The following is a 57,671-nucleotide window of genomic DNA, read 5'->3' as shown; positions in this document are numbered from 1 at the left end:
AAGAATTTGATGCTATGGTCACCTTCTGAAAGTTGAGACAACCCTATTTGAGTCCCAAATGCTCTTTCTGTACCCTCATCAATTTTGTATTTGATGCTTTTGACTCCAGAGGCCAGATCCTCAGCACTGATTTTAATCAAAGTACGAGGAGAAAATATCATTCCACTGTAATCTTTTTCAGCTGTGTATTTAGATTTTGGAGCCACCATATCCACTTCAAAATTGAACATCTGGATGGCTTCTACATTGCCCGTATTATCTGCTGAGTAAATTTTAACATCATATTTTTGACCTTGGCTCAAGGCAACAGCTTCCGAATATGTGCTGAAAGGTGCATTGTTGATGCTGTAGAAAGTTTTTTGAACTCCAGAATGGCGGTCATTTGCAGTAGCGGCTAGTTTTAAGCCCTTTCCAAAGTACTGTTTACCTTCAGAATTTTTGTAATAACTCGCTCCATCCAATGAAACTTTAGTCACCGGCGCCTCACTGTCACGGTAGACTTCAAACAGCAATTCGATTTTGGGACTGATCTGATTCAGTTCAGAATCGGCAGCCCAATTGGAGCGTATATAGTTGACCCCCTCAGTATCTAGATAGAGAGGATTGGTATACTGAGCTTGATTTTCACTTTTTAATTTTACGGCGTTATTGCCATCGGGATTGTCAGCTATGAATATATAAACAGGTTTTTTCCCATGCCAGTAAAGCTTGCCGTCTTCACCGACATAGTAATTAGCTTCTACTGTTTGTTTTTCCTGAGCTTGGACAAGGAATACGGGACAAAGCAGGAGAAGTATAAAAAACTTTCTCATAACTAATAATAACTTAAATTTACTTTCAGATAAATAATGTGTTTAAATACATTGCATGTGCAATATCAAAAAAAAAGAAATAAAACAGACTTCCATGTGGGTCTTTTCAAAATAATATTTTAAAAGTGAAGTTTAGAATTGTTTTAGTACAAACGCTCCTATTATCCTGTATTTATAATTCTGCTTTTGCTCAAAAAACCTTGGGAGATGACCATTTTCACAAGGGTGATACCTTTTTACTTTTTAATAACCACGACAGCTCGATTTACAACTTTGAAAAGGCAAGAGAGATTTATGTCAAGATTGGGTATTGGCGGGGAATCATTGCTGCCGATAACAAAATTGCTGAAAACCTCTGTGGTACCTATGATCTAGAAAAAGCCATGAAGTTGGCCAAGGAGGCCTACAAAATGTCAGGTGAACATCTGGGCGAATGGGATATTGAAAAGGCCAATGCCTTGATAAATATGGGCAACATACATTTTTTATCAGGACAGCATGATCAGGCTCTGGCAGAATACGAAAATGCCTGGGACATTGCCAATCATGAATTTCATGAAGATGTCTTGTTTTCTGCTCCGACTAGTTTAGGTATCGGCAATGTTTATTTTGGAAAGAATCAATATGCCAATGCCTTTAAACATTTTCAGAATGCACTAGAAAACAATATCAATATTCTGGGCGAAGAGCATCCCTATGTGGCCAATTCCTATTTGGCTCTAGGAAACCTCTATAGAAATAAAGGCTCTTACAATCTGGCCACAGAATATTATGAGCATGCTTTAAGAATCAATAAAAAGGTTTTTGGTGAAAACCACCCTGATGTGGCTACTACCTATGTAGGAATGGCTGAAGTGTTCAAGAATAGTGGCGAGTATGATATGGCCATGCAGTATTATCGTCAGGCACAGAATGTATATCAGAACTTTTTACACGAGAAGAACCCAAAATATGGAGCGATCTATCTGGGTATCGCTGATGTATCAAAGAATACAGGCGATTTTCAGAATGCAGAAAAATACTATCAGCAGGCATTTGACTTATATGAACTGACCATAGGTTTGGAGCACCAGAGCACGGTTAGAAGTGTTTTGGGTTTGGGTAACACCTTCATGATGCAAGAGCGATTTCCGGAGGCATTACAGTATTACAATCAGGTTTTAGATATCAACTTCAATCTAGTTGGGGAGCATCATGTGAACTCTTCGGCTGCTAATAATAACCTTGGCAGTATTTACTATTTCTTTGGCGAATTCGAATTGGCACTTAGGTATTTCAAAAAGGCCTTGGAGATTGACATAGCCATCCACGGGCATGACCATCCAGATGTGGCCAACGCTTACCATAACATCGCCAGGGTATACGGAGAACAAGGAGATATTCAATCTGCACTGGATTACATTCAAAACGCAATCAGTTCGAGCATTATAGATTTTGAGGATGAAAATGTCTACGTCAACCCTGTGTTGGTCAATTTCTTTGATAACAAGGATTTACTATTCTATTTGGGATATAAGGGAGAGCTCTTGGAAGCTGGTTTTAGAAATGGTGAAAACATCAAGGGCCTGGATGTAGCGCTTCAGAATTTTATTTTAAGTGATGAACTGATTGACAAAATTCGTCAGTCCTATACGCAGAGAAGAGACAAAGAGGAGATGGGTGAATTGGTGAGCAGTATTTATGAATCTTCTGTATCTGCTGCTTTTACACTGACTGAGCTATTAAGTGAGAGCAATGTTCAGCAGGTAGGTGATGGTAAAAGTTACGCCGAGAAGAAGAAAGAATATGAAAACCGTTTTTTCTTTTTTACTGAAAAGCACAAGGGCGCAGTTCTTTACTCCTCAGTTGCACAAACGAACCCTAAGAAATATGGTGATATTCCAGAGACTGTTCTGTATCAAGAAAATGAGTTGAAGGAACTCATCAGTATCTACACACAGGAACTAGCAGCCTATCCAGAGGGGAGTATGCTGGATTTTTATCAACGAGAATTAGAAACTGCCAATCAAGAATATGAGGATCTGATCTATCAGTTCGAATATGACTATCCAGATTATTATGAATTAAAGTATTCCAATCAAGTCCCGTCACTTGAAGAGGTTCAGGGATTTTTGAATGATACTACGATGATCCTTTCTTATTATTCAGGATCTAGCAGCCTATATACTGCTCAAATTTCCAAGACTGATTTCAAGATCAGTAAGACACGTAAGAAAAATGATTTTGAGAGGTCGATTGCTTCCTTGAGACAGGCGATTGTTAGCAAGAATGATGGAGACTATTTGCGCCATGCTGCGACGCTTTACAAGCAGTTGTTTCCATTTGAGATACCTGATCAAATCAAAAGCCTGATCATAGTCCAGGACGGGAATATGTTAACCATCCCCTTCGAAGCACTGCTGACTAAAGAAGTGAATCCGGGAGCTATGGATTTTGCTACTTTACCCTATCTACTCAGGGAGTATAATATTTCCTATTCTCCATCGGTCAACTTGCTCATCAAAACTTTCTCAGATCAAAACACGAATCAGTCTGGTGGTAATAAAAATGGACTGGTCCTGGCTCCATTGACTTTTGAAAATTCTATAGATGCACTGCAAGCTGCCAAAGAAAAATCCTACGATGAGGCTGAGGTTGCTATGAGTCTAAGAACATCCCTATCGATCAGCGAAAATCAGATTGGTGCTATGCCTGATTCAAAAACCGAGGCTGAGGCAATCGCCAATATGTTTCGCCAAAATGGTGGACAAGCGGATAGCTATATAGGAGGTGATGCGACTGAAGAATGGGCCAAATCTGGCACTATCGGTAACTATAGTTATATCCATTTTGCGACGCACGTGATTGTAGACCAGAGTGAACCTGAATTTTCTGGTGTTTTGTTAAAAGAAAGTGGTTCTGACGATGGGATACTGTTTTCAGGCGAATGGTATGATTTGGATTTGAATGCTGACATGGTGACCATTTCGGCTAGTGAAACTGGAATTGGTAATCAACTCTCAGGTCAGGGAACACTAGGGTTCACAAGAGCGATGATCTATGCTGGCGCAAAGAACCTTACATATTCTCTATGGACAGTTCCAACTACCTCATCCACTCAACTGATGACTAGTTATTATCAGGGGTTCTTAAGGGGTAGGGAAACGCCTCAAGCCTATGCGAGTGCGCTTAAGGCTGCTAAAATGAAACAAATAGAAGCAGGTGGCGAAATGGCTCACCCATTCTATTGGTCCACTTTCATTTTGATAGGAAGGTAAAAAATTTAGGTTAGGTAAAAGAGTGGTTGGACGTTAAGTCAGGCTGGTTTGTATCTTAAGCTAATTTTCTTGACTCTTCTTCTTCAAATTCACTCTTTTTTTTACGAGGTGCTTTGAAGCCATTTTTGTATCTCTTCTTTCTTGTTTTCCATACTTTGAAGTTGTTTTTGTTACCAACCTCAAACTGGAATGACATGTGCTCTGACGGTGATACCCATTCCAAATTGGTTGAATCATTATTCTTTGGATTATTGTCCAAGTGAACAATCATTGTATATTCTTCTGGAAGGATGTTGATGCAAAAAGCTTTTGCTACCTCTCTGTGAGGATAGACAGTTCTTCTTTTGCCATCGTCATGAAGTAGGTCGAGGAAAAAACATTTGCATGTTTTGTTCCAGCGCTGTCTCATGACTTTTTCTTTTAATCGAATATCTTTCTTAGATCCACTGTGCCATGTTGTTCTGGCTTTTCTTCGGATCGCTCCCTTGTTAGACACCTCATAGTTGGAAAATCCTTCTATGGGTTTCCAAACCTCACTTATTCTTTCTATTCTTTGATATCCCATGTTTAGTAAATCTTTGAAAATATCGAGTTCATAGTAAATGTAAACTTTGTTCTTACACTATTCTGAATTCTTCGACGAATGCCATAAATAAATCTATTACTTTGATGTTACTGTGGATTAATGAATTTTTGCATTAAATAAAAAAGCCGAAATATGGTACTATATAACGTTACGATGAACGTGGACAAAGGGATTGAAGAAGATTGGTTGAATTGGATGAAAGAGGTCCATGTCAAGGATGTTTTGGCAACTGGCTTCTTTTCTGACTGTAAGGTTTTCCAACTAATGAGCGAAGAACCTCAGGGTACAACCTATGCTTTTCAATACTTTGCCAAGTCGGCCAAAGACATCCAGGCTTACCAGGACCAGCACGGTGCTAAATTACAAATGGATGTGATAAGCCGATATGGTGATAAGGTGATGTCTTTTCGGACTTTATTAAAGCACGTTCATTCTCATTCGAAATCTAAGTGACAGTTGACCCACTCAGAGTCGAATCTAGCGCCATAGGTTTCGTAAAACTTCAAGGCAGGCTCGTTCCAATCCAGTGCCTGCCACATCATGCCTGAGCAATTCTGATCTCTTGCATATTGGATGGTTGAATCCATTAGTAGCTTTCCAATGCCTTTACCTCTTTCCGATTCGGTCACGATTAGATCCTCCAGATATAGTCGTTTGCCCTTCCAGGTAGAGTATCTGTAATAGTACAACGACAAGCCTATGATCTGTTGTCCCTGCTCTGCCACAAAAAAACCAAAGACAGGTTCTGCTCCGAACCCATCTTCTTTCATTCTTTCGAGTGTATTATCTACTTCATCTAAGGCTTTTTCATACTCTGCCAGTTCTTTGACCAATTCGAGTACTACTGGCAGATCACTTTCCTTCCCTTTTCTAATTGCTACTTCAGCCATTTATTGAATGGTTTCAAATCCCGTATAACTCTTAAGTGCCTCGGGAATTTTAATTCCTTCTTCCGTTTGACCATTTTCGATCAATGCTGCCATGATTCTAGGCAGGGCTAGAGCACTACCATTCAGGGTGTGAAGAAGGTGCTTTTTGTTGTTTTCGTCTTTGTATCTAAGCTTCAAGCGATTGGCTTGATAGTTTTTGAAGTTACTGACAGAGCTTACTTCCAACCATTTTTTCTGAGCTGCAGAATACACTTCAAAATCATACGTGATGGCAGAGGTGAACCCTAAATCTCCTGCGCATAACTTTAATATACGGTAAGGTAATTCCAGTTTCTTCAAGAGATTTTCCACATGCTTCACCATTTCGTCTAGCGTTTCGAATGATTTGTCAGGATGCTGCACCTGAACGATTTCGACCTTGTCGAATTGATGAAGACGGTTGAGACCTCTTACATGAGCACCCCATGAACCTGCTTCTCGACGAAAACAAGGCGTAAAACCTACATTCTTGATTGGTAAATCTTTTTCATCCAAAATCACATCACGATATAGGTTGGTAATTGGCACCTCAGCTGTAGGTATCAAGTATAGATCTGTATCTGTTAGGTGGTACATCTGGCCTTCTTTGTCTGGCAGCTGCCCAGTTCCATAACCAGAAGCTTCATTTACCACCACTGGAGGTTGGATTTCGTGATAGCCTGCCTTGTCCGCTTCATCTAAGAAGAAGTTGACCAAAGATCGCTGCAATCGAGCGCCTTTTCCTTTGTAAACAGGGAATCCCGCTCCAGTGATTTTGATTCCCAGATCAAAATCAATGATGTCATATTTCTTGATCAAGTCCCAATGAGGCAGGGCGTCATCGCTTAGCTCAGGTAGACTATCTACGCAAAAAATCTCCTCGTTGTCCTCTTCAGTTTTTCCTGCAGGTACTTCTTCTATAGGAATGTTTGGGATTTGGTAAAGAGAATCTCTAAGCTGGATTTTGTTATCCTCCTGCATTTGAGCCAACTCTTTAGATTTTGATTTCAGATCTGAAGTTTTCTGCTTAGCGGTTTCGGCTTCCTCTTTTTTGCCTTCCTTCATCAACATCCCGATAGATTTAGAGATTTTGTTGGATTCCGCCAAAACCTCATCCAGTTCAGCCTGAATGTTTTTGCGGTTGTTGTCCAACTCTATGATCTCTTCTAATAGAGCGCTGGCGTTATCTATACCACGTTTTTCTAATCCTGCGATGTACTTGTCTTTGTTGTCAATTATATCTGAAACCAATAACATATTTGATGTCCTTAAATATTGAGTGGGCAAATTTATAACATGCGCTTCGTTTACAGCCAATAAATTGCCTTTTATAGCCAGATGAAATAATTATGCATATATTTGTGAATAATTCATGGTTGGCATATACTTGCGCCACCATCAAACGTGGGCTTATCTATGCTGCTTCTCGAGCAGTCCAACAGATAGACTTTCATTACCGAATTTATTTTCAGAAATATACACATCAGAAATACAGGCTTATTGAGTTAAGCACAGATCTTTTTAATATTAGTTATGTACAATATCGAAGAATTGAACGACAGGTTGTTATCCGAGCTGAAGGAAATCGCTGAGAACCTGGGTATCAAAAATTACAAACGTGCGGCCAAAAAGGACCTTATTTACAAAATCCTGGATGAGCAAGCAGTAAATCCAGAGCCAGCAAAGCAAATCAAAGCACAGGAGTCCAAAGGGAACAAACCTGTAGCTGAAACAGAGGCTGAACCCAAGCCTAAGAAAGAGGAGAAAAAGAAGGAAGACAGAAGACCAAGGAAGGAAAACAAGGACTCAAAAGCAGAAAGCGCTGATGATGTATTGAAATCTTTTGATCTGAATGTGGATGGTAAGTCGGAAAGCAAAGACAAGCCGGAGAAACCTGAAAAATCCCAGGAAAAACCTCAAGAAAAGGATCAGAAAAACAATGATCAACCTAGAGATAAGAAAGAAAGATCTGACAGACCTGATCGTGGCGATAAAAATGACAACCGTGAAAATCGCGACAATAGAGATCGCGAAAAACGCCATGATAAAGGCAACAAGAAGAATGATTACAACAATAGCATCAAGGAATTTGATGGCGTAATCGAAAATGGTGGTGTATTAGAAATCATGCAGGATGGTTATGGTTTCTTAAGATCTGGCGATTATAATTATTTGGCTAGCCCTGATGATATATATGTCTCACCTTCACAAATCAAATTGTTTGGGTTGAAGACAGGGGATTCTGTCATCGGACAGATCAGACCTCCTAAAGATGGAGAAAAATATTTTGCTCTATTGAAAGTGACTACCGTTAATGGTAAAACGACTGAGGAAATAAGAGACCGAGTACCATTTGAGTATCTGACTCCTTTGTTCCCAGAAGAAAAATTGAATCTAAGCTACAAACCTAGCGATTACTCTACTCGAGTAATGGATCTATTCTCTCCAATGGGGAAAGGCCAAAGAGGCATGATCGTAGCACAGCCTAAGACAGGTAAGACGGTTCTTCTAAAAAATGTAGCCAACGCGATAGCTGAAAATCACCCAGAAGTTTATTTAATGATCCTTTTGATCGACGAACGTCCTGAAGAGGTGACTGATATGGCGAGAAGCGTAAAGGCTGAAGTGATTGCATCTACTTTTGATGAGCAGGCTGAAAAGCATGTAAAAGTTGCCAATATCGTTTTGGAAAAAGCGAAAAGAATGGTTGAGTGTGGTCATGATGTAGTGATCCTTTTGGATTCTATCACAAGGCTGGCAAGAGCGCACAATACAGTAGTTCCATCAAGTGGAAAGATTCTTTCGGGTGGTGTGGATGCCAATGCACTTCACAAACCAAAGAGATTCTTTGGAGCGGCAAGAAATGTAGAAAATGGTGGTTCATTGACCATCCTTGCTACAGCTCTGATCGAAACTGGATCTAAAATGGACGAAGTGATCTTTGAAGAATTCAAGGGAACGGGTAATATGGAACTCCAGTTGGATCGCAAGTTGGCCAACAAGCGAGTTTACCCTGCTATCGATATTCCTGCATCTGGAACCAGAAGAGAAGATTTGTTGATGGACAAAGACGAACTATCCAAAGTATGGATTTTGAGAAAGTTCATGGACGATATGAATTCTGCAGAAGCAATGGAATTCTTGTTAGGAAAAATGAAAGGAACAAGAAACAACGAGGAGTTTTTGATCTCCATGAATGGTTAATTCTCTGTTGTTGTATAAAAAATATGAAAGGTCACTTTTTAAGTGACCTTTTTTTGTTGAAGGCTGATTTTCAGTGAAAAACGCAGTTTTTAGAAGGGTTTTCCTAGTAGGATTAAAGTTTTTTTTTATATAATTTTAACAATGGTGAAGTAAGAGAATTACGCAATTTGTATATATTTGGCTATTATCCGTTTTTGGAGAGTTTATTAACAATATACCTTAACACAAAATACCACAAAACTAAAGCTGAACGCTATGAATAAAATCGATCAAAGCCTACTGGATACTTGGAACATGTATGGTCACTACGTTTCATATGCGATTGCAGGTGTGGGCTTACTCATCTTGTTGAGCCACTACTTGAAGTTGATGTTCACCAAGGATTACAAGACAAAGTACGATTATATCAATATGTATGAGATCAATTTGCTCTGGTACAGTGCATTATTGATCATCATTGCTGGAGCAGTTTATGCCAATACTTTGGTTACTGAGTCAGGTGTATTGTGGTTCGTTGTAAGATTATTTGTTAGTACCATGTTTGCGATCATCGCGGGTGTGATTATCCAAAACATCTTGAAGTTCTACTACCCATTCTACATCGAGAAGAGATTGAAGCAATTGAGATTTGCTCCAAGGATTTCTCCAGAAGGCAGAAAAATGAAGCTTTTGAGTGAGGAGGAAGAAGATGTTTACCTGGATGAAGGTATGCAGGCTGAAGAGGATGCTTTCTCTGTTGATTATGACGTTTGGATCGATGAGGAGTCTGGATATACAAAAATTGAAAAGTATAACGGTAGACTTCACGCATTGAAATGCTCTGAATGTAACTATCAAACTTTGAAAGTGAACAAAGAGGAAATCGTTCAATCACCTACAGCTACTGAAGAGGGAGAGTTGATCAAATTCTTCACCTGTGGCTACTGTGGACACAAAGAGAAAAAATCATTTAGTATCGCTAAGTTGAAAGAAGGAACGGAAGAAGTTGCTTCCTAAGCGAAACGAAAAGAATATTTGAAGCCTCATTTTTCAATGAGGCTTTTTTTATGCACTGATTTTATGAGATGTTGCTCCAGAGTAGATGGCGCTTGTCTCTATTGTGGTAAGCATGGATTTTGTGATGGTGACTCCTTTCTAATTTAGGGTCAGATTCGATTACCTCTCTAGCGGTTTCGCGCGCTAGTTTTAATAGCTCCCCATCTGTACTGATATCTGCAACTTTGAGGTCCAATACGCCACTTTGCTGTGTTCCCATCAAATCACCAGGCCCACGTAGTTCCAAGTCTTTCTCAGCGATTTTAAAACCGTCAGTGGTAGCCACCATGGTTTTGACTCGTTCCCTTGCCTCTTTGGACATCTTAGGACCCGTCATCAAAATACAGTAGGACTGGTCTGCTCCTCTACCTACTCGACCTCTCAACTGGTGCAACTGAGAGAGTCCGAATCGTTCTGCATTTTCTATGACCATCACTGTAGCGTTGGGTACATTGACTCCTACTTCTATAACAGTGGTGGCCACCATGATGCTGGTTTTTCCTTCTACAAAACGTTTCATTTCCCACTCCTTATCAGCAGCTTTCATCTTGCCGTGTACGATGCTAATTGGCGTATTAGGAAAGGCTCTGGATATGCTCTCATAGCCATCCATCAAATCCTTGTAGTCCATCTTTTCAGATTCTTCAATCAGTGGATATACAATATAAACCTGTCTTCCTTCCTCTATTTGCTTTTTGATGAATCCGAACAATTTCAACCTATGCGAATCGGTTAGATGACTCGTTTTGATTGCCTTTCTTCCTTGCGGCAATTGATCGATGGTGGAGATTTCTAAATCTCCATAAAGGGTCATAGCAAGGGTTCGAGGGATGGGAGTGGCAGTCATTACTAACACATGGGGATAGTGCCGGTCGTTTTTTGACCATAGCTTGGCACGTTGAGCCACACCGAACCGATGCTGCTCATCTATTACTGCCAGGCCCAGATTATGAAACTTAACCTTGTCTTCGATCAGAGCGTGTGTCCCTACTATGATGTCCAATTGGCCGTTTTGTAATTCAGCCAGATTTTTATTCTTAAGGCTCTTTTTAGTTGAACCAGTAACCAGCGCGGTTCGGAGCCCCATGAGATCGCTGAATTCAGCCAGTCCCTGATAATGCTGAGTGGCCAAAATCTCCGTAGGTGCCATGATGCTGGTTTGGTAGCCATTACTGATGGCGATCAGCATGCAAATAAAGGCTGTAATGGTTTTGCCACTCCCTACATCTCCTTGCAACAAGCGATTCATTTGATAGCCAGATTGCAGATCAGCGTAGATTTCTTTGATGACTTTTTTTTGCGCATCGGTTAGTTCAAAGGGAATGTGATTGGTGTAGAAATCATTGACCAGTTGACTTTTGGTAAAGATGATTCCCTGGTGTTTGTCCTTCCGGTCAGATTTTTCCTGAAATATTTTTAACTGGATAAAAAACAGCTCGTTGAATTTCAATCTTTCCAGGGCTTTAGATAGCTGTTTTTGATCTTCAGGAAAATGGATCCATGTGAGCGCCGCTTTTAGAGTGATCAGCTGGTGTCTTTGCAAAAGGTAGTCATCCACATTTTCCGTCACATCAAATGAGGCTAGATTCAGTGCTGTTTTTACCATCTTGGCGAGGGCCTTGCTATCTACATATCTTCTTTTGAGTTTTTCTGTGGTATGATAGACGGGTAAAAAGCTATCCGTTTTGCTGTCGGAATTAGGGGTAGAAATCTCAATCTCTGGGTGACTGATGGAGTAGACTCCATTAAAGAGGCTGGGTTTCCCATAGATGACATATGGTAGTCCGGTCTTTAACTTTTTCAGCATCCAGCTGGCCCCCTTGAACCAGACTAACTCTAAGCTTCCCGTATCGTCCCTAAATTCAGCAACTAATCTTTGTTTGCGTGCCTGCCCTTTGAGACCAAGTGAGGTTAGTATTCCTTTAATCTGAACGAAACCTTCTTCATGTCCCAATTCGGATATGCGGTGAAACTGAGAACGGTTTTCGTAGCGAAAAGGAAAATGGTTAATAAGATCTCCAATGGTAAATATCCCCAACTCCTCTTGAAGTAGCTTGGCTCGGGTTGGTCCGACACCCTTCAAAAACTCTATTTTGGTTTCGAAGAATTCGGCCATGATTTAATTATTCCATTCGAGGGTGTTGAGCATGTGAAGCATGTCCAGCTTGATGTGATCGATCACAGGCCTCAGAGAATCATTGGCTGTAGCTGTTTTGAAATAAAGTGCTCCTCTCAGAAAATTGTCAGTAGAATCTGTGACATGAAATTGGAATTGACTTGGGACTTCTCCAGACAATTCCATCAAAGTGGCCATCATGCCGTTCTCCAGTTTGACCACACTTTCATCAATTGAGTAGGCTTTTACACCGTGCTCTGATGCCAGTTTATAGGAATCTCTTAGCAGGTCCTTCAGGTTACTACCAGTTGGGTCGATGTTTTTGTAAGTGATCTGGACATCAGCGTCGAACTGCGGATAGTGCAAGTCGATCCAGTATCTTTCTGAGATCCAGGACTTGTCTGCATGGATTTCGCTGCTTTTGGCATATTCGAATAAATAAGGGAAGCTATCAGGAAGAGAGGTGTATTCGCTAGGAGCCAAATCTATTCTATTGTAGCCCTTTGGTTTAGGATAGTAGTTCTTCTCACAACTAAATAGGCATATCAATACCACACATGCTACCAGGATCCTCATTCTATCTTTTGATTACAATTCTTACTTTTTTAATTCGCTTCTCGTTGACCGAAGTAATGACAAATGTAAAACGGTCGAAAATGATCTTCTCCCCAGCATAGGGTAAGGTGGAATTGATTTCAAGCAATAGTCCGCCAAGCGACTCGCTTTCTCCTTTTACTTCTTCGAAGATCTTATGATCTACATCTGTGATCTTACAGAAGTCCATGATCGATGTTTTTCCTTCGAAGATGTAGGTGTTGTTATCGATCTTTTTGTACTCTGCATCAGTTTCATCATCAAACTCATCATTGATCTCTCCTACGATTTCTTCAATCACATCCTCCATAGTTATCAGACCCGATGTGCCTCCATATTCGTCTACTACGATGGCGATGTGGATTCGCTTTTCTTGAAAATCTTTGAAAAGTGTGTCAATTTTTTTGGTCTCAGGAACAAAAAAGCCTGGTCTGAGCAGGTCTTGCCATTTGAAAGTTTCTTCCTCACTCAGGTATGGGAGTAAGTCCTTGATATAAAGTATGCCTTCAATATTGTCTATTGTCTCCTTATAAATAGGAATTCGTGAGTAGCCCGTCTTATTGATTTGGTTCATCAATTCATGAAAATCCGTCTCCATATCCAGTGCGGTGATATCCATTCTGGATTTCATGATCTGTTTCACAGACAAGGTACCGAAGTTTACAATTCCTTTCAGGATCCCTTTTTCTTCTTCAGTCGTTTCTTTGTCGGTTGTGATTTCCAGGGCTTCATTCAGTTCGTCTACAGACACGTTGTAGCCTTTTTTTTCTATCCGATTTTCGATGACACTACTGACGCGAATCAATAACCATGACAATGGACTAAACATCTCATTGGCGAAAGTCAAAAGCTTTGAGGTCTTTTGAGCAAAGGCCCAATTGTTTTGATTGGCATAAACTTTAGGTACGATCTCACCTATGAACACGATCAGAAAGGTAATCACAATGGTAAGGATACCTAAAACGGTTTCTGTAGAGAAGTGATCGACCGTGACACTCAGAGTCACGTAAGTAGTGAGCATGACGATCGAGATATTGATGAAATTATTCAATATCAAGATCGTTGCTAAGAGTTTATTCGGATTAGATAGCAAATGAATGATGCGCTTGTCTTGAGGCGAATCATTGCCTTGATCAATTACTTGCTCCAATGACAAAGAAAAGTAGGCGACCTCTGATCCAGAGACCAAAGCAGATCCTACAAAAAGCAGAATCACCAATATCAAATTGGCAATTAGAAAGTAAATCTCAGGACCTGAAAAAAATGCTGCTAGTAAAAAAAGTCCCGGGAATGGGTCGTCCATTTGCTATTTAATTAGTGTTAGAAAGGAAGATCGTCAATTTCGTTCGAATCTTCAACAGTAGAATCTACGATTTCTGGTTTAGCAGATTGATTATTTGCACTGCTCTGGTTGCTGTTTTGACCTGAATAATCACCTTCTGGTCTTGGTCCTCCCAATAGGGTCATTTCACGACCTACTACCTCGGTGATGTATTTTGTCACACCATCTTTGTCTTCATATGATCGAGAGGTGAGCTTACCTTCGATGTAAACTTGATTTCCTTTTTTAAGGTATTTTTCTGCAATCTCGGCTAATGGTGTCCACAGTACTACATTGTGCCACTCGGTGTTGGACATTCGCTCACCTTGTTTGTTTTTATAAAACTCAGTCGTTGCGATAGAAAAATTGGCCACTGCTCGGCCATTGTCGAGGTGTCTGACTTCAGGGTCTCTGCCCAAATTTCCTAATAGAATTACTTTATTTACTCCAGCCATAATATACGGGTTGTTAGATGGAAAATTTATTGAATTGGGAACTCGTCCTGCAGAAAGCGCTCTATTGGCTTTGGTACTGCTAAGGTCTCCAGTTCGCTAATTTCATGTCTTTCCAGTTCATTATCCTGACAAAATACTTTAAAATCCTGCCAATTCCTCACCTCTATCACATCAAAATAAATGTGTAATCGCTGATGTGTCAAGATGTGCTTATACTCTTCTGTTCGATGAAGGACCTCAAAGTCCTTCCATTTTTGTTCATTCAGAAACTCAAAAATACGGTTTTTTGTATGGTTTTTAGTTTCGATCAATGGAAAATCATAAAGCCCTTGCCAAATATCTTTGGGTCCTCTTTGCCTGATCAAAACTTGACTGTCATGTATGAGTACGAGGTAATTGAAATAGCGTTGGCTGACTTTTACTTTTTTGGACTTGACAGGAAGTGCTTGTTGGGCCTTTTTGGCTCTAGCAACACAGTAATGTTGAATAGGACAGTCTTCGCACTTGGGGTTCTTAGGTAGACAGATAGTAGCGCCCAATTCCATGATCGCTTGATTAAAATCACCTGATTGGTCATTAGGTATTATTTCTTGCCCGAGTTCAAAAAAAGTTTTGAAGGTAGATGCTTTGGATATGTCTTCTGATATATGGAACAAACGGGAATAGACTCGAAAAGCATTGCCATCGATGGCCGGCACTGCTTCATCAAAGCATATGGAGGCAATGGCGCCTGCTGTGTATTTGCCGATTCCGATTAGTTTGATTAATTCTGAATAGCTCTGTGGGAATGCTCCGTCAAATTCTGAAATGATTTGATTGGCACATTTATGCATGTTTCGGGCTCTGGAATAGTATCCCAGTCCTTGCCAAAGTTTGAGAATATCGTCCAAAGGAGCCTTGGCAAAATCTGCAAGGGTAGCATAATTCTGACAAAAGCGTAAATAATATGACATGCCCTGAGCCACCCGGGTTTGTTGAAGTATAATTTCGGACAACCATACCTTATATGCTTCTTTACTTGATCTCCAGGGTAATTCTCTGTGGTTCAGTTTGTACCAATTCAGCAACTCTTGCGTCATGGGTAGCCACTCCTTCTCTTTGATTTTAAGTTTCAATCCTGAGGAATATTTCTAAGTGAGGGATTTTTTGTTTTTATTTGCGCTTCTGAATTCATGGAAGTTCAGATGGCTAATTTAAGCCTTATTACAAGATTTTTACTACATATAAATTAGATTCAACGTGACGAAAGCAGATGTGATCAACGAGATCGCCGAGAAAACAGGAATAGACAGATTGGATGTTCAAGCTTCAGTAGAAGCGTTCTTTAGCGTAGTTAAAAACTCCATGGCGGAAGGCGAAAACATTTATGTTCGTGGTTTTGGAAGTTTCGTAAATAAGAAGAGAGCAAAGAAAATTGCAAGAAACATTTCTCAAAACACAGCAATGGTAATAGACGAACATTATATCCCGAGCTTTAAGCCTTCAAAAGTGTTCGTAGAAAAAATCAAAACAAGCGATAAAATAGGCTAATCTGCTATGTCATTGCACCGCTGGTTAGTTTTAGCAGGAGGCGTTGTCCTCATTATCATTCTTTTCAACCTGCCCAAAGTGGTGGTGGATAATGATGCTGCAGATGTAGAATTGGCCGGCTCACAAGAGGACAATCAAGTAGAAAAGGCACATACTTTTAACTTTTCGGAAGAGGATCAAATCAGGCGGGATTCCCTGCTCCAGTTGATTGCGTTTTCTGATAAAGAAAAAAGTATTATCTTTGCGGACTCTTTGGCAAGATTGTACCTGTCTTACAACGAGTTAGACAGTGCTTCGTATTTTGCGGACCTGGTAGCTGAGTTGGATAAGACTGTGGAAGGTCAGGCTAAAGCAGGAGAAATTTATTTCCAGCTTTTCGGAATAGCACTGAATCAAGCGGATTTGGCTAAGTACGCCAAGAAAGCTCAGGCTTGTTTTGAAGTGGTTTTGTCTCAAAGAAACGATCCAGACACAAGGGCCAAGTTGGCCATGACGAAGGTAGTTTCTGACAATCCAATGCAGGGGATAACTATGCTAAGGGAGATACTAGAAGAGTATCCGGAAAATACGACGGCTTTGTATAGTTTAGGCATGTTTTCAGTACAGTCTGGACAATATGACAAGGCAGTTGGAAGATTTGAGAAATTGATGACTATTGATCCATCGAACCAGCAAGCAGCCTTTTTATTGGCTACTAGTTATTTCGAGCTAAGTCAGTTTGACAAGGCGGAGCAGTGGTTTCAAAGTATAAAAAAGACTAGTACTGATCCAGCGATTTTATCATCTACGGATCAATACTTGAAGAAATTAAACGAATTGTAAAACATTAAAGAGCTTTTATTATGCCTTGCGGTAAGAAAAGAAAAAGACATAAGATCTCTACTCATAAGAGAAAGAAGAGACTTAGAAAGAACAGACACAAGAAGAAGTAATTTTACTTCTTGGGTTATTTGAGTAAATCAAATTTTTACTATTAAACATTTAAACCTTGAGTACAGAATTAATTATTAATTCAACTCAGAATGGATGTCGAATAGCCCTTTTAAAAGACAAAAAATTAACCGAGTACCATCAGGATGATGATGGTCACCAGTTCAACGTAGGTGACATTTATCTTGGGCAAGTCAAAAAAGTCGTGCCTGGGCTAAATGCCGCCTTTGTTGATATTGGGTATGAAAAAGATGCGTTTCTGCATTATTTGGATCTCGGTCCCCAGCTTCAGTCGCTTAACAAGTGTACCAAGCTGATCCTATCCGGTAAAATGAGCGGCAAGAATCTGAATGGATTCAAGCGCCTACCTGATATCAATAAGTTGGGGAAAATGAACCAGGTTTTATCTAAAAACCAGAGAGTTCTCGTTCAGGTTGTAAAAGAACCTATATCTACAAAAGGGCCAAGACTATCCAGTGAGTTGTCTATTGCTGGAAGATACATCGTTCTGGTTCCGTTTTCTGATTCGGTAAGTGTATCGAAGAAAATAGCGGACAGTAACGAAAGAAAGAGATTGCTTCGACTTATCAAGTCGATCAAACCAGAGAATTTTGGAATCATTATCCGTACAGTTGCACAAGGAAAAGATGTAGCTGAATTGGATAGGGATTTGACCAGCTTGGTGGACAAGTGGTCTAAAGGCATGCAACGCCTCAAAAAGGTGAAGCCTAACGAAAAAGTAATCGGTGAAATCAACCGAGCCAATTCTATCCTAAGAGACGTCCTCAATGAATCTTTTGACAGCATAGTGATAGATGATAAAACACTCTATCATGAAGTCAGAAATTTCATAAGAGAGATAGCTCCGGAGAAAGAAAAAAGCACCAAACTATACAACGGAAGAGCCAAGGTTTTTGAAGCCTATGGTATTGAAAAGCAGCTGAAAGGTCTGTTTGGTCAATCAGTAAGTATAGACGGTGGGGGCTACCTGATCATAGAACATACGGAAGCATTGCACGTGATAGACGTGAACAGCGGAAACAAGTCCAATGCAGAAGATAATCAGGAAAGCACAGCCCTAAAAGTAAACATGGATGCGGCTAAAGAAATAGCCCGCCAGCTTCGCCTAAGAGATATGGGTGGAATCATCGTAATCGACTTTATCGATATGCGAAAAGTAGAGAATAAGAAACTACTTTTCCAAAAGATGAAAGATGAGATGAAAACGGATCGATCCAAGTTTACCGTTTTGCCTTTGTCAAAGTTTGGTTTGATGCAAATCACCAGACAGAGGGTTCGTCCTGAATTGAATATCAAAACCAGAGAAGTATGTCCATCTTGTAATGGATCTGGTAAAATTACCGCTTCTATTTTGGTAACAGATCAAATCGAAAAGGACATCGAGCACTTGATGACCAAGCAAAATGAAAAGAAATTGACCATTGCGCTTCATCCTTATTTGTATGCTTATTTTACCAGTGGCCTGGTTTCCAGGAGAATGAAATGGTACTTTAAGTACAAACGCTGGATTAGCCTGGCAGAAGATTCATCAAAAGCCATTTTGGAGTATAACTTCATCAATGGCCTAGGAGAAGAGATTGCACTTTAAGTGCGATCTTTTTTTGTTTTAGAACTTGATACCCAGTTTCAAATGAATCATATCCATTCGAACTGCCAGATCATCTGATATATCGCCATTCTGACCTTTGATGATATTTACCAAACCTCGGTCATAAAATATACCACCGTAGAGTTGAGAATTGATCTCAGGTCCGAACTCTAATCCGGCACCTCCTGTGAAGGAGACATCGAAAAACCTGAATTCCTCAACCAATACATTGTCACGATCCATGGGTTCATTGTAGAGAAGGATTTCTCCCATAAAACCAAGTTGGAAAAACACTCTAAGATCTGGCTGAATTTCACTTGTGAATAGTTTTAATGTCAGCGGAATTTGTAGGTATTGGGCTTTATACTCTTCTTTTTGATTGATAATGGAGGTAGTTGCTTCATTAAACATGGAGGCTTTCACCGATACCTTTTTTGGGGCATATATCAAACCGGTGCTAAAGGAATAATTGTTAGTCAATGGAAAGTCAAATTCCAATCCGAATTTCGCACGAAATGCTTGATCCCCTTTATCTATCTGGGTATCATCGTTGGGTAAATATTTGGTTCTGGTGAAGGAAAAACCTGGTGACACAGTCAGGCCGATCTTCGGTTGGCAGATGGCTACTGATACTATGAAAAGTGCTGGGATTAGGACGAGGTATTTCTTCATGAGGAGTAAAAAATAAATACTTTTGTTGGTTCTAATAGAAGTCTATGAATCAGCATAAAATTACAAATCTAAAAAGCATCTTGATCATGATAGGGTTAAAAAAAGGAAGAATTCTTCAAAATCTCTTTTTTCTATGTGTTGGCCTTTTACTATGGTCATGTGGAGGTGGAGATTGTGATCAAGTCGATAGGTACGAAGACATAGTTGTTGATATTCCCGTAGAGCATCTAGAGGAAGAGATGAAAGAATTGAAGAGTGTCGATCATACGGTTGCCTTTCTTGAGGCTAACCGAGCTATGGCAGACTATTTTTTGGATGCGAATCAATATCCCAATGATACGATTTTGGCTAAACGGTTATTGCCCTTGATGCAAAATGTGTACATCGACTCGCTATTCATGGAAGTAGGCGAATATTTTTCTGAGTTTGATTCTGAGAATATATCTGAGCTCGAGTCGGCTTTTCGTATCATTAAGCATTATTACCCTTCTACAGAAATTCCAAGAGTACAAACGGTAATTACTGGGCAGTACAATGATTTGTATGTATCTGATTCGTTGATAGTGGTTGGCCTAGATTTTTTCATGGGGCATAATGGGACCTATCCCCCGAATGATGTGCCGGCGTATATTGTAAAGCGCTATATGAAGGAAAGTGTTTCACCCATTATTTTGAGTTTTGTATCTAACGAGTTTAACCAGATAGACCAATCGCATGGGACGCTTCTTGCTGATATGATCAATGTAGGTAAGTCTTATTATTTCGTTTCACAGATGCTGCCTTGTAAGCCTGACTCACTAATTATCGGGTATACAGCAGAGGAGATGAAGCTAGTGAAGCAGAATAGAGAGATCATTTGGGCTAACTTGATTCAGAATCAGTTGTTGTATGAGACCAATCATTTTGTGAAGAATAAGTTCGTAGGAGAAAGCCCAAATGTATTTGAGATTAGTGATAAGTGTCCGGGACGAGTAGGTGCCTGGGTGGGCTGGGAAATCGTAGAAAAGTATATGGAAGAAAACCCAGAAGTAACCTTACAGCAATTGATGGCAGAAAAGGATGCTCACAAAATTTTTCAGCAATCGAACTACAAGCCTAAGAACGGATAACCGATTCTTCTATGAAGCTAATAAAACGTTGAGATTGCAGTTTTAAATCAAATCGTTTTTCTGCCAATGTTCGAGCGTTTTTCTGATAATTCACGAGGTGGCTCTGGTCTACTATAAAGGGCCTAAGTTTTGCCATGAAATCTATGCTGGAATTATGCTCGAAATGGAACCCGCAATTCTCTTTGGTAATGAGGTCTCCAATCCATCCATCAAAGTTGGTAATGATCAGCTTACCAGCAGCCAAACCATCGAATAATTTGTTTGGGCTACCTGTAAAGAGACTGTTGTAGTTCGCAAAAGAGATAAACATAGCATCAGATTGTTCCAGGATTCTGGCCATTTCTAGTTTGTCAGAAAAACTCCTTATCTCTACATTTTCCAATTGCCTTTCTTGCACCATCTCTTCTATCATCGGTTTGTCCGCACCTGCGCCAATGAAAATAAATTGAACCGGTTCACTCTGAATATTTTCTGCAATGTGAATGATTCGGGTTAGGTCGTTCGCTAATCCAAAGGTGCCAGTATAGCAAATTGTGAATTTACCCTTTCGCTCACCTTTGTAATTGGGCTGGAAGAGTTCGCAATCGCTGATATTATATATGGTTTCCAAAGGAACCTCTGGAGCTTTACTTTTTATATAATCCGATATTGGGGGTGACATACCAATGTTGCCAATCGACTTACGATAGAAATAGCCTTCGAACCAATGGGTTAGTTTCTTGAGCGGCCAGGATTTGATGAATTCCATTTCGATAGGCACCAGTGGCCAAAGATCCCCTACTTCAAAAAAGTAGTTTCTTTTGAGGAATAATCGATTGAAAGCACCTATCAGTCCAGTCGTAAGAGGAGTGGTCATGATATAGCAGCAGTCAATGGACTTGATTCGGGTTGAGAGTATGCAGGACCGAACTGTGTAGGCGAGAAAGGCCCAGACCCTTCTCCAAAATTTGTAGGTGTTGTCATACGGCACGTGAAGATAAATGACCTGGATTCCATCTACGTTCTTCTCCTCCCTTGGTGCATTATGAGCCGTGATCATGATGACCTCATGTCCTTTGTCTAATAAAGCCTTTGCAAGCAAATAGGATCTAATGCTGCCTCCCTCGTAGGGCGTTTTGAAATGTTGATGGAAATATAATACCCTCAATGTGTCGTCATTTGACATTATTAATATTAAGTTCGAATTTAGTGCTATCCGATTTTCCCTGCTAACTTAATAGGTATTCAATATTCGTCAATGATGACATTTCGATTAAAAGCATTTTTTTCGGTAATACGCCTTTCTCAAATAGGGAAAATTTTGTTGATATTGATTCTTGCAAGTCACGCGGCAGTTTCGCAGGATTGGGCTGAGTTGTATAAACAAGGGGAAGAAGCCTATACCAAATATGATTACGAGTTAGCCAAACAAAAGAGCATAGAAGCCTTAGTTTCTTGCCAATCTGATTTAGGAGAAAACCACGCAAATACAGCTGCTATATACAGACAGCTGACTTTGATCTGTTTTGAAGCGGGCTGGATTGAAGAAGGACTGACCTATGTGGAGAAGGAACTGAAGGTACAAGAGGCGATAGGTAATAGAGATAAGGAAGTCTATGCTGTAGCCCTTTACAACAAGGGGTTGTTATTGTCAATGACTGATGGTTTAGCTCAATCCCAAGAGGCTTTCAAAGATGCACTGGATTTATACCTGGTTTATTTTGATTCGAATAGTGCCTCAGTTGCCGAGGTGCAGGGCAATTTGGCAATGGTATTCTATTATGACAATCAGATGGTCAAGGCCGATTCTTTATTTGAACTCTCCTATGAGGTATTGAATCGACAGGATCAAGTCTCTCCTGAATTTTTTAATATCACCTACATTTATTCGGAGCTGAAACTGCTGCAGGGGGATTTTGAAAGATCTATTGCCTTGCTATCTGAGCTTGAATCTTTTTTTGATCCTGATGCTTTAGAGCTAGATTATGCTAGACTATTGGTCAAACAGGGTCGCGCTTATGAGGATAATGAACAGTTGACAATAGCTACTGATAAGTACCTTAAGGCACACCAGGTTTTTACAAAATTAGACGCGCACAACGATCCTGACAATCTAATAGCCATCAATGGTTTGTCCATCCTCTACATGAAAGAAGGTCGATTAAAGGAAGCAACCGAATTATTAGAAGGTCTGGTTGATAAATTATCAGGAGAGAAGGAGGAAGCTTATCTAATTGCTTTGACTGACTTGGGAAAGGTTCATTTTCTGAACTATGAATTTGATAGGGCATATAGCTGTTTTGAGGAAGTAAAATTGCGTGGCTCAGACAATGAGGATGCCTATTTTGGTGCTTGGTCTGGTTTGGCCCTAGTTGATCTGGAGAGAGGGCAGTTCAATGAAGCATTAGACGAAATCAATCAAGCTTTGTTGGAAGTTGACGAGCAGTCTGATTGGAGAAAAAATCTATTGGAATCGAAAGCCGCAGCTCTGACGGCATTAGGTAGATACAAAGAATCCGAAGCGATTTTAAATGAGTCCATTCATCTTTCGAGAGAGAATGAAGCCAAGGTCATTGATTTGAAATTGAGTATGGCTGTGCTGTACACTACTATGCAGGATCTGAATCGAGCGGGAGAATTGTTCGAAGAAATTAAGGAGCACTATGAGAAGGAATCCTCCACTGCACGACTGGAATATGCCTCCTTTTTGGGTAACTATGCTAGCTATCTTCAGTCCAGCAACAGTTTTTTTGATGCGGAAATTGCCCTGATTCAATCCATGGAAATAAAGAAAGAGCTACTGGGTGAGACGAATGAAAACTATCTCGCTACCTACGAAAATTTAGCGCTTCTATACATCGTAAAGGGTAAATATGAATCGGCCAGGTTGATATTGGAAGAAACCATGGGCATAAAGAAATCTTTGGGATCTCAAGCTCCCCCGAGCCAACTGGCCTATACCTATCATTACCTGGGAGTAATCGCAAAGTCACAGGGAGAGTATTCCCAGGCAGAAGAATTTATTAAAAAATCTCTGGAGCTCTACAAAGAAGAGTTTGGTTCTCATCATGTTTTCTATGCCAATACAGCCAATGAGTTGGGTCTTTTGTATTTGAAAATGGGGAACCTCAAGGCTGCAAAACCTTTGTTTGAATCTTCAATGGAGATTTTTAAAGAAATTCATTCAGATCAACATATCGATTATGCCAGCTCGCTGGAGAATTTGGCAGCTCTTTATGAAATGGAAGGTGATCTTGAGAAGAGTAAAGAATTGCTAGAAAGAGTTTTGGCCATAGACAAAGTGCAATTAGGCACGCAGCACCCATTATATTCTAAAACACTGAACAATCTGGCGGCTACTTTGGAGGAGATGGGTGAATATGAAAAGGCCTCAAGGTTGTACGAAGAAAGTATCCGGATTTATGAATCGCTATTTGGAACTGATCATCCCTCATTCGCTAATACGCTGTACAACATAGCGGTGCTAGAACAGGAGATTGGCAACTATGAAGGGGCCAAAGTCCATTTTGAAGAAGTGATTAGGATCAGAAAGGAGATCTTGAACGAAAACCATCCAGACCTGGCCTATGCCATTTATGGCCTGGCTTCTGTAAAGCAAAGGCTGGAAGATTATGAGGGTGCCCGAGAGGATTATGGTTTTGCTCTGGACAACTACTTAGCAGCGATCCAGAACTATTTTCCCTCCTTGAGTGAAGAAGAAAAAAGTGCATTTTATGGAAAAATCAAGCCGGTTTTTGAAGCATACAAAGACTTTGCTATTGAGTATGTCTACCATGGTTTCGGGAATCAAACTTATCAGCAGGAGGTTCTGGAGAATCTTTATAACCTACAATTAAGTACTAAAGCTTTGTTGCTAAACGCAACCAAGAAGGTGAAAGACAGAATTTTGAATAGTGGCGATGAAGCTTTGATAGCCCAATATATAGCGTGGAAGTCAACGAAAGAGGATTTGGTCAAGGCGCTAAACATGTCGAAATCGGAGCTAGCTATCAACAACTTTGATATCGCAGAGCTACAAACTCGATCCAATGAAATAGAGAAAGAGCTTTCCAAAAAGTCAGGAGTTTTTGCTGGTCAGTATGATCAATCGCTAGTGAAGATGAGTGATGTGCAGCAAAATCTAGTTGAGGGCGAAGTTGCTCTTGAGCTACTCAGAGTTAAGAAAAACACTAAAAATGATTCTATCTATTATGCAGGACTTGTTCTCAAATCTCAAGGAGTGCCAGAGCTGGTGGTAATCACCGAAGGGGAAGAGATGGAATCGAAGTATTTCAAACAATACAAGAATATGGTTGTCTTCAAAATGGACAATCAAAGATCATACAGCCAGTATTGGAAAAATATAGATGACAAATTGCAGGGTGTCCAGAAGCTGTTTTTATCTACAGATGGCGTGTATAACAAGATCAACATCAACACGCTATATGATCCGGAAAATCAGGAATATGTCTTTGACAAGTATGACATTCGCCTGCTCAGCAATACTCGAGATTTAGTCATAGAGCAAAGTAAAGAAACGAGTCAATTGACTGTAAGAAAGGCCGCGATTTTTGGCTATCCTGATTATACCATGGGTGGAGCCAGTGCTGCTGGTACAAAGGCAAGCACAGAACGGGGCTTTGCTGATGGCATCACTGAACTACCAGGTACGCTGGAAGAAACCAATCACATTAGTCAAACCTTGGATCAAAACTTCTGGAAATATGATTTGTTCCAAAGGGCAGAAGCCAACGAAGAAAATATCAAGGCTCTCCATAGTCCTAAACTTTTGCACATTGCCACTCATGGATTTTTTATGTCCAATATGAATGTATTGTTTAATGCCAATGAGGGGATTCAGTCCAGGGAGGCTGAGTTTAATCCTTTGTTTCGTTCAGGACTGTTGTTGGCTGGTGCCTCTAAGACTTTTCAACATCAAAAATTGCCGGGGACAGAGGATGGTATATTGACTGCTTATGAAGCCATGAATTTGGATTTGGACCAGACCGAATTGGTGGTAATGTCTGCCTGCGAAACTGGACTTGGGGAGGTAAAAAATGGTGAGGGCGTATATGGCCTTCAACGTGCATTACTCGTAGCTGGTGCTGAAAATTTGATCATGAGCCTCTGGAAGGTCAACGATGAAACAACTCAAAAACTGATGTCCATGTTTTATGACAATTGGTTGGGGGGCCAGACGAAACAAGCGGCCTTTCATGATGCAATTGCCGAACTTAAAAAAGAATATAAAGAGCCCTATTATTGGGGCGCATTTGTGATGTTAGGATTGTAATGAAAATAGCTAGCTACATAACGGTAATCTATTTGTCGACGCTTTCTGCAGCGTTCGCTCAGGAAGCAGACACTTTGCGCAGGGTTGCTTCAGATAAGGTTTCAAAATTGAATTCGGACATGGTCGAATATGCACCTTCGATCTCTGCAGATGGAAAAACCATGGCTTTTGAATCCAATAAATCAGGTACTTATCAGCTTTACGAATCAAAATTGGATGCTTCAGGCAAATGGATGGACCCTGTGTCAATTGACAGTATCAACAACTATGGTGGTTCGGATGTTTTGATTGCAGGGCCAAGTATCAGTTTTGATGGGAATACCATGTACTTTTTTGGGTCCTTCGATGGTGGGTATGGAGCAGACGACATTTACTATTCGATACGTGAGGAATCTGGTTGGTCCTCTCCAGTCAACATTGGCGAACCCATCAACGGAAGTGGTTTTGAGGGTTTCCCTTCAATATCAGCAGATGGAAAAACGCTTTATTTTGTAAAGATCAAAGCTGAAGGACCTAGTGATCCTGATCTGAAAGACGAGATGGCAGGGAAGACCTGTTATGCCATTTATAAATCAGAGCGAATAGGCAGGAACAATTGGTCGATCCCGAGCCTACTTCCAGCACCGATCAATGAGGACTGTGAAAAGGCTCCAAGAATCATGGCTGACAATCGTACGTTGATTTTTTCTTCCAATCGTCTGGGCGGCAAAGGTGAGTATGATATGTATCAATCCTATCTCAATGATGCCGGAGATTGGACTGAGCCTGTGGCCTTAGACTTTGTGAATTCACCTTATAGCGATCAGTTTCCGTGCATCTCAGCTCAAGGTGACCAGATGTATTATGTTTATCAATCTAGCGATATTTATTCCGTAGATATTCCGGAGGAGTTTCAGCAATTCAAAAATCACGTGATTCAGGGTTACATCAGAAATAGTAACACGGGTGAAGGCCTTTATACTGACATCACGGTTTCTGATGCTTTTACTTCAGAAAAGATCATGGAGGTCAATAACAACCCCAACGATGGTCGATATAGTTTGGTGCTTGCAGTGGGTCGCAGTTATAATGTGGAGTTCAGGAAGGATGGCTATACGACCTATTCTATCTCCTACGATCTATCAAGAGAAACAGAGTACAAAGAGGTGGATAAAGATATTGTGCTTCATAGAAGTGCGCTATTGCATTTGAATATCTACGATATCGAAATTTTCGAACCCATATCGGCCAATATCATAGTAAGAGAAACTGGATATGGAGCAGTCGTAAAAACGATGGAAAGTGATGAAAGTACTGGAATAGCAGAGCTGGAACTTGATTTGGGGAAAAGCTATGATGTGACCATTGAAAAGAAAAATTTTCTGCCTCAGACATTCACATTTGATGTAAGTGGTTTGATGATCTACCCAGAGTTTGAAAAGGATATTGAGTTCGCTCCTAAGAAGAAAGAGGTACAAATCAATGTGGCAGACCTAACCAACAATAACAGAGTGCGATCAAGAGTCAGAATTAGGAATCGAAATAGAGATGAGACCATAGAGGTAGAGGGCAATGAGACAGTGGCATTGAGGGTTGGAGATAGATATGAATTAGAGGCTACAAGCGACCAGGGATATGCATTTAATTCTACCATAATTGACATGTCCGAGGAGGCTACTTCTGGCCAAACGAAAGTAGAGGTGAAGCTTGCTTTGCAGCCCCTAATCGTAGGCACCAATTTAACTTTGAAGGATATATTGTTCGAATCCAATTCAGAAACTTTGACGGAAGAGTCCTTTGCAGAACTGGCTCGAGTGTCGGGCTTGATGGAGACCAATCCGAACTTGACGGTCGAAATATCCGCTCATACCGATGATGTAGGGTCTTCGGCTTACAACAAGTTGCTATCCGAGAAGAGAGCGCAGAGCGTAGTTTCCTATTTGATAGAAAGTGACATCCCAACTGATCGTTTTGTGCCAGTAGGTTATGGAGAAGAGGTGCCTTTGGTGCCGAATACAAGTGATGAAAATCGCGCCAAAAACAGAAGAGTGGTCCTTAAAATTTTGACGATATGAATCAGCTGAGTCTAAATAAAATACCACTGATAATTGGTCTAATATTATTCTGTGGTGCTTTGAATGCCCAAAAGCTCGCAAAATTTAAAGAAGTATTGCCAGGAATACTCGGTTCTGATCCGGCTAATGCGGTTGCTGCCTTGAAAAAATATCAACAAGATGATCCGGAAAAGGCGAGCGTTTACGTACAGCTTTCATTGGTTTATTATCAAAGGTTTGCAGATAGTGATCCGCTGGTAGGTTACAAGCGAGCGATAGCCAATATCAAATTGGCACAGGAGGCACAGGCAATGGCCAAAGTGTACCTGAATGAAAAGGAGGTGAAACGAAATGAAGATGAGTTTCTCAACTTTGCCTACTTTGATGAAAAGGGTCGCATGCAGGTGGAATTAGACTCGATTTATAATCGCTTTTTTGTGGATTCCGTAAAAATGGCAGAGTATCAGGCTCATGTACCGCCTATTTATGAGGCATTTACAGGAAGCTACATGGCCTATTCTAGGGCTAACCAGGTCTACACTCAGATTATGGGTAGATACAAAACACTCAAAGAGTTGTATTTACTGTATGATGAGGATATAGCGAAAGAATTTGAGTCGCTCAAAAAGGAGTATCTGCGGGCATTAGAGCTTTTTGATTCTTATCAATCTTTGATAGAAGAATACCATATTGGCTATGATCAATCTATGGAGATTAGAGATATTGAAGTCTATCGTCTCGATGGCTTATCCGTAGAAATTAACTTCCTTCAAGAGAAAATTCCTATTTGGAACTATGCCAAATGGGTAGACGAAATCAATGGATATGTAGATAAGGATATTCAATATCTGCGTATGCTGATGGTGCAGAATGAAAAGTTGTTGAATACCAAACTAGCAAGAACACCAGAAGATTACATGAATAAGGATTTTGAGCTTTTTAAGGTCAGCAAGGAACTACTTTTTAATATCCGAAAATATGATTTGAATTCTGTAGTTGAGCCTTTGTTCGAGTATAAATCCGTAAATCAAAAATTGCTTGTTGAAAATCTGAAACAGGAAAATCAGGCTATTGAAGCTAGCAGTAAGCTTAATCCCATTTATAACTATGGTCGAATGCTCTATGAGATTAAGCGGGCAGATACCATTTTGAATGTGGCCAGTAGGAGAAACACCAAGGAGTCATATGAGAGATATCAGGAATTTATTGATCAGTTTTATCAAGGGATACAGGGAGTAAATTCATTTGTGAATAATGAAAGAAACAAGAATCAATCGGCCTTTAATCGCTATTTAGAATTGCTGAAACCTGAAGTTTTAAGAGATGTGATGGGAGACAGTTTAAAGAAGGAGTACAGTTATAAGCGTAAGAAAATTAAGGACTATGTTCAGATGCCAACTGAAGAACTGCTGTCTACCGGTCAGCCTATTACTACTCAAATTGTTGAAAATATTGATGGAAGTCAGTATTTAGGTGGTCAAGTTCTAGATCCTCAAACTGGGCGAGTAAGTGCCTTTGTCAGTAGAAAGGAGGGAAATGGTCGCATCTCATGGTATCAAGAAATCAATTTGTCCTTTGAAGGAGAAAGTGATTTGACCGATACGGAAATGACCGTGCTCAATGATGAATTGAGCGGTTGTACTTTTATCGTACGAAGCGAGCATCCTGAGACGAAAGATGTGAAAAATACCTTGTTGGCATTTAGCGATCAGGGGGAACAACTGTTTGGCAAAATACTGGAGATTAATAAATATCCCCGCACACTCAATTTTGTTGAATCACTCAATTCTTATGTTTTGGTCTTTTATGGCGATGATCGTGAAGTCATCGGGCAATTGGGTGATTTGACTGTTACCCGACTTACGAGTGAAGGAGATGTGAAATGGCAGCAAAGTCGAAAGCTCAATGGAAACGTCTTTGGCTTGGTTTCAACTGAGGATGGATTCATTCTTGCCGGAAATTATAAACAAATAGCCAATAAAGATGGATCGGTAGTTTCATCTACTTCATCATTAGGCTCTACTTATTTGCTCAAAGTGAACCATTCCGGAGATTGGGCCAAAGAAAGATTCTTTAGCGATGAATCAATATCCAATCAAATGAGAAAGTATGGAGATCACTGTATACCGATTCTAAGCATAGGGGATCAACCTAATATCAATTACATTGTTACTAAGGATTTGGATCTTGTGAGCTCCTCTTTTGACTAATCTCTGAGGATTTCAAAACTGTGGCTCATGTCTATCTCTGGAGACAGGGAAGATGCAACACTGCAGTAGCTTTCTACTGCCAGATTGATGATGCGCTCTGCTTCTTTGTCTGTGAGATCGGGAGAAGTGATGATGAACTTCTTATGAATTTTTGTGAATTTGGCTGGATGACCTTCAGCTCTTTCAGCGGTTGATTCCACTTTTAGATCCACAAAAGTCTTTCTGCGCTTTTTTACCATTGACACAATATCTACTGCGGCGCAACCGGCTAATGCCGACAAGACCAAATCCATGGGAGATTGATTCTTCTTTTCGTCCTGTGGGTACATATCCATCTTTACCGTATTTCCGACTTGATTGGTCGCTTCGAATTCTTTGTCAGCCTTGTAAACAAGTGTCGAGGTAAGTGCCATTTTACTATTCTTTTTTTAATTCTGAGGCAAATATAATTGAGTCATCGGAATGTTAGCCCTGTCAATACTTTAGGTAAGGTATGGACATAAAAAAAACTGCACGCCTAAAGACGTGCAGTTTCCTTACGATTTCGTTATTGTATTAGTTTCCTGATGGAGGAGTGATTCCTAATTTTTTGAATACTAAGTCAGAAACGTCATATTTCTCATCTGCATCCAAAAGAATGTCTACACCTGGTACGCCAGTGCTGAAGATAGCATCATATCCATTTTCAGTTCTAACCGCTTTGATTGCGTTACCGATTTTCTCGAACAAGGGAGCATACAATTCACTTTGTTTTTTCTGAAGAGAAACTTGTGCGTCTTTTTGGAAATTTTCCAACCTAGCCTGCAAGTTAGTAAGCTCTGATTCTTTGTCTGCTCTCATGATGTCAGTCATAGTAGCAGCACCTTGCTGATATTCTTGAAGTTTAGTTTGGAACTCCTGTCCTTTAGCTTGTAATTGATTTTGCAGTTGTGATTCGTAAGTCTTGTACTCTGAATCTACTTGCTTAGCTTCTGGCATTTGGCTCAATATATATTCTACATTGGTGTATCCAAATTTGAATGTACCCTGCGCAGAAGCTGCCACAGAGACAGATACCAATACCAATACTGCGATTAATGATTTGATCTTCATATTTCTATCCTAATTAGTTATTACTTATTACATCGTTTTTATCACCGAGTCCGAGTTCCTCCAGCACAAAGTCTGTATAATCATGAACCGGGTCGGTATATATCATTACTAGATCTCCAGATTTGTCAAAGACAATCTGCAGCCTTTGCTTTTTAGCTACTGTTTCTACTGCCTCGAATACCAGATCCTGAACAGGTTTGATTAGCTCCTTTTTTTTCAAAAAGAAGAGTCCTTCAAAACCAAATACCTTTTTCTGATATTCTTTGACTTCATTCCATTTTCGATCGATTTCCTTTTCTCGATCATCTTTCATTTCCTTAGTCAAGAGGACTTCTTCCGCCTTGAGAGCTGTCTCCAACGCCTGAATTTCCTTATACATTTCACGTATTTCAGCTTCCCAGGACTGAGACAGTTTGTCTATTTCTGCATTGGCCTCTGCATACTCAGGCATTTGGCTCAGAATGTAGTCAGTATCTACATATCCAAACTTCTGTGCCTGTGCATCTATTGAATTCAATAGCACTATTACAAGAATCGAACCGAAAATCGTGGCCTGTTTTATTTTGCCCATAACAATTTCTAAAATTAGTCTATCCATTGTTAACGATTGATTCATTCTCGCAATTAATTCTATCGGATGGTTTGGCCAATTGAAAAGTGAATTTGTCCTCCGCTCGCTGGTCCATTTGGTGTGCCTGGATCCGGATTAAACCCATATCCCCAGTCGATACCAAGCAAACCAAATGCCGGCATAAAGATTCTAACTCCACCACCCGCAGATGTATACAGGCTATTAGGGTTGTACTCGTTAAAATTCAACCAGTTGTTTCCTGCTTCAGCAAAGCCCAAAACATAGATAGTGGCCGATGGATTTAACGAAACAGGATATCTTAATTCAAAAACGTATTTGTTGAATATTGTTCCTCCTCTAACCAGGTTGCCGTTTACTTCTTCAGTAGGAGTAATAGAATTGTTATCATATCCTCTTAGTCCTACTACGTCATTGCCCAATAGGAAGTTAGATCCAGTCAAACCATCACCTCCCAATTGGAATCTCTCGAATGGACCAACACCTACATCTCCTTGATAAGCTCCAAGGTAACCAATGTGCGCTCTCGCTTCAATTACCAGATCACCAATCAACTGCATGTAGTATTTGGCATCAAACATCCATTTGTGATACTCTACCCATTCGTATCGCTCGTTGTTGCTGGCATTTTCATAGTCCAACTCATTGAAGAGTGAATATGGAGGAGTCAATGCCAAACTCAAGCTTACAGAAGATCCACTTCTAGGATACATTGGGTTGTCAATACTATTTCTTGCAAGAGTAGTTTTGAATGTAAAGCTATTGGCAATACCAGAGTTGTTATCAAAACCTAAGCTACCACCGAATCTGTGCAGATTATAATTGGTAAACGAAACTGCATTGCTCAAAGTGAAGTAGTCATCTGGCCATTTGAGTCTCTGTCCTAAACTTACCGTAGCGCTCATTACTTGCATCGAACCGATGATATCATTTCTTCTACCATTATAGTAGTTGAAAGATCTTTGAACGGAATAGTTATAGCTTACACCAAAGCTTCTTGGTTTTTTACCTCCTAACCATGGTTCTGAGAAACTTACAGAATAACTCTGGAACTGGCGTCCATTGGCCTGTAATCTGAGCGATAGTTTCTGACCATCTCCGACCGGAAGTGGTCTCCATTTGTCAAAGTTGGTTAAGTTTCTTAGTGAGAAATTGTTGAAAGTAAGACCTAAAGTACCTACGAATCCAAAAGATCCACCCCATCCACCTGATAGTTCAATTTGGTCACTTGGACGTTCTTCTAGCGACCATTCGATATCAACCGTTTCATCTACTGGATTTGGTATCGGATTAGGAGATACTGTTTCTGGGTTAAAATAACCCAATTGAGACAATTCACGCTGTGTTCTGATCAGTTCAGATCTACTGAATTTCTGACCTGGCAAGGTTCTGATTTCACGCATGATCACATGATCATTGGTTCTATCATTACCTGTCACATATACTTTTCTAATGGTAGCCTGGGCTCCTTCATAGATGCGCATTTCGACATCAATAGAATCCCCATCTATCTGAACTTCAACTGGATTGACGTTAAAGAATAGGTAACCATTGTCCATGTAGAGTGAACTTACATCAGGACCATTAGGATTGAAATTCAACTTTTTGTCAAGTGACTCCATGTTATAGATGTCTCCCTTTTCAACCCCTAGGATTTGATCAAGCGTACGATCATCATGGATGAAATTACCTGTCCAGGTTATGTTTCTGAAATAGTATCTCTGCCCTGGAACAATTCTGATGTCAATGTCAATAGAATTTCTATCTACGCTCACAATTGTGTCTTCTTCAATATAGGCATCTCTGAATCCTTTAGAATTGTAAAATGCAATAAGAGACTCTTTATCTTCCTCGTATTTCTCTCTTACAAATTTTGCGGATTTGAATACGTTCAGTTTTACGTTTTCAAAAACCAGATTCATGATGGGTTTGGAAATATTTATTCCTACTGTGTCATCTTCTGATCTTACTGGCGTTCTCTTGTCTTTTGGTTTCAAAGCATTAATTCCAGTAGCGATCAGGGCTCCAGCAATTTTAAACCTAGGGCGTTCACCCGTGTTCTTCATTTTGCTTCTGAGCTTCATTTCTGAGTAATTCTCATTACCCACAAAATTGATGTTACGTACTTTTACTTTTTTGTTTTTCTTGACTGCTATGTCAATCATGACACTATTGTTGATGATCGTGTCGCGCTCATATTTAATGTCTACTTCAGTATTGAGATAGCCTTTTTCGTAGAAGTATTTTTTTACAGTCAGTTCACTGTTTTTAATGATTGCATCGGTCATCACTCTACCGCGAATCAAGTTTACTTTTTCACGAAGATCAGAATCTTGACTTTTGGTAACTCCTGTAAAGTTAAATCTGCTAAGACGTGGTCTTTCTTTCAGTTCTATAGTTAGGTATATGTTATCGCCTTCAATTTTGTTGGCATATATTTCGACATTACCTATCAAACCCTGTTTCCACAGTTTCTTGATGGCTTGAGTGATATCATCACCAGGGACTTTTATCTTGTCACCCACTTTTAAACCGGAAATAGATGTGAGAGCAACCTGATCCAAAAATTCTGCTCCGGTTACATTGATTTCGGCAATCGTATATTCTTGCGGATTGGAGTAGTTGATTCGGATTCCAGAGTTGTTAGATTTTAATCTGCCCTGTGTTCCGTACCTGATCTGCCCTAATACGCATGTGGACGTCAAAAGAAATAAAAGTAATATTTTGATCTTCATTTGTATGTGCCGACTCTTCTGCCGAATTATTGCGTTAGTTGTTCACTGATTTTTCCGTATCTCCTCTCCCTTTTCTGAAAATCAATAACAGCCTCAAAGAGATCATTTTTTCTAAAGTCAGGCCAAAGTTTGTCTGTAAAATAAAGTTCTGCATAAGCCAATTGCCAAAGTAGGAAGTTGCTGATGCGGTGTTCACCGCTGGTTCTAATCATCAACTCTACGTCTGGCGCTATGTGGTCGCAGATATATTTATTTATCAACTGATTGTCAATATTATCAATGTCTAATTTATTGTTTTTAATATCTTTTAACATTTGACCTACACTTTCACCGATTTCCCATCGGCCACTATAGTTAAGTGCAAGGGACAAGATCATACCGTCATTTTTGCTGGTTTCTTCAACACCTTGCTGAAGATTGGCCTGCGCTTCTTTGGGTAAATGCGAAATGTCACCCAGAGGTTGTAAACGGATGTTGTTTTTCAATAAAGTTGGAATCTCTTTCTTGATAGTAGAAACCAGTAAGGTCATCAGTCCATCGACTTCCATTTTGGGTCGACTCCAGTTTTCAGTCGAAAAAGCATAAAGGGTCAGATGCTGCACACCAATTTCTGCACAACCTTCCGTTACATCACGAACAGCTTTTATTGCATTGCGGTGACCAAACAGACGCGTAGCGCCCCTTTGTTTGGCCCATCTGCCATTGCCGTCCATGATTACTGCTACGTGCTTGGGGATATTTGTTGAATCAATCTGTTCTTTCATGCCAATTCTTCTGGCCTTTGTTTATAAATAACCCGCAAAGTTGTGTTTTTTTTTGCTGAAAATGAACGATAGAAGAGGTTTTCCTTAGCGGTATAAGGATTTGTTAGGCACGTACTTATACGCGCATGGTACTTTATAGACGATATAGGTAATGGAAATCCCCACAAAGTAGTACCAATCATTGTCTTCAGGGTTTCCAAAGTCAAAATTGGGCTTGTTGAATAGTTCTCCATCTGATACACCATCCAGTTTGTCGGTAAAAGTCTTTCTTGCGCCAAACTCTAAACCTACACTCCATTGTTTGCCTACTAGATGCTTTATTCCTCCACCAAATGGAATCACGGGTTGAAATTCATTGATGTCTTCAGTTCCCGTATTGAACAACTTGATGGCCCCTATCCCTCCAAAGACATATGGTGACCAGCGAATCAAAGAGTTTTCATTTTTATAGTCCAGGAAATGGAACTCCATAACTGCGCTACCTTCAAGTAGGTTTCGACTAAAGGAGGCATTTCTTACTTGTCCCAGCGCATCTATAGGCCGGCTATCATCACCTGATACTTGTCCATAGAGCAACGAGAACCGAAAGCTCACATCTTTGTCGTGGTTAATTCTATATTGGCCTTGAACTCCAATGTTTTGTTTAAGAATATTATAGCCACGATAAAGGTCTCCTGAGTAACTCATTCCACCTACTGCAAGACCCCATTCCGTTTTCTGAGCCAATGTGAATTGGCTAAAAAAAGAAATGCCGAGAGTATCGGCAATGCTATAAAATTCTTATTGAGCATATAGATTATCTGAATTTCGCTCTTGTAGCTGTCTTCTTATCAAAGATATAAACGATCCTGATTTGTGAAGTAATGTAAATGTCGTTGAATTTCGAATCAGCTCGATCTTTTCCTGGTATGTAATTCCAGCCATGGGTATATGAGTCACCTCCCGTCCAGTTCAAATCAGCATTAGCAGTATTCAATTGCACGTTTTGAGTAGTTACAGGTACGTCCCTTGGTTCCCCTTCCAAAGCAGCAATAGGTTCAGCTCCTCTTTCAGACATGGCCCTAGCCAGGTGGTTACTTCCGAAATAATCCAAATCTGCATAATTGCCCCCAATATCATCCAGATAATCTGTAAATGTGAACCTGAATCCAATTTCAAAATTCACATCCAGATTTCTGGCTAATTTGATTTTAACCCCTGCAGCTGCTGGGATCGCAAATTGAATTCTTGGGTATGGACTCAGGTTCGTTGAATCTGATTTTTGTCCCTCCGTTCCTAAAGGCTGAAGTTCAACCCATTCTCTTGGTTTTACATCTAAAATATTTCCTGCTTGATCAACTGCGGCATCTGGGTTGCCATCTCCATCAGTGTCGACAGTTGCGCCTGGAGCCCTAGCCTTTGGGTTGTGGTGAAAAACAGCGGCACCTACATATACGTAGGGGTTTATTGGAAACCTTCCCCTAGCTCCCCGTTTATTGGGTATAAAGTCTATTTCCAAACCCGCATTTAATTCTTTGACTGAGTTCTTGAAATGATAATTTCTCTGCCATCTACCATAGTCATTTGGGTCTGAATCAGGATTGCTGTTTCCGGTACTGTAATCTGAAGTCGAGAAGGTACCGTAATTAAATCCTCCTCTGAAGTGAATGCCTGGGTATAATACTTTAGATGCAGTAATTCCAAAACCATTTGGTATGAAATTATAGTCCCCACTTACCTTTGTATTGTATTTAGAGATATCTCCGAAATAGCTAACCATGTCAACACTAGCCCCTACAGTCCAGTATTTAGGGTTTCCTATTCCTCCATAGCCTACTTTACCACCACGATAATTGGAATATCGTTTACTGTTATTTTTTTTCTTGTAGCCATATGGATTTCTCCTTCTTTGCGCATCTGCATCAGATATCAGTGCAAACATAAATGCCAGCAAGAGAGTGAGTAATAGACTTTTTTTCATTGGTTATTCAACGACCCGTTTACACAAAACTATATAATTGCTGGTTAAATTAAACACATATATATTTGATATTTATGCTAATTCCTAATATCCAGGCCCCAATTAAGTTTCACCCTAAGGGTATCGAAAAAATTGTCGCCTTTTAGTTTGACCAGTCGAGCGCAAAAGGATTCCTTTCGAACTGAAAGTTTTACGTTGTTGTCCACCTTGTAAGAACGAGAATCTAATGAGGTAAGGAAGGAACGACCTTTACCCTCGATTTCGAAAGAAATGATGCTAGATCCGGATACTATTAATGGACGAACATTGAGGTTGTGCGGACTGACTGGGGTAATGATGAAACTATCTGACTGAGGGAGAACCAAAGGACCTCCTGCACTTAGAGAATACCCTGTAGAGCCAGTAGGGGTTGAGACCATCAATCCATCAGCCCAATAGGTATTGACAAATTCGCCATCTATGTAGCAATGGACAATGATCATCGAAGAGGTGTCCCTTTTCATAACCGCGACTTCATTCAGAGCGAAGTTCTGTCCGTGAAAAACGTCACGATTGCTATCTAGATGGATCAGCATTCGGTCATCAAAAGAAAATTCTTTAGCAAAGAATCCTTTCATAGCAGAGGCTACATCCTTTTTATTGATAGTTGCCAAAAAACCGAGCTTACCTAAATTTATACCAAGAATAGGAGTTTCTAAACTTCCTACTTTGGATACAGTTTCTAACAATGTGCCATCACCTCCCAGACTAAAAAAATAGTCTACAGTGCTCAGATCAAATTTATCATCAACTACTTCAAAGCCTTCTGTCTTGAAGTGTCCCAGACACGAATGATGAAGTTCTGAAGTGAATAATACTTCAGAGCCATTCGATTTTATTTCTTCTATTATTTGTTGGAGATAATGGATAGAATCTTCTCGGTTGATTCTTCCGTGTAAAGCAATTCGCATAGGTTATGGTCAGACTTTTAAATATCGCATCAATATGTCGAGACGATCTTTTTCTAATTGATCCTCATCCCCTTTTCCAAATATTGCGATGATGTTGTACCCGAACCTTTGAAGTGCAGAGACGATACTGGTGCTATTCTCCAGATTGACTTTTAGAGTCAGTCTGATGTTTTCGTCATCACCGGCATGCTCGGTAAAGCTGCTAAGTATTTTACCCCCTTCTGATTCGATGATTCTACTGATTTCGGCCATAGAATAATCCATCATGCTCATGCGTGCCACTATGATGGTGCCTGGACTGTTAATGGCAGACATTTTAGAGAAGGCCTCAACGACATCCTGAACAGTGATACAACCTATGTATTTTTTTTCATCGTTGATTACCGCTACCAGATTGGAAGAAGACTCGTAGGCTTTTTTTAGCACTTCGTAGTAATGTTCATTCTCATCGACGTACAAATGAGCGCTCAACAATTGAACATCTTTAATCAGTTCGAGACCTTCCATTTGATCGAAAAGCAAGTTCTCATTGAAGACACCGATGAACTTACCATCCTTTACTACCGGCAATTCGTGAATATGAAATTCACTCATCCAGTCACGTGCTTTTTCGATGGTATCGCTAAGCTTGAGAGGTGGAATGGTATAGTTGATCAGATCTTTGGCTATCATGTGCTTTTCCTTTCGTTCAAAAATTCTTCTAGGATTTCATTGAATTCGTCGGGTCTTTCCATCATAGGTGCATGACAACATTTGTCTATGAAGCGCAATTGCGAATTTTTTAGCAGTCTGTTGAACTCATGTCCTACTCTAGGTGGAGTGATAGTATCATTCAATCCCCATATTAATAACGTATCATTTTCAATTTGGTGTAGTTCGTGGGCCAAATTATTTCTTTGGGCCGACTTGGCTATACCAACGATTCGCATACATTTAGGGATACTCTGTGTCGTATTGAATATTTCGTCTATGTATTCTTTAGTGGCAGTATTGGGATCATAAAAGGTGTATTCTACACGTTCTTTGATGAATTCGTAGCTTCCTCTTTTAGGAAATGATCCGCCCATCGCATTTTCGAATAGCCCTGAGCTTCCGGTCAGGATTAGTCGATCTACTTTTTCTGGATACTTTAAAACATACATGAGTGCCATGTGTCCTCCAAGCGAATTGCCCATCAAGTCGAATTTTTCTAAGCCTTTATGTTCAATAAAAGCCTCTAAAAACTCGATGAGCTTAGGTAGACCTGCTTCGCGAACAGGTAGCTCATAGATAGGGAGCATGGGGATAATGATTTTGTATTCTGAAGAAAACTTATCCACTACTGATTCCCAATTGCTGAGGGCACCAAACAAACCATGGAGCAATAGCATTACTTTTCCTTCCCCTTCTTCAATGAATTGAAACTCACCTTCTTCTCTAATATTTGCTACCTCAAGCATGCTTTAAAAAGTAATTTTTTATAATAATATCTATAATTTATCAATTTCTGATCAATCAAACATTAAGTTCTTGTTGATTTATCAATTCTTCGGAATGTTCAAAAAATTCCAAAAAGTGCGGGAAAAAGCCTGACACCAAATCGAACAGCATCGGTGCAAAAGAAACGATTGGTTCATATAGGTAACTTCCCTTGGTTCTTTCTTCGGCCAGAGTGCCACCAAAAGAATGGTAAATCCAAAAGAAAATACTGATGAACAAGGCCCACTTTGCCATGCCTAGCAAACTCCCCGCAATGTCATCCAAACTACCCAAAAGGGTCATGTCTAGAATTTTTTTGACCGCTTTGCCCACCATATGGGTTAGGATCAATACACCGATAAAAATCAGCGTAAATGAAATAATCGGTAGTAGATTGTCATAGCCCTCTATGTAATCTGAGAGCATGACTATCCCCCAGTCCAGCAATTGGATTCCTAAAAATATGGCCAGAAAAAAGGCTGCTATGGAAATGAGTTCCATCAAAAGGCCTTTTCTAAAACCTGTGACAGCTCCAACCAAAAGGAATACCAGAATGACAATGTCTACAACGCTCAACTTCTTAATTCAATAATGATTTCACAACTGCTGAGATTGCTTTTCCATCTGTTTTGCCTGCCAATGCTTTGGTAGCAGCTCCCATTACTTTACCCATGTCCTGAGGGCCAGATGCTCCGACTTGCTCTATGATTTTGGACACTTCTGCTTTTAACTCCTCTTCGGATAGTTGTTTAGGCAGATATTCACTGATGATGTCCAGTTCGCCTTGCTCTTTGTCAGCCAGATCGTCCCTTCCCTGCTCTCTAAAAACATCCACTGAATCTTTTCTCTGCTTGGCAGCTTTCATGAGTAGCTTCATTTCAGCATCTTCGCTCAATTCATCACTAGCTCCTTTTTCTGTTTCGGCCAATAAAATCATTGATTTTATCGATCTTAGAGCAGTTAACTTTTCTTTTTCCTTAGCGATCATAGCCGCTTTTATGTCTGCATTGATTTGGTCCTTGAGGCTCATCTATGTTTTAATTTTTAATCTCCTAAAATGTGTAATTTTGGCGCAAATTTAATGAGAAACTGTTCTCAGCCAATTCCGGCTCAATATACAAAGCTCTAATTTATCTGATGACGAAACTTAGTGTAAACGTAAATAAAATTGCCACGCTGCGAAATGCTCGTGGAGGGAATAATCCTGACATCATTCAAGTGGTCAAGGACTGTGAAAAATTTGGTACGCAAGGCATCACTGTCCATCCCAGACCGGACGAAAGACACATCACCACAGAAGACGTTTATAATATCAGCAAGGTTTGTACGACTGAATTTAATATCGAGGGGTACCCAGATGAGCGCTATATGAATTTCATCAAGGAGGTAAAGCCAGCCCAGGCAACGCTGGTACCAGATCCGCCGGATGCCATTACTTCCAATACGGGTTGGGACACCATCAACCATGAATCGATGCTCAGAGATATTGTGCAAGAAATAAAATCTTATGGAGTTAGGGTTTCCATTTTTGCTAATCCTGAAGTTGACATCATAGAAGGAGCTGCCAAAGTAGGAACCGATCGTATAGAGCTATACACCGAGCCCTATGCGAGTGGTTACCCAAAGGACAAAAAGGCGGCAGTTGCAGACTATGTGACAGCAGCTAACAAAGCCAAAGAGCTGGGGTTGGGAATCAATGCAGGCCATGATTTGGATCTGAATAATCTCAAATATCTGAAGGAACAAATTCCATTTATGGATGAAGTGTCTATTGGGCATGCCTTGATTTGCGATGCGCTTTATCTGGGATTAGAAAATACTATTCAGATGTACTTAAAGCAGTTGAAATAATGGAGTTGTTGAATTATAAGACGTTTGGAGAGGGACAGCCAATGATTATTGTCCATGGATTTTTGGGTTCGTTGGACAATTGGGCCACTTTGGGCAAGCGATTCGCGGAAGACTATCAGGTTTATTTGGTAGACCAGAGGAACCACGGAAAATCTTTCCATTCTGAGGAATGGGGCTATGACCGAATGGTAGAGGATCTGGAAAACTTGATTGATGAGCTGGGTATTGAGAACCCGGTATTGCTTGGTCACTCCATGGGCGGAAAGACAGTGATGCAGTTTGCAGCATTTCATCCCGAAAAGGTGGAGAAAATGATCGTCGCTGATATTGGGCCAAAGCACTATCCTCCCCATCATCAAAAGATTTTGGATGGTTTGTCAGCAGTGCCGATAGAAACGATAGAGAGTAGACAAGAGGCTGAAGAAGTATTAGCTAAATATATACCTGAGATAGGGGTGAGAACTTTTCTGATGAAGAATATTCAGCGTAGCAGCGACAGGTTCTCTTGGAAGATGAATTTGCCTGTACTGTCTGCCCAAATCGAAAAAGTAGGAGAGGCTCTGAGCTATCACTTACCTATAGAAGTAGACACCTTATTTATCCGAGGAGGTAATTCGAATTATATATTGGATGAGGACTGGGACGAGATCACAGAGATTTTCCCTGAAAGTGAACTAGAGACGGTTGAGCATGCAGGCCACTGGCTTCATGCGGAACAGCCAGACGAGTTTTACACCAAAGTGATGAACTTTTTGTCATGAGTGGAAAACTATATCTGATACCCACGGTCATTGCGGATAATACCGAAGAGAAAGTTTTATCTCCGCAGATCAAAGAGGTGATCAAAAACCTGGATTATTTCCTAGTCGAGAACTTAAGAACAGCCAGACGCTATATCAGCAAACTTCGATTGGGTCTGGTGATTGAGGAATTGCAGTTTGAATTGTTGGACAAAAAAACCAATCGATCCCAAATAGAGAAGTACCTTTCTGTAGTACGACAAGGCAAGGATGTAGGTGTAATTTCAGAATCAGGTTGCCCAGGAGTGGCAGATCCGGGTGCGGAAGCGGTGGCCGTCGCGCATCAGTTGGGTATTCAGGTCGTTCCTTTGACAGGCCCCTCTTCGATTCTTATGGCCTTGATGGCTTCTGGCTTCAATGGTCAGTCATTCACCTTCCATGGTTATGTACCGATCGACAAAAAGGATTTAGTTCAGAAAATCAAATCCATGGAGAAAGATGCCGTTCAAAATAGGCAAACTCAGATTTTCATGGATACTCCATATCGTAACCAAAAGCTGTTTGAAGAGTTATTGATTGCATGTAGTGGCGAAACGCAACTGTCTGTCGCCAAGGGAATCACTGGTGAGGATGAATACATTAAGACTAAAAGAATAAAAGATTGGAAAAAGGAAAGTGTTGATTTGCACAAGGTTCCGACAATATTTTCTATCTACAGCTAAACAATTGTTTTTGATTGGCATAAATTTGCCGACTCGAAAAAGATCAATATTAATTTTTATAAGATATGCCATATCTCTTTACATCAGAGTCAGTGTCTGAAGGGCACCCTGATAAAGTTGCCGACCAAATATCCGATGCACTATTAGACCACTTTTTGGCTTTTGACAATCAGTCGAAAGTTGCTTGCGAAACACTCGTAACTACTGGTTTGACTGTATTGAGTGGAGAGGTGAAGACGAATTCCTACGTAGATGTACAGCAAGTAGCTCGTGACGTCATCAACAAAATCGGATATACAAAAGGAGAATATTACTTCGACGGAAATAGCTGTGGGGTGATTTCGGCCATTCATGAGCAGTCTCCTGATATCAATCAGGGGGTAGAAAGAGAAAATGAAGAAGAGCAAGGCGCTGGTGATCAAGGCATGATGTTCGGTTATGCGACTAGCGAAACTGAAAATTACATGCCTTTGGCTTTGGATCTATCACACATGATTCTGAAAGAGCTGGCCGATCTCAGAAGAGAAAACAATGAAATCAAATACCTAAGACCAGATGCCAAATCTCAGGTGACCATAGAGTATAGCGATGACAACAAACCTGTAAGAATCGATGCGATCGTAGTATCTACTCAGCACGACGATTTTGCAGAGGAAGCTGCCATGCTGGAAAAAATCAAGCAGGACATCAAGGGAATTTTGATTCCACGTGTGATTGCCAAATTGAAACCAGAGATCGCTGCGCTATTCAATGATCAAATCAAATACCATATCAACCCAACTGGAAAATTCGTAATCGGTGGACCTCACGGAGATACTGGCTTGACAGGTAGAAAAATCATCGTTGATACTTATGGAGGTAAAGGCGCTCACGGTGGAGGAGCATTCTCTGGTAAGGATCCTTCTAAGGTGGATAGATCTGCTGCTTATGCAACTCGTCACATTGCCAAAAACCTGGTCGCTGCGGGTGTGGCAGACGAAATTTTGGTTCAAGTGTCTTATGCGATCGGTGTGGCTGAGCCTATGGGAATCTTCGTGAACACTTACGGTAGTGCCAAAGTAGACATGAATGATGGTCAGATCGCTGCAAAAATTTCTGAAATCTTTGACATGAAGCCGTCTGCTTTGATCAAGAGATTGAAATTGATGAATCCGATATATTCTGAGACTGCTGCTTATGGCCACATGGGTAGAACTCCAGAAGTAAAAACAGTAAGCTTTGATAGCCAGGCCGGGAAAATCGAGCAGGAAGTGGAGACGTTTACCTGGGAAAAACTGGATTATGTGGATCAGGTTAAGTCTGCATTCGGACTTTAAATCGCAGGGCGATAGCCCATTGTTCACAGACCTTTGTAGTAAGAACAGATCGACCGATCAGAAAGTTAATACCTAGTAGCTTACCAAAGGATCATTTAATTTCCTAGTGGGAAACTTTTTTTCCTAATTTGCGATTACAAAGCCTGAATGATCAAAAATGATATGAGGAAATTAATCGCATTAGTATTTATAATATTTATAGGTGTCCAGGGATTTGGGCAGGTATTGCAACCTGCTAAATGGTCTCTGGACATTTCTGTTTCATCCCCAAAGGTAGGAGAAGAGGTCGACTTGATATTCAATGTCAAAATTGACAAGGATTGGTATCTCTATTCCTCAGATTTTGATCCGGACCTCGGTCCTATGGTGACTACCTTCGATTTCGCGCCACACGCCAGTTACGAACTTGTGGGTGAACTGACTCCTGTCGATCCAAAAAAGAAATACGATTCGCTGTGGGAAGGAGAGTACACTTATTTTAGAAAAACAGCTCAGTTTCGTCAAACGATCAAGCTGCTGAAGGACAACCCTGTGGTAAAGGGTTCTTATTTCTATCAGGTATGTACGGATGTGGATGGCAAGTGTATTCCATTCGACGATGAATTTGATTTTTCAAAATTCTTAGGTTCTCAGAAGGTTGAGAAGAAGCAAAACGTTGAAACAAAATCTGAGAAAGAACAAAGATTATTGCTGCAGAGAGATACCTCTGATCCTTACAGCTTGCTTAGTTTTATGATTGCTGCGTTTTTGGCTGGATTGGCGGCCATTTTCACGCCTTGTGTATTTCCGATGATTCCTATGACCGTGAGCTTTTTCACTGGGGGATCGGGGGGCAAATGGAAAGGTATTTTTTACGGATTGTCGATCATCGTGATTTACACCTTGATCGGGTCGGTATTGGCGCCTTTTATGGGACCGGAAACTGCCAATGAACTGGCAACCAACTGGATTCCCAATGTGATCTTTTTTGCTGTATTCGTCTTGTTCGCGCTTTCCTTCCTTGGTCTTTTTGAAATCACGCTACCAAGTAAGTTTGTAAATAACGTGGACAAACAAGCGGATAAAGGCGGGCTTTTAGGTATTTTCTTCATGGCTTTTACGCTTGTTTTGGTTTCATTCTCATGTACTGGGCCACTTGTCGGAACTATATTAGTTGAGTCTGCGGGTGGATTGATTCTAAAGCCAATTCTGGGCATGTTTGCCTTCTCGCTGGCCTTTGCACTTCCTTTTACGGTATTCGCTTTGTTTCCGGGACTGATGAACAACCTACCCAAGTCAGGCGGCTGGCTCAACAGTGTCAAGGTCGTACTGGGATTACTAGAATTGGCCTTTGCTTTCAAATTCTTGAGTATTGCTGATCAGGCCTATCACTGGAATTTGCTGGATAGAGAAATCTACCTGTCCATCTGGATTGTGATTTTTACCATCCTTGGTTTTTACCTTTTGGGCAAAATCAATTTTCCTCATGATTCGCCTTCCGAAAAAACTTCAATTGGAGGTTTGGTGCTTGCTATAGCAGTTTTTTCTTTTGTAGTCTATATGATTCCTGGGATGTTTGGTGCCCCACTTAAAGCACTTTCGGGATACCTTCCTCCTATGACTTCTCAAGATTTTAACCTGAATGCTCCTGCGGCTGTGGTAGGAAGCAGTGAAAGCGCCATCTGTGAACCGCCAAAATACGCGGACATTTTGCACTTCCCACATGGCATAGAAGGCTACTTCGACTATGACCAGGCGCTGGCCTGTGCCAAGCAGCAGAATAAGCCAGTATTCATCGATTTCACTGGGCATGGCTGTGTCAACTGTAGAGAAATGGAAGCCAAGGTTTGGTCTGACCCACAGGTGTTGAAAAGACTTAAAGAAGATTTTGTGATGCTGGCTTTGTATGTGGATGATAAGGAGGACCTGCCCGAGAGCGAATGGGTCACTTCCAGCTATGATGGCAAGGTCAAAAAGACCATCGGAAAGAAAAATGCTGATTTTCAGATCACTAGATTCAACAACAATGCGCAGCCTTATTACGTGATTTTGGATCAAAATGGTGAATTATTGGTCTCACCAAGGGCCTATGACCTAAATATTGCTAGTTTTGTGGAGTTTTTAGAAGAGGGAAAAAAAGCTTTCAAGGCTCAATAGCTTTGCGTCAGTAATAGCATATGACAAAAAAGAAAGGGAGAAAAAGAATACTTTCCGCCGGGGTAATCTCACTGGCGTTGATTCTTACACATTTTTTTATCCTGGAAGAAGACGAAGGTCGCGTCGAGCAGGTCATCGTTCAGGATACAATTCAGGCACCGGTTTATGTTCCGAATTATTATTACGGGATAGTCGTCGATTCACTCAAAATTTTTGAGGGAGAGGTCAAACGAAACGAAACGCTGGCAGATATTCTATCAGAGTACAATGTGCCCTATGAGAAAATTCACCAGTTAGCGAAGAATTCCAAAGAAGTATTTGATGTCCGAAAGATCGGAGTGCGCAAACCTTACTCGGTACTTTATCAGGGAGACAGTGTCAAGCAGGCCACTCATTTCATTTACAAGCCCAATGCGATCGATTATGTGGTATATGATGTGAAGGACTCGGTCAAGGTCTATAAAGAATCCAGAAAGATCACCTATGTCGAAACAGAATTGGCTGGTGATATCCAAACTTCGCTGTACATAGATATGCTCAACCAGGGAGGTGATGCTGATTTGGTTAACAGTCTGGCGGATGTCTTTTCATGGAAGGTAGATTTCTTTGGCATCCAGCAGGGGGATTATTACAAAATCATCTATGACGAAAAATATGTAGACGATGAGTTCATAGGGACAGGAGAGATAAAAGCGGCTTATTTCAATCACATCGGAGAAGGAAGCTATGCCATCCAATATGATCAGGGCGAAGGAGTAGATTTCTTCAATGCCGAAGGTCAGAGTTTGCGCAGAGAATTTTTGAAAGCGCCGTTGACATTCACGCGTATCAGTTCCAGATATTCAGGTCGCAGGTATCACCCGGTACAGAAGCGATTCAAAGCTCACTTGGGGACGGATTTTGCCGCACCAAGAGGCACACCTATTTTCGCTGCAGCTGATGGTACGATCACAGAAGCCCGCTACAAATCAAACAACGGTAACTACGTGAAGATTCGTCACAATGGAAACATATCCACGCAATACCTGCACATGTCCAAAATTGCCACCGGAATCCGTCGGGGCAAGAAAGTGAAAAGAGGACAAACTATCGGCTATGTAGGATCTACAGGTTTGGCGACAGGGCCACACCTTTGCTATCGATTCTGGAAAAACGGAGTACAGGTTGATGCTTTGAAGGTCGAATTGCCACCATCTAATCCGATCAAGGAGGAGCACAAAGCGGCATTTGATTCTTTAGCCAAAGGCTATATTTCTCGTCTGGATGTCATCCAAATGCCTGCAGATAGCGTAGAACTAATGACAGCCGAACTAGGCTCTCACTAAGACCATAAGCACATGAATTTCGATCCGGCAGAGGTGAGCAAACTGCTCCAAAACAGGAGGTCTATCTTCCCAAAACAATACTCAGGTGAGCGCGTCTCAGATGAGATCATTGCTGAAATGCTTGAAAATGCCAACTGGGCTCCTACCTACAAAAAAACTGAACCGTGGAGGTTCAAGGTGTTTTGCGATGAGGGATTGAAGACACTGGGGGATCTACAAGTGACGGCAGTCGAAAAGGCCGAAGGAAAAAAGGCCGACAAAGACAAGGTCAAAAAACTAAGAAATAAACCGCTGGCCTGCTCACATGTGATTGTGATCGGGATGAAACGAAACAAGTCCATCAAAAAAGTGGAGGAAGTCTGTGCGGTAGCTGCTGCCGTTCAAAATATGCATTTGACTGCCACTGCGCATGGGGTCGGTTGCTATTGGTCTACTGGTGGTGTCACATTTCTGGATGAAGCCAAAGAAGTTTTCGGACTAGGCAAAAAAGATTTGCTGCTAGGCTTTTTGTACATAGGGATGCCCAAAAAGGACAAATGGCCTACCAGCAAACGCAAGCCCATCGAGAAAAAGGTGGAGTGGGTGAGAGAATAATCCTTTCCATTTTGTAATAATTATCTACTGAATTAAAACTAATGAGGTGCTTTGAGCATCTAACAGTCAGTAAATGCAACCTTCTAGGATTTGTTAGGTCTTTGGAGCGGTCGCATTCAAAAACTCAAAACTGACTATCATGCTCAAGAATTTTTTTCTGGTCACCTTTCGCAGCTTACTCAAAAACAAGCTCTACTCTTTTATCAACATTTCTGGTCTGGCAGTAGGACTCGTCTGCAGTGTATTGATTTTGCTGTGGGTGCGAGACGAACTGAATTATGACCGTTTCATTCCCAAGGCAGATCGTTTGCATCAGGTTTGGGTCAATGCAGAGTTTGACGGTAAGATCAACTCATGGAACAGCGTGCCTTTGCCCACCTATGAGGCCATGAAGACGGCCGACAGTCATATCAAAAATTCGACAGTGCTGGACTGGGGAAGCGATCATTTGCTGACCTTCGGCGAAAAACGACTGATCAAAGAAGGCTATTTCTGTGGGGAGGAATTTTTGGAGATGTTTGAATTTCCCCTCATCAAAGGAGACCCAGAGACTGTATTGGATGACATGCACTCGATCGTAATCACCGAGTCTCTCGCCAAAGCGATGTTTGGTGAGGAAGATCCGATCAATAAGGTGATTCGTGTGGATGATGAAGGGAATCTTAAAGTTACAGGGATCCTAAAAGATATTCCATCGAATTCTACGCTGGAATTCGACTATCTGATACCCTGGAAATATCGCGAGTCAGTGAATGACTGGGTAGTTAGAAACAAGACCAACTGGGGCAACTATTCCTTTCAGGTGTTTATCGAGCTATACGAAGCGGATAGCCATCTGGAAACACAGGCAGGTATCGAAAATATGCTGATGGAAAATGGAGAGGAGGATATGCCGAGGAAGTTTTTCCTTCATCCGATGCCTCGCTGGCGTCTCTATTCCAATTTTGAAAATGGAGAAGCCGTTGGAGGGATGAGCGACTATGTTCAACTTTTCACGATCATTGCGATTTTTATTTTGGTCATGGCTTGCATCAATTTCATGAATCTGGCCACAGCACGATCTGAAAAACGAGCCAGGGAAGTGGGTATTCGCAAAAGCCTAGGCTCGACCAAAAGAGGCTTGATCATGCAGTTTATCGGAGAGTCTTTGTTCATCGCTTTGCTGTCCTTTCTCATAGCGATAGTATTGGCGCAACTGGCTCTGCCATTCTACAACGAATTGGTGGACAAGAAACTTTTCATAGATTATCAATCGCCAGAGTTCTGGATGTATGGGGTAGCCATCATATTAATTACCGGAGTGATAGCTGGCAGTTATCCTGCTTTTTATCTTTCCTCCTTCAAGCCTGTCAATACCTTAAAAGGAACCGTTTCGGTGGGCAAAGGCGTCAGTACACCGAGAAAGATTCTGGTAGTATTGCAGTTTGGTTTTGCGATCTTTTTGATGATTGGGACAGCTGTGATCTATCAGCAGATCCAAATGGTGAAGAGTCGAGAGCTAGGATATGAAAAGAAGAATCTCATCACCGTTTATAATACCGATGACATAGCAGACAATTATGAGCTGATCAAACAGGAACTGCTGCGATCTGGTGCAGTGGCCAGCGTGACTCGATCCAACAGTCCGATTACTAGCATTTGGTCCAACAATTTTCTCGGGTGGCCAGGCAAACCTGACGAATTGAAAGTGTTATTTGCTACGATAGCCACTGAATACGATTTCACTCAGACGATGGGTATCAAGATGCTGATGGGGAGAGATTTTTCGAAGGAATATGCCACGGATACAGGTGCGATTGTGATCAATAAGGCTGCTCTGGACCTGATGAATCTGGAAGAACCGATTGGTACCAATCTAGATCTCTGGGGAGGAAAAAAGAAGCTGATCGGGGTGATGGATAATGTCTTGATGGGCTCTCCCTACGAAGAAATGCGACCGACTTTTATGATTATCGATCCAGAGTGGGTTTCCGCGATTTCTGTTCGTATCAATGACAATGGTCATTTGTCAGATAACCTGTCCAAGATCGAAGAGGTTTTTCAAAAGTATAATCCTGCCTACCCATTCGATTATTCCTTCGTGGATGAGGATTTTGACCGAAAGTTCAAGACCATCGACATGACGAGCCAGCTGGCGACTTTGTTTGCAGGACTGGCTGTTTTGATCACTGGGCTGGGTCTATTCGGATTGGCCTCCTATACCGCCGAGCAGCGCAGCAAGGAGATCGGAATCCGAAAAGTGCTGGGAGCTTCAGTAGGCAGTTTGATGATGCTGATGACCAAAGATTTTACCAAGTTGGTTTTGGTGGCTTTTGTATTGGCAGTGCCTTTCGCCTGGTATCTATTGGATATGTATCTGGACAGATATGAAATCAGAACGGAAATTCATTGGTGGCTATTTCCACTGGTCGGGGTAGTTGCCCTGGCATTCGCCTTGATGATCGTGATCAATCAGGCGCGCATGGCTTCCCTTGCCAACCCTGTGGATTCGTTGAAGGATGAGTGATACTTGAGCGTCGACGAGCTCAACGTCAAAAGGTTTCAAACCTCTTTGATCGTTTATTCAGCGAATAGATTGAAGTTGGTGGGGTTTCAAAAGGCTCGGTGACTTTGGGATTTAATCAAAATTGAAAATGGATTCGTCCAGTGTCCGTTGCTCTGTCATCTCTTCATGAAATGTTTTGAATGATTCTATTCCTCCGAACCATTCAATTACTTCATATCTTTTGAGATTGGTGGATTTTGATGAAAGAATGCTTTGGTAGGAGGAGAAAGGGTAGTCTTTAAAATCTTTTGTCAACTTGTGTTTCTGTGGATTGAAATGTATGTACCAGATGAGTTTTGAGATGTAATCGTTGCTGTCAATGGTTTTCCTTCTAAATGGGTGTTCAAATAAACTACCCGTTCTGTTGATTGATTTATTCAATGCCTGAGTGTAACTGTTAAAGGCCTTAGCAAATTGATTACCCAAAAAATGCTGAATATTTTGGTTGCGATGGAATTTCGAGGATTTTATCATTTCCTCGGGTAGAGTCTTAATGAAAAAATGGAAGTGGTTGGGTAAAAGGCAATAGGCAAATGTTTCTGTTATTGGTGTGATGAATTTTTCGAATAGCTTCAAAAAGTAGTAATAATTTCGCTGCTCCTTGAAGATGTTTTCGCCATTGATACCGCGATTGTAAATGTGGTAGAACTTTTCAGGTTCAAGTAGATTGGTGTTGGCTTTCATAGGTATCTAAACTACTCAAAAAGGGAGATCATTCAAATATTAACGATCAAAGAGGTTTGGAACCTCTTTGACGTCTCAAGACGTCCATTACTTCCAAATAATCAGCTCCCAGCGGAAGGCCCATTTCCATGTGAGGCGGTAGTTTGTGATGCCGGCTTGATGGAGGTAGTTGATCAGTTCGCTGCGGGTGAAAGACCGGGCCACTGACAGTACACTGTCGTACTTGACCATTTGGGAGCGTGACCAGGCGGTCAGCAGCCACTTGGTAAAGTAGTAGGAGACCGGATGCCGATGGAGATCATTGATGACAATGCCCAGTTCTACTTGCTCATATAGTTGGCGGAGGAGTTTAACGAAGGCTCTTTCTTCGAAGTGATGCATGAATAAACTGGCATGTGCCATATCAAATCGAAGCTTTTTGAAATCCTCGCTAAAGACATCCATGGCTAGAAACTGCATGGAACGATTAGCGGTGTTTTCTTTTGCATAGTCGATGATGTGGGGATTGGCATCTACTCCGCTGAGTGCTAAATTCTTGCTATTCTTTTTTGCCCACTGATCGATGTGGATCAGTGTATCTCCGCCCCCACAGCCGAGATCGACCAGACTATATGATTCCTTTGGATAGCGCTGGATCAGTTTTTTTATCCCATGGATAGAAAGTGCAGTTCCGCCCAAATAGGTATTGATGGAATGAAGCTCTCGTAGGGTCTGATCTACCACTTCTCCCTGGCAATCAAAATCGTCCATCAATTCTTCGTCCTCAGATCGATGTTTCAGGAAGTCAAACATCACGATGACTTTTGAATAGGATGCTTTCCATGGTCAGTCCCGGCCCGAAGGCGAAAGACAGTATGTTGTCCTGGTCTTTCATGGTTTTGAGGATGCGCTGTAGCACGAAGAGGATGGTAGGAGATGACATGTTGCCATAGCTTTTGAGCACCTCATAGGCATGTGCATTGTCTTCTTTTTTCAATCCTAGTTCATTTTCGATCGCTTCCAATATTTTTTTACCTCCCGGGTGAATGGCATAGCCATCGATATCGCCGAGTGAGAGTTCGGTACCGTTAAGTAAATTTCGTGTAAGGTCCTGAATGCCGCCTTTGATGATATTGGGCACATAGGTGGTCAGTGCCATTTCGAATCCGAAATCCCCTATCTGCCAGGCCATGTCATGCTTGCCGTCTATGGCGAGGTAGCTGGCGTTCGACACCAGCTCCAGGCTATTAGCTGATGCTTCGGAGCAGACTACCGTAGCTGCTGCGCCATCTGCAAAGAGCGAATGTGCCAGCAGGTTGTCTTCGTTGTGGGAGGACTGCAGGTGAATCGTACAAAGCTCCACGCATACGATGAGGACTTTGGCTTGCTGGCTGTCACAAATTTGCTTGGCAAGTGTCAGTGCGTTCATCGCGGCATAGCAGCCCATGAAGTTGATGCTGGTGCGATTGATAGTTGGGCTCAGGTTCAGCGTCTTGATCAGGTCTACGTCCAGTCCCGGTGCATACATCCCTGTACAGCTGACTGTGATCAGGTGCGTAAAGGATGACAGCTGATGACCGTTGATACAATTGGTGATGGCAGAGATAGCGAGGGGTACGGCCTCCTCTCGGTAGAGTCGCATTCGCTCACTGGTAGGAGGAAAGGGCTGAAGGTCCGGTGTGTTTTTGAAGAACTTAAAGCCACCTTTCTTCCTTTTATAATCATCCAAAACCGAATAGCGCTCCTTGATGCCAGTGGCGCGATAGAGCACACGAAGAGCCCGTTGTTGCTCTGCATTGAGCCCAAGGTTTTCGCACATGAAATTGGCGATATCTTCTTGCTGGTAGCGGTTGTCAGGATTGGCTGTGCCGATGGATGTAATGTATGCACTCATATATGGAATGCTGAAATTACAGAGAAAATAGTCAATTCTCCATGTTGGCCACAGATATAATTCCAGACTTACTAATGGGGACTAAGTACCCTGTTTTTTTATCTAAAGTATCGCCTTAGGATCATCGGAGATAGGTGGCTTATCTGATTCGGCCAGGGCTTCCGCATTTTGGCAATTGTCCTTGTAATAATCCATGGCACCTTCATAGCCCTGATCTAGCAGGACTTTCCAGTCCTTGCATGCCTTATCTTCATCCCCCTTGTCCAGATATACATTGGCACGACAAAAGAGGGCGTGGGGATTTTCAGCATTCAGCTCCAGACTCTTGTCAAACAACTTGATGGCTCTGTTTTTGAATTTGTTTTGATGGGCCTCTATGGCCTGAGCAAAATACTCATTGGCCCACCAGCGCTGTTGCCTCCTGAGTGGTTCGTGAAGTGACACCAGAGACTGAGTGAGAAAAGCCATCACCACGCCTTCATAGTCTTCCGTTTTTACATCCTGCAAGACGAAAGGGACCTGAATGATTTTGGCTCCTTCAAAGCCATTGATATCCCAAAGGGGGTAACTCTGGTCCAGGTTCTTTTTGAGGTATTTTAACCAATCCGTATCTCTCGTGGAACTAAAAGCAATCGAGGTGAATACCGACTGATTAGATACATCGATCATGATGGTACCCTTGATCTGGATATTGTCGTGCAGGTCGGTGAGCGCACTGTCGAGCATTTGTTCCAGGGGAAATTTGAGCGTGGGAGTATATCCATATCGCGCGACACGGTATTCGGATTGGACTTGCGATTGATGGATGGCCTGATGGTGAGTTTCTGCTCTGATGAAGGTATGCAGCGTTTTGCCATCTTCAGTACCCGTCCGATCTCTGATGACCAATTGATCTTCGGACAAGCCAATGATCTCGTAATAGTGAGTGGGCGAGAGGAAAATCTTTTGATCTGTGAAATAATAGTTGTAGCAGGCTCCCTTGTGTTCGTACATGGGGTGAGTAAGAATCCTGAGCTGCGATTCGCTGAATTTTAGTTGGGTGTAGCGAAAGTGGTTGTCGTCTGCTTCGGTATATACCGTCCCGTCGTGAGTTTGTGAAGAAGTTTTGATCCATGAGCCAGATAGCTGGCTCGGCTCCTGAGCCCAGCACTGTGGCCCCAATAGCAAGAGTAAAAGTATGATTCGCATGTTGAGTTTTGTTTTGACCTTGTATGGATAACAACTCAGGGATGGGTTTACCTTATTGGAGAGATGCTAGATTTTAGATGTTAGACTCTAGACTCAAATATTCTAGGATCTAATGTCTAGTATCTAAAAATCTAGCCGTAATTTTCCCCTATGAGCCGATCCACATTTCTGCATTTGCGATTTCCCTTCTCCTTTTTTCTGCTGCCGGTCTATCTGTTTGCGCTGGCGGTGAGTGGCAATGATGGGCAGATCGAAGTGTGGTTGATATTTTTTATCCTGCACTTTTTGCTTTACCCTGCCAGTAATGGCTACAACTCCTACTTTGACAAGGATGAAAAGAGCATCGGAGGACTCAAGAACCCACCGAAGACCGAAAAGGAACTGTACTGGTGGTCCATCGCCCTGGATGCTTTGGCACTGCTGTTGGGGGCCTATCTCTCCTGGCGATTTGTGGGGCTGCTCTTCATCTATGGTATGGTGTCCAAGGCCTACAGCCATCCCTCCGTGCGATTAAAGAAAATGCCGATCATCGGTTGGTTGGCAGCTGGGATCTTTCAGGGCTACTTCACTTTCCTGACGGTGATTTTAGGATTGGAAAATATGCAGTTTGGGGACTTGCTGGCATGGCAGTGGCAGATCCCTGCCATACTTAGCAGTATGCTGCTGATGGGCAGCTACCCCATGACACAGGTCTATCAACACGAGGAGGATGCCGAACGAGGCGACCAGACCATCAGTCTCAAGCTTGGGATACTGGGGACTTTTCACTTCACCGGCGTATTTTTCTTCTTTTCGAATATGGGATTTCTGGCCTACTTCTATCTCTACTTCGACTGGATGACAGCCGCGGCATTTCAGATGAGCCTAGTGCCCGTGATGGGCTACTTCCTCTACTGGTACCTACAGGTCAGAAAGGACCCGAGCCAGGCCGACTTCACCCACACCATGCGCCTCAATTTGATTAGCTCCCTCTTTCTGAACTTGTTCTTTTGGGGGGTGTATGTTTTCGGTAGTTGATAGAAAAACGACCGTCACTTCGACAGAGTAGATAAGGACGATAGTCCTAAGCTACGACGAGAAGTCTGGCGCTCTGGTGGCAGGGCAGAAAGGAAGTGGTAGTGCTTTTCGAACCAGATTTCTCGTCGCATACTTGCCTTCTGAGGCAATCAAGCTCTGTACCAATGACGTGTTAGTAAAACTTGTGTTTTTTGATCTGTGGATCGCTTATAGATCTCTCCCTCTGGTCGAGATGACACAACAGTTTTAGCTTTTGAATTGCTACCACCTATGACCCCATCAGCTTACGTCATTCCTTTTTGTGCAGTTGGGGACCAAATGTTAGGTCTCGAAATGACGGGGAGAAAATGGGCTGCAGTGCTTATCGAATCAGTATTCATTACCTATCGAGATGATGCAAGTGTTTTCTGATGAATCATTTCTATCTATCTTTCTCATATGATCAGAGGAGGGGCTGTATATATCATGACTAATGCTCGTCATACTGTGCTGTATGTGGGAGTGACATCCAATTTGATTGCTCGCGTGCAGGAACATAAGGATAAAGTATATCCAAGTAGCTTTACCTCCAAATACAACGTCTTTAAGTTGGTCTATTTCGAAGGCTTCCATAGCATAGAGGAAGCCATAGACCGTGAAAAACAAGTCAAGAAATACAGAAGAGAAAAGAAAGATGCCCTGGTCAATCAAACGAATCCTGAATGGAAAGATTTGTTTGATGAGTTGGAATAGAGATGCCAAAGACTAAAAAGGCATGTTACTTCAGACTAAGCCTGCGATATCATCGTCACTTCGACAGAGTAGATAAGGACGATAGTCCTAAGCTACGACGAGAAGTCTGGTGTTCTGATGGCAGGGCGGATGTGAAGCTGCAGTGCTTGTCGAACCAGATTTCTCGTCGCATGCTTGCCTCCTGAGGCAATCAAGCTCTGTCGAAATGACGGGGAGAAAATGGGCGGCAGTGCTTCTCGAACCAGATTCCTCGTCGCTGCGCTCTGTCGGAATGACGAGGGGAAGTAATCGGCAGTGCTTTGCGAATTAGATACACTACGACACAAAAAAAGCCCCCCATCTCTGGGGAGCCTTCACCTAAAGCAATCGACTATATCAACCAAAATCTTTGCTTCATTAATCTTTCACCACCATTCGGGCGGCCTGGTAGCCGTTGTAGAAGGCGGGGTTGGAGCGTCTAAATCTTTTTAGGATTTTGTCCAGGCGATCGAGGGTTTTGTCTCCTTCGTCGATCAGGTCTGCGATGTTTTGCGTGGCTACTCTGGAGGCGATTCGGTAGGCGCGTGGTTTGCCACGATGATCGCTAAAGTCGTTGAAACTCATGCGTACATCGTCTAGCTGAGCGGGAGTCAGACCATAGTCGGTCAGGTTGTCGATCTCACGATCCATTAGGTCGATCATGTTTTTGGTTTTCGTCTCGAAATCTTCATTAGGTAGACTGTAGTAGGAGGTGAAGTTATTACTGCTCTGAGCCAGCAGGGTGCTGTTGTCGGTGTCCTCGGCAAAGGCCTCCAGGATATCGTCCAATACGTCCATTTTTAGACTGATGTCTTTTTTTACTTGTCTTAGGGATTTGCCTAAGAATACCTGTGCCGCCTCTTGCTCTTGTGCGGCCGTTTTGATTTTGCTGATGATTTCAGCCAGTCGATTTTTGTAAATACCTACTATCGGGATGGCACTCCACACCGCAGTGTTTTCATCCATGTAGGTGTCGGTGTCCTGAAACATCTCAGAACTGTTGATTTGTGTTTGTTCCATATGAACTTCGTTTATGTTATTTGATTTTTCAAAGTCCAATTACGGCAATCTCGACTTTAAAATCCTGACAAAAAACTTCAAAATCCTGCCATTTGACAGTTTTTTGTCAGCAATCTGAGTAACCCGATTACTCCAAGTAATCGGGTTACTAGTGTTCAAATAGGCTTTTTTGGCCCGTTGAAGGCCATTTTTTAACCCAAGACACCCATTTTTTGATTGAGGAGGGTCATTTTTTGGTTTGGGGTACTCATTTTTTACCTAGGGATGGTCATTTTCCAGTTGAAGGCAGGCATTTTCTGGTTTACCATGGGCATTTTCCAGTCTATGGAGGTCATTTTCTGACTGAGGACATACATTTTTTACTCAGGGATGGTCATTTTCCGACTGGGGGAAGGCATTTTTTGAGTGAAGACACTCATTTTTTGGTTGGTGATGGATGTTTTTTGGTAGCTCTGATCACCCGGCCCCACTGATGCTTATGATTATATGCAAAAGCATATATTTTATCTGATTTCTACCTAATTATATCTAATTGCATATAATATCGTATATTTGATTGTGATTATATCTAAATGCATATAATGAATCGATTAGCCAATTTTGTAAAGGAGCGCAGAAAGGAAGTCAACCTGACGCAGGAAGAGCTGGCAGAGCGCACTGGTGTGGCCCTGACGGTGATCCGAAAGATCGAGCAGGGCAAGACCAATAT

At 41.4% G+C, this 57,671-nt stretch carries 50 protein-coding genes (2 of these 50 only partly in view); 22 read left to right on the top strand and 28 right to left on the bottom strand.

Annotation, left to right across the window (positions count from 1 at the left end; genetic code table 11):
• Positions 1 to 812, bottom strand: the beginning of a protein-coding gene (locus N7U62_RS17855; RefSeq protein WP_264139428.1) for a chitobiase/beta-hexosaminidase C-terminal domain-containing protein. 925 nt of this gene lie to the left of the window's left edge; only the first 812 of its 1,737 coding nucleotides appear in the window; it begins with the start codon at positions 810 to 812; the stop codon falls past the left edge of the window.
• A gap of 125 nt (positions 813 to 937) precedes the next feature.
• On the opposite strand from N7U62_RS17855, the gene N7U62_RS17850 reads away from it, so the two are divergent.
• Entirely contained in the window at positions 938 to 4,069 is a 3,132-nt protein-coding gene (locus N7U62_RS17850) for a CHAT domain-containing protein (RefSeq protein WP_264139427.1), read from the top strand.
• A gap of 55 nt (positions 4,070 to 4,124) precedes the next feature.
• Here the strand turns inward: N7U62_RS17850 and N7U62_RS17845 are convergent, their stop codons facing one another.
• A complete protein-coding gene (locus N7U62_RS17845; RefSeq protein WP_264139426.1) occupies positions 4,125 to 4,634 on the bottom strand; it encodes an NUMOD4 domain-containing protein in 510 nt (169 codons plus the stop codon).
• Positions 4,635 to 4,787: 153 nt separating this feature from the next.
• Between N7U62_RS17845 and N7U62_RS17840 the strand changes: the two genes are divergently transcribed.
• Complete coding sequence (locus N7U62_RS17840; RefSeq protein WP_264139425.1) at positions 4,788 to 5,108, top strand: DUF4286 family protein; 321 nt, start codon at positions 4,788 to 4,790, stop codon at positions 5,106 to 5,108.
• Here N7U62_RS17840 and N7U62_RS17835 read toward each other — a convergent pair.
• Both N7U62_RS17835 and serS read right to left on the bottom strand, forming a co-directional pair.
• Entirely contained in the window at positions 5,090 to 5,545 is a 456-nt protein-coding gene (locus N7U62_RS17835; RefSeq protein ID WP_264139424.1) for a GNAT family N-acetyltransferase, read from the bottom strand. The two genes, N7U62_RS17840 and N7U62_RS17835, sit on opposite strands and share 19 nt — an antisense overlap.
• A complete protein-coding gene (gene serS / locus N7U62_RS17830) occupies positions 5,546 to 6,820 on the bottom strand; it encodes a serine--tRNA ligase (RefSeq protein ID WP_264139423.1) in 1,275 nt (424 codons plus the stop codon). It lies immediately after the preceding gene.
• A 276-nt stretch (positions 6,821 to 7,096) separates the two neighbouring features.
• On the opposite strand from serS, the gene rho reads away from it, so the two are divergent.
• Together rho and N7U62_RS17820 are read left to right on the top strand one after the other, a co-directional pair.
• Positions 7,097 to 8,767, top strand: coding sequence for a transcription termination factor Rho (gene rho / locus N7U62_RS17825; RefSeq protein WP_264139422.1), 1,671 nt, complete (start codon positions 7,097 to 7,099; stop codon positions 8,765 to 8,767).
• A gap of 255 nt (positions 8,768 to 9,022) precedes the next feature.
• The gene (locus N7U62_RS17820) at positions 9,023 to 9,763 is read left to right on the top strand and encodes a hypothetical protein (protein WP_264139421.1); all 741 of its coding nucleotides are present in this window, start codon (positions 9,023 to 9,025) and stop codon (positions 9,761 to 9,763) included.
• A gap of 61 nt (positions 9,764 to 9,824) precedes the next feature.
• Here N7U62_RS17820 and recG read toward each other — a convergent pair whose 3' ends face one another.
• Genes recG through mutY form a run of 5 tightly spaced genes read right to left on the bottom strand, consistent with a single transcriptional unit; the run spans position 9,825 to position 15,403 of the window.
• Positions 9,825 to 11,918: an ATP-dependent DNA helicase RecG gene (gene recG, locus N7U62_RS17815; protein WP_264139420.1), complete on the bottom strand. Its 2,094-nt coding sequence runs from the start codon at positions 11,916 to 11,918 to the stop codon at positions 9,825 to 9,827.
• 3 nt (positions 11,919 to 11,921) lie between these two features.
• Complete coding sequence (gene gldD, locus N7U62_RS17810) at positions 11,922 to 12,494, bottom strand: gliding motility lipoprotein GldD (protein WP_264139419.1); 573 nt, start codon at positions 12,492 to 12,494, stop codon at positions 11,922 to 11,924.
• A 1-nt stretch (position 12,495) separates the two neighbouring features.
• The gene (gene gldE, locus N7U62_RS17805) at positions 12,496 to 13,815 is read right to left on the bottom strand and encodes a gliding motility-associated protein GldE (RefSeq protein ID WP_264139417.1); all 1,320 of its coding nucleotides are present in this window, start codon (positions 13,813 to 13,815) and stop codon (positions 12,496 to 12,498) included.
• 17 nt (positions 13,816 to 13,832) lie between these two features.
• Positions 13,833 to 14,288, bottom strand: coding sequence for a single-stranded DNA-binding protein (locus N7U62_RS17800; RefSeq protein WP_264139416.1), 456 nt, complete (start codon positions 14,286 to 14,288; stop codon positions 13,833 to 13,835).
• 26 nt (positions 14,289 to 14,314) lie between these two features.
• A complete protein-coding gene (gene mutY, locus N7U62_RS17795) occupies positions 14,315 to 15,403 on the bottom strand; it encodes an A/G-specific adenine glycosylase (RefSeq protein WP_264139415.1) in 1,089 nt (362 codons plus the stop codon).
• A gap of 124 nt (positions 15,404 to 15,527) precedes the next feature.
• Here mutY and N7U62_RS17790 point away from each other — a divergent pair, with 124 nt between their 5' ends.
• The 3 genes from N7U62_RS17790 (at position 15,528) to N7U62_RS17780 (ending at position 18,357) form a co-directional block, all read left to right on the top strand.
• Entirely contained in the window at positions 15,528 to 15,818 is a 291-nt protein-coding gene (locus tag N7U62_RS17790) for an HU family DNA-binding protein (protein WP_264139414.1), read from the top strand.
• A 6-nt stretch (positions 15,819 to 15,824) separates the two neighbouring features.
• Positions 15,825 to 16,640 carry a tetratricopeptide repeat protein gene (locus tag N7U62_RS17785; RefSeq protein WP_264139413.1) on the top strand — a complete coding sequence of 272 codons (816 nt, stop codon included), beginning with the start codon at positions 15,825 to 15,827 and terminating at the stop codon, positions 16,638 to 16,640.
• A gap of 166 nt (positions 16,641 to 16,806) precedes the next feature.
• Entirely contained in the window at positions 16,807 to 18,357 is a 1,551-nt protein-coding gene (locus tag N7U62_RS17780) for an Rne/Rng family ribonuclease (protein WP_264139412.1), read from the top strand.
• Positions 18,358 to 18,375: 18 nt separating this feature from the next.
• On the opposite strand, the gene N7U62_RS17775 is transcribed toward N7U62_RS17780, so the two are convergent.
• On the bottom strand, positions 18,376 to 19,029 hold the full coding sequence (locus N7U62_RS17775; protein WP_264139411.1) for a porin family protein: 654 nt from the start codon (positions 19,027 to 19,029) through the stop codon (positions 18,376 to 18,378).
• A gap of 44 nt (positions 19,030 to 19,073) precedes the next feature.
• Here N7U62_RS17775 and gldB point away from each other — a divergent pair, with 44 nt between their 5' ends.
• Positions 19,074 to 20,138 (top strand): gliding motility lipoprotein GldB, encoded by a 1,065-nt coding sequence (gene gldB / locus N7U62_RS17770; protein ID WP_264139410.1) that lies wholly within the window; start codon positions 19,074 to 19,076, stop codon positions 20,136 to 20,138.
• Here the strand turns inward: gldB and N7U62_RS17765 are convergent.
• Positions 20,125 to 21,285: a glycosyltransferase family 4 protein gene (locus N7U62_RS17765; protein ID WP_264139409.1), complete on the bottom strand. Its 1,161-nt coding sequence runs from the start codon at positions 21,283 to 21,285 to the stop codon at positions 20,125 to 20,127. The genes gldB and N7U62_RS17765 overlap by 14 nt on opposite strands.
• Before the next feature lie 153 nt (positions 21,286 to 21,438).
• Here N7U62_RS17765 and N7U62_RS17760 point away from each other — a divergent pair, with 153 nt between their 5' ends.
• From N7U62_RS17760 to N7U62_RS17750, 3 genes are read left to right on the top strand one after another with little or no spacing between them, the layout of a single operon-like run.
• Complete coding sequence (locus N7U62_RS17760) at positions 21,439 to 25,410, top strand: CHAT domain-containing protein (protein WP_264139407.1); 3,972 nt, start codon at positions 21,439 to 21,441, stop codon at positions 25,408 to 25,410.
• Positions 25,410 to 27,464, top strand: coding sequence for an OmpA family protein (locus N7U62_RS17755; RefSeq protein WP_264139406.1), 2,055 nt, complete (start codon positions 25,410 to 25,412; stop codon positions 27,462 to 27,464). The genes N7U62_RS17760 and N7U62_RS17755 overlap by 1 nt, the downstream gene beginning before the upstream one ends.
• Positions 27,461 to 29,653, top strand: a complete 2,193-nt coding sequence (locus N7U62_RS17750) for a hypothetical protein (RefSeq protein WP_264139405.1) — start codon at positions 27,461 to 27,463, stop codon at positions 29,651 to 29,653. The genes N7U62_RS17755 and N7U62_RS17750 overlap by 4 nt, the downstream gene beginning before the upstream one ends.
• Here N7U62_RS17750 and N7U62_RS17745 read toward each other — a convergent pair.
• From N7U62_RS17745 to N7U62_RS17690, 12 genes are all read right to left on the bottom strand, one after another.
• On the bottom strand, positions 29,650 to 30,066 hold the full coding sequence (locus tag N7U62_RS17745) for an OsmC family protein (RefSeq protein WP_264139404.1): 417 nt from the start codon (positions 30,064 to 30,066) through the stop codon (positions 29,650 to 29,652). The two genes, N7U62_RS17750 and N7U62_RS17745, sit on opposite strands and share 4 nt — an antisense overlap.
• A 142-nt stretch (positions 30,067 to 30,208) precedes the next feature.
• Positions 30,209 to 30,745, bottom strand: coding sequence for an OmpH/Skp family outer membrane protein (locus N7U62_RS17740; RefSeq protein ID WP_264139403.1), 537 nt, complete (start codon positions 30,743 to 30,745; stop codon positions 30,209 to 30,211).
• A 13-nt stretch (positions 30,746 to 30,758) separates the two neighbouring features.
• Positions 30,759 to 31,316, bottom strand: coding sequence for an OmpH/Skp family outer membrane protein (locus N7U62_RS17735; RefSeq protein WP_264139402.1), 558 nt, complete (start codon positions 31,314 to 31,316; stop codon positions 30,759 to 30,761).
• A gap of 59 nt (positions 31,317 to 31,375) precedes the next feature.
• The gene (locus tag N7U62_RS17730; RefSeq protein WP_264139401.1) at positions 31,376 to 34,069 is read right to left on the bottom strand and encodes a BamA/OMP85 family outer membrane protein; all 2,694 of its coding nucleotides are present in this window, start codon (positions 34,067 to 34,069) and stop codon (positions 31,376 to 31,378) included.
• A 26-nt stretch (positions 34,070 to 34,095) separates the two neighbouring features.
• Complete coding sequence (gene uppS, locus N7U62_RS17725; protein ID WP_264139400.1) at positions 34,096 to 34,833, bottom strand: undecaprenyl pyrophosphate synthase; 738 nt, start codon at positions 34,831 to 34,833, stop codon at positions 34,096 to 34,098.
• 84 nt (positions 34,834 to 34,917) lie between these two features.
• Positions 34,918 to 35,559, bottom strand: a complete 642-nt coding sequence (gene porG / locus N7U62_RS17720; protein WP_507173201.1) for a type IX secretion system protein PorG — start codon at positions 35,557 to 35,559, stop codon at positions 34,918 to 34,920.
• A 70-nt stretch (positions 35,560 to 35,629) separates the two neighbouring features.
• Positions 35,630 to 36,793, bottom strand: a complete 1,164-nt coding sequence (locus tag N7U62_RS17715; RefSeq protein ID WP_264139399.1) for a DUF6089 family protein — start codon at positions 36,791 to 36,793, stop codon at positions 35,630 to 35,632.
• A gap of 77 nt (positions 36,794 to 36,870) precedes the next feature.
• A complete protein-coding gene (locus N7U62_RS17710) occupies positions 36,871 to 37,743 on the bottom strand; it encodes an NAD kinase (protein WP_264139398.1) in 873 nt (290 codons plus the stop codon).
• 9 nt (positions 37,744 to 37,752) lie between these two features.
• Positions 37,753 to 38,415, bottom strand: a complete 663-nt coding sequence (locus tag N7U62_RS17705; protein WP_264139397.1) for a CBS domain-containing protein — start codon at positions 38,413 to 38,415, stop codon at positions 37,753 to 37,755.
• Positions 38,412 to 39,182: an alpha/beta fold hydrolase gene (locus N7U62_RS17700; RefSeq protein ID WP_264139396.1), complete on the bottom strand. Its 771-nt coding sequence runs from the start codon at positions 39,180 to 39,182 to the stop codon at positions 38,412 to 38,414. The genes N7U62_RS17705 and N7U62_RS17700 overlap by 4 nt, the downstream gene beginning before the upstream one ends.
• Positions 39,183 to 39,237: 55 nt before the next feature.
• Entirely contained in the window at positions 39,238 to 39,777 is a 540-nt protein-coding gene (locus N7U62_RS17695) for a CvpA family protein (RefSeq protein WP_264139395.1), read from the bottom strand.
• A 4-nt stretch (positions 39,778 to 39,781) separates the two neighbouring features.
• Positions 39,782 to 40,231, bottom strand: coding sequence for a GatB/YqeY domain-containing protein (locus N7U62_RS17690; RefSeq protein ID WP_264139394.1), 450 nt, complete (start codon positions 40,229 to 40,231; stop codon positions 39,782 to 39,784).
• Positions 40,232 to 40,338: 107 nt separating this feature from the next.
• On the opposite strand from N7U62_RS17690, the gene N7U62_RS17685 reads away from it, so the two are divergent.
• The 8 genes from N7U62_RS17685 to N7U62_RS17650 all read left to right on the top strand — a co-directional run bounded on the left by N7U62_RS17685 (position 40,339) and on the right by N7U62_RS17650 (position 50,391).
• Positions 40,339 to 41,052 carry a pyridoxine 5'-phosphate synthase gene (locus N7U62_RS17685; protein WP_264139392.1) on the top strand — a complete coding sequence of 238 codons (714 nt, stop codon included), beginning with the start codon at positions 40,339 to 40,341 and terminating at the stop codon, positions 41,050 to 41,052.
• Positions 41,052 to 41,813 (top strand): alpha/beta fold hydrolase, encoded by a 762-nt coding sequence (locus N7U62_RS17680; RefSeq protein ID WP_264139390.1) that lies wholly within the window; start codon positions 41,052 to 41,054, stop codon positions 41,811 to 41,813. Before N7U62_RS17685 ends, N7U62_RS17680 begins: the two co-directional genes overlap by 1 nt.
• Positions 41,810 to 42,514 carry an SAM-dependent methyltransferase gene (locus N7U62_RS17675; protein WP_264139389.1) on the top strand — a complete coding sequence of 235 codons (705 nt, stop codon included), beginning with the start codon at positions 41,810 to 41,812 and terminating at the stop codon, positions 42,512 to 42,514. Before N7U62_RS17680 ends, N7U62_RS17675 begins: the two co-directional genes overlap by 4 nt.
• Before the next feature lie 65 nt (positions 42,515 to 42,579).
• On the top strand, positions 42,580 to 43,830 hold the full coding sequence (gene metK / locus N7U62_RS17670; RefSeq protein ID WP_264139388.1) for a methionine adenosyltransferase: 1,251 nt from the start codon (positions 42,580 to 42,582) through the stop codon (positions 43,828 to 43,830).
• Between the two features lie 162 nt (positions 43,831 to 43,992).
• Positions 43,993 to 45,966, top strand: a complete 1,974-nt coding sequence (locus tag N7U62_RS17665) for a protein-disulfide reductase DsbD family protein (RefSeq protein ID WP_264139387.1) — start codon at positions 43,993 to 43,995, stop codon at positions 45,964 to 45,966.
• Between the two features lie 20 nt (positions 45,967 to 45,986).
• A complete protein-coding gene (locus tag N7U62_RS17660) occupies positions 45,987 to 47,291 on the top strand; it encodes a peptidoglycan DD-metalloendopeptidase family protein (protein WP_264139386.1) in 1,305 nt (434 codons plus the stop codon).
• A gap of 12 nt (positions 47,292 to 47,303) precedes the next feature.
• Positions 47,304 to 47,885 (top strand): nitroreductase family protein, encoded by a 582-nt coding sequence (locus N7U62_RS17655; RefSeq protein WP_264139385.1) that lies wholly within the window; start codon positions 47,304 to 47,306, stop codon positions 47,883 to 47,885.
• A gap of 139 nt (positions 47,886 to 48,024) precedes the next feature.
• On the top strand, positions 48,025 to 50,391 hold the full coding sequence (locus N7U62_RS17650) for an ABC transporter permease (protein WP_264139384.1): 2,367 nt from the start codon (positions 48,025 to 48,027) through the stop codon (positions 50,389 to 50,391).
• Positions 50,392 to 50,502: 111 nt separating this feature from the next.
• On the opposite strand, the gene N7U62_RS17645 is transcribed toward N7U62_RS17650, so the two are convergent.
• The 4 genes from N7U62_RS17645 to N7U62_RS17630 all read right to left on the bottom strand — a co-directional run bounded on the left by N7U62_RS17645 (position 50,503) and on the right by N7U62_RS17630 (position 54,175).
• Positions 50,503 to 51,114, bottom strand: coding sequence for a hypothetical protein (locus N7U62_RS17645; RefSeq protein ID WP_264139383.1), 612 nt, complete (start codon positions 51,112 to 51,114; stop codon positions 50,503 to 50,505).
• Positions 51,115 to 51,201: 87 nt separating this feature from the next.
• On the bottom strand, positions 51,202 to 51,906 hold the full coding sequence (locus tag N7U62_RS17640) for a methyltransferase domain-containing protein (protein WP_264139382.1): 705 nt from the start codon (positions 51,904 to 51,906) through the stop codon (positions 51,202 to 51,204).
• Positions 51,899 to 52,987 (bottom strand): type III polyketide synthase, encoded by a 1,089-nt coding sequence (locus tag N7U62_RS17635; protein WP_264139381.1) that lies wholly within the window; start codon positions 52,985 to 52,987, stop codon positions 51,899 to 51,901. The genes N7U62_RS17640 and N7U62_RS17635 overlap by 8 nt, the downstream gene beginning before the upstream one ends.
• A gap of 102 nt (positions 52,988 to 53,089) precedes the next feature.
• Positions 53,090 to 54,175: a tetratricopeptide repeat protein gene (locus tag N7U62_RS17630; RefSeq protein ID WP_264139380.1), complete on the bottom strand. Its 1,086-nt coding sequence runs from the start codon at positions 54,173 to 54,175 to the stop codon at positions 53,090 to 53,092.
• Positions 54,176 to 54,325: 150 nt separating this feature from the next.
• On the opposite strand from N7U62_RS17630, the gene N7U62_RS17625 reads away from it, so the two are divergent.
• Together N7U62_RS17625 and N7U62_RS17620 are read left to right on the top strand one after the other, a co-directional pair.
• Positions 54,326 to 55,192, top strand: coding sequence for a UbiA family prenyltransferase (locus N7U62_RS17625; RefSeq protein ID WP_264139379.1), 867 nt, complete (start codon positions 54,326 to 54,328; stop codon positions 55,190 to 55,192).
• A 438-nt stretch (positions 55,193 to 55,630) separates the two neighbouring features.
• Positions 55,631 to 55,924, top strand: coding sequence for a GIY-YIG nuclease family protein (locus N7U62_RS17620; protein WP_264139378.1), 294 nt, complete (start codon positions 55,631 to 55,633; stop codon positions 55,922 to 55,924).
• 396 nt (positions 55,925 to 56,320) lie between these two features.
• Here N7U62_RS17620 and N7U62_RS17615 read toward each other — a convergent pair whose 3' ends face one another.
• Positions 56,321 to 56,962 carry a hypothetical protein gene (locus N7U62_RS17615; RefSeq protein WP_264139376.1) on the bottom strand — a complete coding sequence of 214 codons (642 nt, stop codon included), beginning with the start codon at positions 56,960 to 56,962 and terminating at the stop codon, positions 56,321 to 56,323.
• Positions 56,963 to 57,543: 581 nt separating this feature from the next.
• Here N7U62_RS17615 and N7U62_RS17610 point away from each other — a divergent pair.
• Positions 57,544 to 57,671, top strand: partial view of a type II toxin-antitoxin system Y4mF family antitoxin gene (locus N7U62_RS17610; protein ID WP_264139375.1) — the 5' portion only. 82 nt of this gene lie beyond the right edge of the window; the window shows 128 of its 210 coding nt (coding positions 1-128); it begins with the start codon at positions 57,544 to 57,546; the stop codon falls past the right edge of the window.

Source organism: Reichenbachiella ulvae, from assembly GCF_025833875.1.
Lineage (GTDB): Bacteria > Bacteroidota > Bacteroidia > Cytophagales > Cyclobacteriaceae > Reichenbachiella > Reichenbachiella ulvae.
The sequence above is the reverse complement of the archived record's forward strand: the minus strand, read 5'-3'. Positions and strand labels throughout refer to the sequence as shown.

Bases quoted from the DNA above. Each gene is read 5' to 3' on its own strand.
- N7U62_RS17845 (WP_264139426.1), bottom strand. From the start codon at position 4,634: ATGGGATATCAAAGAATAGAAAGAATAAGTGAGGTTTGGAAACCCATA.
- N7U62_RS17840 (WP_264139425.1), top strand. From the start codon at position 4,788: ATGGTACTATATAACGTTACGATGAACGTGGACAAAGGGATTGAAGAA.
- N7U62_RS17835 (WP_264139424.1), bottom strand. From the start codon at position 5,545: ATGGCTGAAGTAGCAATTAGAAAAGGGAAGGAAAGTGATCTGCCAGTA.
- serS (WP_264139423.1), bottom strand. From the start codon at position 6,820: ATGTTATTGGTTTCAGATATAATTGACAACAAAGACAAGTACATCGCA.
- rho (WP_264139422.1), top strand. From the start codon at position 7,097: ATGTACAATATCGAAGAATTGAACGACAGGTTGTTATCCGAGCTGAAG.
- N7U62_RS17820 (WP_264139421.1), top strand. From the start codon at position 9,023: ATGAATAAAATCGATCAAAGCCTACTGGATACTTGGAACATGTATGGT.
- recG (WP_264139420.1), bottom strand. From the start codon at position 11,918: ATGGCCGAATTCTTCGAAACCAAAATAGAGTTTTTGAAGGGTGTCGGA.
- gldD (WP_264139419.1), bottom strand. From the start codon at position 12,494: ATGAGGATCCTGGTAGCATGTGTGGTATTGATATGCCTATTTAGTTGT.
- gldE (WP_264139417.1), bottom strand. From the start codon at position 13,815: ATGGACGACCCATTCCCGGGACTTTTTTTACTAGCAGCATTTTTTTCA.
- N7U62_RS17800 (WP_264139416.1), bottom strand. From the start codon at position 14,288: ATGGCTGGAGTAAATAAAGTAATTCTATTAGGAAATTTGGGCAGAGAC.
- N7U62_RS17785 (WP_264139413.1), top strand. From the start codon at position 15,825: ATGTCATTGCACCGCTGGTTAGTTTTAGCAGGAGGCGTTGTCCTCATT.
- N7U62_RS17775 (WP_264139411.1), bottom strand. From the start codon at position 19,029: ATGAAGAAATACCTCGTCCTAATCCCAGCACTTTTCATAGTATCAGTA.
- gldB (WP_264139410.1), top strand. From the start codon at position 19,074: ATGAATCAGCATAAAATTACAAATCTAAAAAGCATCTTGATCATGATA.
- N7U62_RS17755 (WP_264139406.1), top strand. From the start codon at position 25,410: ATGAAAATAGCTAGCTACATAACGGTAATCTATTTGTCGACGCTTTCT.
- N7U62_RS17750 (WP_264139405.1), top strand. From the start codon at position 27,461: ATGAATCAGCTGAGTCTAAATAAAATACCACTGATAATTGGTCTAATA.
- N7U62_RS17745 (WP_264139404.1), bottom strand. From the start codon at position 30,066: ATGGCACTTACCTCGACACTTGTTTACAAGGCTGACAAAGAATTCGAA.
- N7U62_RS17740 (WP_264139403.1), bottom strand. From the start codon at position 30,745: ATGAAGATCAAATCATTAATCGCAGTATTGGTATTGGTATCTGTCTCT.
- N7U62_RS17735 (WP_264139402.1), bottom strand. From the start codon at position 31,316: ATGGGCAAAATAAAACAGGCCACGATTTTCGGTTCGATTCTTGTAATA.
- N7U62_RS17730 (WP_264139401.1), bottom strand. From the start codon at position 34,069: ATGAAGATCAAAATATTACTTTTATTTCTTTTGACGTCCACATGCGTA.
- uppS (WP_264139400.1), bottom strand. From the start codon at position 34,833: ATGAAAGAACAGATTGATTCAACAAATATCCCCAAGCACGTAGCAGTA.
- N7U62_RS17715 (WP_264139399.1), bottom strand. From the start codon at position 36,793: ATGAAAAAAAGTCTATTACTCACTCTCTTGCTGGCATTTATGTTTGCA.
- N7U62_RS17710 (WP_264139398.1), bottom strand. From the start codon at position 37,743: ATGCGAATTGCTTTACACGGAAGAATCAACCGAGAAGATTCTATCCAT.
- N7U62_RS17705 (WP_264139397.1), bottom strand. From the start codon at position 38,415: ATGATAGCCAAAGATCTGATCAACTATACCATTCCACCTCTCAAGCTT.
- N7U62_RS17700 (WP_264139396.1), bottom strand. From the start codon at position 39,182: ATGCTTGAGGTAGCAAATATTAGAGAAGAAGGTGAGTTTCAATTCATT.
- N7U62_RS17690 (WP_264139394.1), bottom strand. From the start codon at position 40,231: ATGAGCCTCAAGGACCAAATCAATGCAGACATAAAAGCGGCTATGATC.
- N7U62_RS17685 (WP_264139392.1), top strand. From the start codon at position 40,339: ATGACGAAACTTAGTGTAAACGTAAATAAAATTGCCACGCTGCGAAAT.
- N7U62_RS17680 (WP_264139390.1), top strand. From the start codon at position 41,052: ATGGAGTTGTTGAATTATAAGACGTTTGGAGAGGGACAGCCAATGATT.
- N7U62_RS17675 (WP_264139389.1), top strand. From the start codon at position 41,810: ATGAGTGGAAAACTATATCTGATACCCACGGTCATTGCGGATAATACC.
- metK (WP_264139388.1), top strand. From the start codon at position 42,580: ATGCCATATCTCTTTACATCAGAGTCAGTGTCTGAAGGGCACCCTGAT.
- N7U62_RS17665 (WP_264139387.1), top strand. From the start codon at position 43,993: ATGAGGAAATTAATCGCATTAGTATTTATAATATTTATAGGTGTCCAG.
- N7U62_RS17660 (WP_264139386.1), top strand. From the start codon at position 45,987: ATGACAAAAAAGAAAGGGAGAAAAAGAATACTTTCCGCCGGGGTAATC.
- N7U62_RS17655 (WP_264139385.1), top strand. From the start codon at position 47,304: ATGAATTTCGATCCGGCAGAGGTGAGCAAACTGCTCCAAAACAGGAGG.
- N7U62_RS17650 (WP_264139384.1), top strand. From the start codon at position 48,025: ATGCTCAAGAATTTTTTTCTGGTCACCTTTCGCAGCTTACTCAAAAAC.
- N7U62_RS17645 (WP_264139383.1), bottom strand. From the start codon at position 51,114: ATGAAAGCCAACACCAATCTACTTGAACCTGAAAAGTTCTACCACATT.
- N7U62_RS17640 (WP_264139382.1), bottom strand. From the start codon at position 51,906: ATGTTTGACTTCCTGAAACATCGATCTGAGGACGAAGAATTGATGGAC.
- N7U62_RS17635 (WP_264139381.1), bottom strand. From the start codon at position 52,987: ATGAGTGCATACATTACATCCATCGGCACAGCCAATCCTGACAACCGC.
- N7U62_RS17630 (WP_264139380.1), bottom strand. From the start codon at position 54,175: ATGCGAATCATACTTTTACTCTTGCTATTGGGGCCACAGTGCTGGGCT.
- N7U62_RS17625 (WP_264139379.1), top strand. From the start codon at position 54,326: ATGAGCCGATCCACATTTCTGCATTTGCGATTTCCCTTCTCCTTTTTT.
- N7U62_RS17620 (WP_264139378.1), top strand. From the start codon at position 55,631: ATGATCAGAGGAGGGGCTGTATATATCATGACTAATGCTCGTCATACT.
- N7U62_RS17615 (WP_264139376.1), bottom strand. From the start codon at position 56,962: ATGGAACAAACACAAATCAACAGTTCTGAGATGTTTCAGGACACCGAC.